This window comes from Micromonospora sp. M71_S20 (assembly GCF_003664255.1).
Lineage (GTDB): Bacteria > Actinomycetota > Actinomycetes > Mycobacteriales > Micromonosporaceae > Micromonospora.
Map to the genome: position 1 here is coordinate 2,453,479 of NZ_RCCV01000001.1, position 55,253 is coordinate 2,508,731.

Annotated in this window: 55 protein-coding genes, 1 tRNA gene and 1 riboswitch (2 of these 57 only partly in view); of the genes, 29 read left to right on the forward strand and 27 right to left on the reverse strand. The window is 73.5% G+C overall.

All coding sequences use genetic code 11. The annotated features are described in order from the left end of the window. Positions 1-954, reverse strand: partial view of a molecular chaperone DnaK gene (gene dnaK / locus DER29_RS11150; RefSeq protein WP_121397285.1) — the 5' portion only. It extends 927 nt beyond the left edge of the window; 954 of the gene's 1,881 nt are visible here — the first part of the coding sequence; its start codon is at positions 952-954; its stop codon lies beyond the left edge, outside the window. Positions 955-1,177: 223 nt separating this feature from the next. Here dnaK and DER29_RS11155 point away from each other — a divergent pair, with 223 nt between their 5' ends. The 3 genes from DER29_RS11155 to DER29_RS11165 all read left to right on the forward strand — a co-directional run bounded on the left by DER29_RS11155 (position 1,178) and on the right by DER29_RS11165 (position 6,036). Continuing rightward, a complete protein-coding gene (locus DER29_RS11155) occupies positions 1,178-3,019 on the forward strand; it encodes a GTPase domain-containing protein (RefSeq protein WP_121397286.1) in 1,842 nt (613 codons plus the stop codon). Next, positions 3,016-4,701 carry a GTPase gene (locus DER29_RS11160; protein WP_121397287.1) on the forward strand — a complete coding sequence of 562 codons (1,686 nt, stop codon included), beginning with the start codon at positions 3,016-3,018 and terminating at the stop codon, positions 4,699-4,701. Before DER29_RS11155 ends, DER29_RS11160 begins: the two co-directional genes overlap by 4 nt. A 114-nt stretch (positions 4,702-4,815) precedes the next feature. Beyond that, entirely contained in the window at positions 4,816-6,036 is a 1,221-nt protein-coding gene (locus tag DER29_RS11165) for a hypothetical protein (RefSeq protein ID WP_121397288.1), read from the forward strand. A gap of 175 nt (positions 6,037-6,211) precedes the next feature. Here the strand turns inward: DER29_RS11165 and DER29_RS11170 are convergent, their stop codons facing one another. Beyond that, positions 6,212-6,763 carry a phosphatase PAP2 family protein gene (locus tag DER29_RS11170; protein WP_233599716.1) on the reverse strand — a complete coding sequence of 184 codons (552 nt, stop codon included), beginning with the start codon at positions 6,761-6,763 and terminating at the stop codon, positions 6,212-6,214. 192 nt (positions 6,764-6,955) lie between these two features. After that, entirely contained in the window at positions 6,956-7,765 is an 810-nt protein-coding gene (locus DER29_RS33855; protein ID WP_148710004.1) for a hypothetical protein, read from the reverse strand. A 554-nt stretch (positions 7,766-8,319) separates the two neighbouring features. Here DER29_RS33855 and pdhA point away from each other — a divergent pair. The 5 genes from pdhA to DER29_RS36070 all read left to right on the forward strand — a co-directional run bounded on the left by pdhA (position 8,320) and on the right by DER29_RS36070 (position 15,486). Beyond that, on the forward strand, positions 8,320-9,495 hold the full coding sequence (gene pdhA / locus DER29_RS11180) for a pyruvate dehydrogenase (acetyl-transferring) E1 component subunit alpha (RefSeq protein WP_121397291.1): 1,176 nt from the start codon (positions 8,320-8,322) through the stop codon (positions 9,493-9,495). Then, complete coding sequence (locus DER29_RS11185) at positions 9,495-10,484, forward strand: alpha-ketoacid dehydrogenase subunit beta (RefSeq protein ID WP_121397292.1); 990 nt, start codon at positions 9,495-9,497, stop codon at positions 10,482-10,484. Before pdhA ends, DER29_RS11185 begins: the two co-directional genes overlap by 1 nt. Before the next feature lie 5 nt (positions 10,485-10,489). Further along, entirely contained in the window at positions 10,490-11,947 is a 1,458-nt protein-coding gene (locus DER29_RS11190) for a dihydrolipoamide acetyltransferase family protein (protein WP_121397293.1), read from the forward strand. Positions 11,948-12,168: 221 nt separating this feature from the next. Beyond that, the gene (locus DER29_RS34490; RefSeq protein ID WP_165947779.1) at positions 12,169-12,306 is read left to right on the forward strand and encodes a hypothetical protein; all 138 of its coding nucleotides are present in this window, start codon (positions 12,169-12,171) and stop codon (positions 12,304-12,306) included. A 342-nt stretch (positions 12,307-12,648) separates the two neighbouring features. Beyond that, a complete protein-coding gene (locus DER29_RS36070) occupies positions 12,649-15,486 on the forward strand; it encodes a hypothetical protein (RefSeq protein WP_121397294.1) in 2,838 nt (945 codons plus the stop codon). A gap of 162 nt (positions 15,487-15,648) precedes the next feature. Here DER29_RS36070 and DER29_RS11200 read toward each other — a convergent pair whose 3' ends face one another. Next, positions 15,649-15,840: a DUF397 domain-containing protein gene (locus DER29_RS11200; RefSeq protein ID WP_121397295.1), complete on the reverse strand. Its 192-nt coding sequence runs from the start codon at positions 15,838-15,840 to the stop codon at positions 15,649-15,651. After that, positions 15,831-16,598 carry a DUF5753 domain-containing protein gene (locus DER29_RS11205; protein WP_121397296.1) on the reverse strand — a complete coding sequence of 256 codons (768 nt, stop codon included), beginning with the start codon at positions 16,596-16,598 and terminating at the stop codon, positions 15,831-15,833. Before DER29_RS11205 ends, DER29_RS11200 begins: the two co-directional genes overlap by 10 nt. A 372-nt stretch (positions 16,599-16,970) precedes the next feature. Here DER29_RS11205 and DER29_RS11210 point away from each other — a divergent pair, with 372 nt between their 5' ends. The 3 genes from DER29_RS11210 (at position 16,971) to DER29_RS11220 (ending at position 19,439) form a co-directional block, all read left to right on the forward strand. Beyond that, the gene (locus DER29_RS11210; RefSeq protein ID WP_233599717.1) at positions 16,971-17,282 is read left to right on the forward strand and encodes a hypothetical protein; all 312 of its coding nucleotides are present in this window, start codon (positions 16,971-16,973) and stop codon (positions 17,280-17,282) included. Then, positions 17,282-17,527, forward strand: a complete 246-nt coding sequence (locus tag DER29_RS11215; RefSeq protein WP_121397298.1) for a flavin reductase — start codon at positions 17,282-17,284, stop codon at positions 17,525-17,527. Before DER29_RS11210 ends, DER29_RS11215 begins: the two co-directional genes overlap by 1 nt. 70 nt (positions 17,528-17,597) lie before the next feature. Beyond that, on the forward strand, positions 17,598-19,439 hold the full coding sequence (locus tag DER29_RS11220) for an NHL domain-containing thioredoxin family protein (protein WP_121397299.1): 1,842 nt from the start codon (positions 17,598-17,600) through the stop codon (positions 19,437-19,439). A gap of 58 nt (positions 19,440-19,497) precedes the next feature. On the opposite strand, the gene DER29_RS11225 is transcribed toward DER29_RS11220, so the two are convergent. From DER29_RS11225 to DER29_RS11235, 3 genes are read right to left on the reverse strand one after another with little or no spacing between them, the layout of a single operon-like run. Then, positions 19,498-20,247 carry a LamB/YcsF family protein gene (locus DER29_RS11225; protein ID WP_121397300.1) on the reverse strand — a complete coding sequence of 250 codons (750 nt, stop codon included), beginning with the start codon at positions 20,245-20,247 and terminating at the stop codon, positions 19,498-19,500. Next, a complete protein-coding gene (locus DER29_RS11230; protein ID WP_121397301.1) occupies positions 20,231-21,088 on the reverse strand; it encodes a biotin-dependent carboxyltransferase family protein in 858 nt (285 codons plus the stop codon). Before DER29_RS11230 ends, DER29_RS11225 begins: the two co-directional genes overlap by 17 nt. Next, entirely contained in the window at positions 21,085-21,726 is a 642-nt protein-coding gene (locus DER29_RS11235) for an allophanate hydrolase subunit 1 (RefSeq protein WP_121397302.1), read from the reverse strand. Before DER29_RS11235 ends, DER29_RS11230 begins: the two co-directional genes overlap by 4 nt. Before the next feature lie 107 nt (positions 21,727-21,833). Here DER29_RS11235 and DER29_RS11240 point away from each other — a divergent pair, with 107 nt between their 5' ends. Then, positions 21,834-22,511, forward strand: coding sequence for a hemolysin III family protein (locus DER29_RS11240; RefSeq protein WP_121397303.1), 678 nt, complete (start codon positions 21,834-21,836; stop codon positions 22,509-22,511). A gap of 61 nt (positions 22,512-22,572) precedes the next feature. Here DER29_RS11240 and DER29_RS11245 read toward each other — a convergent pair whose 3' ends face one another. After that, a complete protein-coding gene (locus tag DER29_RS11245; protein WP_089002696.1) occupies positions 22,573-22,857 on the reverse strand; it encodes a DUF6458 family protein in 285 nt (94 codons plus the stop codon). 115 nt (positions 22,858-22,972) lie between these two features. On the opposite strand from DER29_RS11245, the gene DER29_RS11250 reads away from it, so the two are divergent. After that, positions 22,973-23,512 (forward strand): histidine phosphatase family protein, encoded by a 540-nt coding sequence (locus DER29_RS11250; protein ID WP_121397304.1) that lies wholly within the window; start codon positions 22,973-22,975, stop codon positions 23,510-23,512. A gap of 97 nt (positions 23,513-23,609) precedes the next feature. On the opposite strand, the gene DER29_RS11255 is transcribed toward DER29_RS11250, so the two are convergent. The 4 genes from DER29_RS11255 to DER29_RS11270 all read right to left on the reverse strand — a co-directional run bounded on the left by DER29_RS11255 (position 23,610) and on the right by DER29_RS11270 (position 28,593). Continuing rightward, the gene (locus DER29_RS11255) at positions 23,610-23,879 is read right to left on the reverse strand and encodes a DUF6458 family protein (protein WP_013730795.1); all 270 of its coding nucleotides are present in this window, start codon (positions 23,877-23,879) and stop codon (positions 23,610-23,612) included. 838 nt (positions 23,880-24,717) lie between these two features. Then, positions 24,718-26,574 (reverse strand): acyl-CoA dehydrogenase, encoded by a 1,857-nt coding sequence (locus tag DER29_RS11260; RefSeq protein ID WP_121397305.1) that lies wholly within the window; start codon positions 26,572-26,574, stop codon positions 24,718-24,720. 149 nt (positions 26,575-26,723) lie between these two features. Continuing rightward, positions 26,724-27,851 (reverse strand): PP2C family protein-serine/threonine phosphatase, encoded by a 1,128-nt coding sequence (locus tag DER29_RS11265; protein ID WP_121397306.1) that lies wholly within the window; start codon positions 27,849-27,851, stop codon positions 26,724-26,726. 100 nt (positions 27,852-27,951) lie between these two features. Beyond that, positions 27,952-28,593, reverse strand: a complete 642-nt coding sequence (locus tag DER29_RS11270; protein ID WP_199729215.1) for a septal ring lytic transglycosylase RlpA family protein — start codon at positions 28,591-28,593, stop codon at positions 27,952-27,954. Between the two features lie 232 nt (positions 28,594-28,825). On the opposite strand from DER29_RS11270, the gene DER29_RS11275 reads away from it, so the two are divergent. Beyond that, the gene (locus tag DER29_RS11275) at positions 28,826-29,401 is read left to right on the forward strand and encodes a phosphoribosyltransferase family protein (protein ID WP_121397308.1); all 576 of its coding nucleotides are present in this window, start codon (positions 28,826-28,828) and stop codon (positions 29,399-29,401) included. A gap of 5 nt (positions 29,402-29,406) precedes the next feature. Continuing rightward, on the forward strand, positions 29,407-29,598 hold the full coding sequence (locus DER29_RS11280) for a hypothetical protein (protein ID WP_199729217.1): 192 nt from the start codon (positions 29,407-29,409) through the stop codon (positions 29,596-29,598). Here DER29_RS11280 and DER29_RS11285 read toward each other — a convergent pair. Continuing rightward, entirely contained in the window at positions 29,586-30,122 is a 537-nt protein-coding gene (locus DER29_RS11285; RefSeq protein WP_121397309.1) for an alpha/beta hydrolase, read from the reverse strand. The genes DER29_RS11280 and DER29_RS11285 overlap by 13 nt on opposite strands. A gap of 103 nt (positions 30,123-30,225) precedes the next feature. On the opposite strand from DER29_RS11285, the gene DER29_RS11290 reads away from it, so the two are divergent. After that, positions 30,226-30,657 carry an ASCH domain-containing protein gene (locus DER29_RS11290; protein ID WP_121399144.1) on the forward strand — a complete coding sequence of 144 codons (432 nt, stop codon included), beginning with the start codon at positions 30,226-30,228 and terminating at the stop codon, positions 30,655-30,657. Positions 30,658-30,732: 75 nt separating this feature from the next. On the opposite strand, the gene DER29_RS11295 is transcribed toward DER29_RS11290, so the two are convergent. Beyond that, complete coding sequence (locus tag DER29_RS11295) at positions 30,733-31,614, reverse strand: LLM class flavin-dependent oxidoreductase (RefSeq protein WP_121399145.1); 882 nt, start codon at positions 31,612-31,614, stop codon at positions 30,733-30,735. 110 nt (positions 31,615-31,724) lie between these two features. Between DER29_RS11295 and DER29_RS11300 the strand changes: the two genes are divergently transcribed. Together DER29_RS11300 and DER29_RS11305 are read left to right on the forward strand one after the other, a co-directional pair. Further along, a complete protein-coding gene (locus DER29_RS11300) occupies positions 31,725-32,045 on the forward strand; it encodes a PadR family transcriptional regulator (RefSeq protein ID WP_121399146.1) in 321 nt (106 codons plus the stop codon). Between the two features lie 128 nt (positions 32,046-32,173). Next, on the forward strand, positions 32,174-33,271 hold the full coding sequence (locus DER29_RS11305; protein ID WP_121397310.1) for a hypothetical protein: 1,098 nt from the start codon (positions 32,174-32,176) through the stop codon (positions 33,269-33,271). A 33-nt stretch (positions 33,272-33,304) separates the two neighbouring features. Here the strand turns inward: DER29_RS11305 and DER29_RS11310 are convergent, their stop codons facing one another. Next, positions 33,305-34,084: a DUF4253 domain-containing protein gene (locus tag DER29_RS11310; protein ID WP_199729219.1), complete on the reverse strand. Its 780-nt coding sequence runs from the start codon at positions 34,082-34,084 to the stop codon at positions 33,305-33,307. Positions 34,085-34,288: 204 nt separating this feature from the next. Between DER29_RS11310 and DER29_RS11315 the strand changes: the two genes are divergently transcribed. Continuing rightward, a complete protein-coding gene (locus tag DER29_RS11315) occupies positions 34,289-34,804 on the forward strand; it encodes a nucleotidyltransferase domain-containing protein (RefSeq protein WP_199729221.1) in 516 nt (171 codons plus the stop codon). A gap of 162 nt (positions 34,805-34,966) precedes the next feature. On the opposite strand, the gene DER29_RS11320 is transcribed toward DER29_RS11315, so the two are convergent. Then, entirely contained in the window at positions 34,967-35,668 is a 702-nt protein-coding gene (locus DER29_RS11320) for a cyclopropane-fatty-acyl-phospholipid synthase family protein (protein ID WP_158619001.1), read from the reverse strand. An 83-nt stretch (positions 35,669-35,751) separates the two neighbouring features. On the opposite strand from DER29_RS11320, the gene DER29_RS11325 reads away from it, so the two are divergent. Together DER29_RS11325 and DER29_RS11330 are read left to right on the forward strand one after the other, a co-directional pair. Next, on the forward strand, positions 35,752-36,045 hold the full coding sequence (locus DER29_RS11325) for a hypothetical protein (protein WP_148710005.1): 294 nt from the start codon (positions 35,752-35,754) through the stop codon (positions 36,043-36,045). Positions 36,046-36,229: 184 nt separating this feature from the next. Next, positions 36,230-36,613 carry a hypothetical protein gene (locus DER29_RS11330; protein ID WP_148710006.1) on the forward strand — a complete coding sequence of 128 codons (384 nt, stop codon included), beginning with the start codon at positions 36,230-36,232 and terminating at the stop codon, positions 36,611-36,613. A gap of 105 nt (positions 36,614-36,718) precedes the next feature. On the opposite strand, the gene DER29_RS11335 is transcribed toward DER29_RS11330, so the two are convergent. Then, positions 36,719-37,015 carry a hypothetical protein gene (locus DER29_RS11335; protein WP_121397316.1) on the reverse strand — a complete coding sequence of 99 codons (297 nt, stop codon included), beginning with the start codon at positions 37,013-37,015 and terminating at the stop codon, positions 36,719-36,721. 194 nt (positions 37,016-37,209) lie between these two features. Beyond that, a tRNA-Gly gene (locus tag DER29_RS11340) sits at positions 37,210-37,283 on the reverse strand. Positions 37,284-37,704: 421 nt separating this feature from the next. Between DER29_RS11340 and DER29_RS11345 the strand changes: the two genes are divergently transcribed. Continuing rightward, positions 37,705-38,691, forward strand: coding sequence for a zinc metalloprotease (locus DER29_RS11345; RefSeq protein ID WP_121397317.1), 987 nt, complete (start codon positions 37,705-37,707; stop codon positions 38,689-38,691). 136 nt (positions 38,692-38,827) lie between these two features. On the opposite strand, the gene DER29_RS11350 is transcribed toward DER29_RS11345, so the two are convergent. Next, a complete protein-coding gene (locus tag DER29_RS11350; RefSeq protein WP_121397318.1) occupies positions 38,828-39,379 on the reverse strand; it encodes a pyridoxamine 5'-phosphate oxidase family protein in 552 nt (183 codons plus the stop codon). Between the two features lie 78 nt (positions 39,380-39,457). Here DER29_RS11350 and dcd point away from each other — a divergent pair, with 78 nt between their 5' ends. Then, complete coding sequence (gene dcd, locus DER29_RS11355; RefSeq protein WP_121397319.1) at positions 39,458-40,036, forward strand: dCTP deaminase; 579 nt, start codon at positions 39,458-39,460, stop codon at positions 40,034-40,036. A 70-nt stretch (positions 40,037-40,106) separates the two neighbouring features. Here dcd and DER29_RS11360 read toward each other — a convergent pair whose 3' ends face one another. After that, positions 40,107-40,727: a C40 family peptidase gene (locus DER29_RS11360; RefSeq protein WP_121397320.1), complete on the reverse strand. Its 621-nt coding sequence runs from the start codon at positions 40,725-40,727 to the stop codon at positions 40,107-40,109. Between the two features lie 12 nt (positions 40,728-40,739). Further along, positions 40,740-40,873, reverse strand: a riboswitch (cyclic di-AMP (ydaO/yuaA leader). 238 nt (positions 40,874-41,111) lie between these two features. Between DER29_RS11360 and DER29_RS11365 the strand changes: the two genes are divergently transcribed. Next, positions 41,112-43,136, forward strand: coding sequence for an N-acetylmuramoyl-L-alanine amidase (locus DER29_RS11365; protein ID WP_121397321.1), 2,025 nt, complete (start codon positions 41,112-41,114; stop codon positions 43,134-43,136). A 64-nt stretch (positions 43,137-43,200) separates the two neighbouring features. Here the strand turns inward: DER29_RS11365 and DER29_RS11370 are convergent, their stop codons facing one another. The 3 genes from DER29_RS11370 to DER29_RS11380 all read right to left on the reverse strand — a co-directional run bounded on the left by DER29_RS11370 (position 43,201) and on the right by DER29_RS11380 (position 46,693). Then, positions 43,201-44,199 (reverse strand): NlpC/P60 family protein, encoded by a 999-nt coding sequence (locus DER29_RS11370; protein WP_121397322.1) that lies wholly within the window; start codon positions 44,197-44,199, stop codon positions 43,201-43,203. 144 nt (positions 44,200-44,343) lie between these two features. Then, a complete protein-coding gene (locus DER29_RS11375) occupies positions 44,344-45,387 on the reverse strand; it encodes a hemolysin family protein (protein ID WP_121397323.1) in 1,044 nt (347 codons plus the stop codon). After that, positions 45,380-46,693, reverse strand: coding sequence for a hemolysin family protein (locus tag DER29_RS11380; protein ID WP_121399147.1), 1,314 nt, complete (start codon positions 46,691-46,693; stop codon positions 45,380-45,382). The genes DER29_RS11375 and DER29_RS11380 overlap by 8 nt, the downstream gene beginning before the upstream one ends. A 122-nt stretch (positions 46,694-46,815) precedes the next feature. Here DER29_RS11380 and DER29_RS11385 point away from each other — a divergent pair, with 122 nt between their 5' ends. After that, a complete protein-coding gene (locus DER29_RS11385; RefSeq protein ID WP_121397324.1) occupies positions 46,816-47,496 on the forward strand; it encodes a GPP34 family phosphoprotein in 681 nt (226 codons plus the stop codon). 60 nt (positions 47,497-47,556) lie between these two features. On the opposite strand, the gene DER29_RS11390 is transcribed toward DER29_RS11385, so the two are convergent. Continuing rightward, complete coding sequence (locus DER29_RS11390) at positions 47,557-49,815, reverse strand: (Fe-S)-binding protein (RefSeq protein WP_121399148.1); 2,259 nt, start codon at positions 49,813-49,815, stop codon at positions 47,557-47,559. Between the two features lie 406 nt (positions 49,816-50,221). Next, complete coding sequence (locus DER29_RS11395; RefSeq protein WP_121397325.1) at positions 50,222-50,485, reverse strand: cell division protein CrgA; 264 nt, start codon at positions 50,483-50,485, stop codon at positions 50,222-50,224. 227 nt (positions 50,486-50,712) lie between these two features. On the opposite strand from DER29_RS11395, the gene DER29_RS11400 reads away from it, so the two are divergent. Genes DER29_RS11400 through DER29_RS11415 form a run of 4 tightly spaced genes read left to right on the forward strand, consistent with a single transcriptional unit; the run spans position 50,713 to position 54,554 of the window. Beyond that, complete coding sequence (locus tag DER29_RS11400; protein ID WP_121397326.1) at positions 50,713-51,519, forward strand: DUF881 domain-containing protein; 807 nt, start codon at positions 50,713-50,715, stop codon at positions 51,517-51,519. Then, positions 51,516-53,606 (forward strand): class E sortase, encoded by a 2,091-nt coding sequence (locus DER29_RS35165; protein WP_233599718.1) that lies wholly within the window; start codon positions 51,516-51,518, stop codon positions 53,604-53,606. Before DER29_RS11400 ends, DER29_RS35165 begins: the two co-directional genes overlap by 4 nt. Before the next feature lie 2 nt (positions 53,607-53,608). Beyond that, positions 53,609-53,896: a hypothetical protein gene (locus DER29_RS11410; RefSeq protein ID WP_121397327.1), complete on the forward strand. Its 288-nt coding sequence runs from the start codon at positions 53,609-53,611 to the stop codon at positions 53,894-53,896. A gap of 7 nt (positions 53,897-53,903) precedes the next feature. Further along, the gene (locus tag DER29_RS11415) at positions 53,904-54,554 is read left to right on the forward strand and encodes an aminodeoxychorismate/anthranilate synthase component II (RefSeq protein WP_121397328.1); all 651 of its coding nucleotides are present in this window, start codon (positions 53,904-53,906) and stop codon (positions 54,552-54,554) included. An 82-nt stretch (positions 54,555-54,636) separates the two neighbouring features. Here DER29_RS11415 and DER29_RS11420 read toward each other — a convergent pair whose 3' ends face one another. Further along, positions 54,637-55,253, reverse strand: partial view of a vancomycin high temperature exclusion protein gene (locus DER29_RS11420; RefSeq protein WP_233599719.1) — the 3' portion only. The gene runs 1 nt beyond the window's last position; only the last 617 of its 618 coding nucleotides appear in the window; only part of the start codon is in view: it crosses the right edge, with 2 bases visible at positions 55,252-55,253; the stop codon is at positions 54,637-54,639.

Genomic DNA, 55,253 nt, shown 5'->3' on the forward strand with positions numbered 1-55,253 from the left:
CATCCGGGTCGAGCCGCCGACCAGGATGACGTGCTCGACGTCGGAGACCTTGATGCCGGCGTCCTTGACGGCCTGCTCGAACGGGCCCTTGCAGCGGTCCAGCAGGTCCTGCGTCATCCGCTGGAACTCGGCCCGGCTGAGCGTCACGTCCAGGTGCAGCGGGCCCGCCGCGCCGGCGGTGATGTACGGCAGGTTGATGTTGGTGGTGGTCGCGGCGGACAGCTCGATCTTGGCCTTCTCGGCCGCCTCGCGGAGCCGCTGGAGGGCCATCTTGTCCTGGCCCAGGTCGATGCCGTGCTCGCCGCGGAAGGTCTTCACCAGGTGGTCGATGATCCGCTGGTCCCAGTCGTCGCCACCGAGGTTGTTGTCACCGCTGGTCGACTTGACCTCGATGACGCCCTCGGCCAGCTCCAGCAGCGACACGTCGAAGGTGCCGCCACCGAGGTCGAAGACCAGGACGGTCTGCTCCTTGGAGCCCTTGTCCAGCCCGTACGCCAGGGCCGCCGCGGTCGGCTCGTTCACGATCCGCAGCACGTTGAAGCCGGCGATCTCGCCGGCCTCCTTGGTGGCCTGGCGCTGGCCGTCGTTGAAGTAGGCCGGGACGGTGATCACCGCGTCGGTGATCTGCTCGCCCAGGTACGCCTCGGCGTCCCGCTTGAGCTTCATCAGCGTGCGGGCCGAGATCTCCTGCGGGGTGTACTTCTTGCCGTCGATGTCGACGGACCAGTTGGTGCCGATCTCCCGCTTGACCGAGCGGATCGTCCGGTCCGGGTTCGTCACCGCCTGGCGCTTGGCGACCTCACCGACGAGTACCTCGCCGTTGCGGGCGAACGCGACGATCGACGGGGTCGTCCGCGAGCCCTCAGCGTTGGCGATGACGGTGGGCTCACCGCCCTCCAGAACGCTGACGCAGGAGTTCGTCGTGCCGAGGTCGATACCGACCGCACGTGCCATCTTCGCTTCCTCGCTTCATCACGTTGTGGGCAGCTGACGAGTGACGCCCGTCGAGCTGCCCGGCGGGCGTCGCCCGCAGCGACCCCACCACAAGTTGAGTGAACTTGACTCAATAGTGCCACGCCCCGCGAAATCGTCAAGTCGGGGTTGAGTCGACCCGACGCAACCCCGACTTGATACTGACCGGTTGTCTTCCCTTGCGTCGGTCGGGCACGCTTTAGCGGTGACGACGCACGGCGATCCCGCCAACCCGGCCGGCACGCCCACCGTCGCAGCTCGCACCGGCCCCACGGACGCCGGGGAGGACCGGCCCGCCACCACCGGGGACGACAGCCTGCCCGCCGCACTGGCCGGCCTGCGCGCCGCGATCGGGGCGGCCCGGTTCCCGCTCGCGCTGCCCTCCGCCGAGCCCGCCCGGCGGGCCGGCGGGAGCCTCACCGACCAGCTCGACGACTACCTGCTGCCCCGGCTGCGCCGGCTCGACGCGCCGCTGCTCGTGGTGGTCGGCGGGTCCACCGGCGCGGGCAAGTCCACCCTGGTCAACAGCCTCGTGCAGGCGCGGGTGAGCGCCGCCGGGGTGCTCCGCCCGACCACGCGCTCCCCGGTGCTGGTCTGCAACCCGGCCGACTCGGGCTGGTTCCGCCAAGGCGAGCTGCTGCCCGGCCTCACCCGCACCACCGAGCCCAGCGAGGACCCGCGCACCCTGCAACTGGTCACCGCCCCGGCCCTGCCGGCCGGGCTGGCCTTCCTCGACGCCCCCGACATCGACTCGGTCGTCGACGCCAACCGGGCCCTGGCCGGGCAGCTCCTGGCCGCCGCCGACCTCTGGCTCTTCGTCACCACCGCCGCCCGCTACGCCGACGCCGTCCCCTGGGAGCTGCTGCGCAGCGCCCGCGCCCGGGGCGCGGTCATCGCCATGGTGCTGGACCGGGTGCCCCCGGAGGCGGCCGACGAGATCGCCGCCCACCTGTCGGAGATGCTCGCCGCGCAGGAGCTGGGGGCGGCCCCGCTCTTCGTGCTGCCGGAGACCTGGGTCGACGGGCAGGGCCTGCTGCCCGAGCGGGTCACCGCACCGCTCGCCGCCTGGTTCGCCCGGCTGGCCGCCGACGCCGACGCCCGCGCCGCCGTGGTCCGGCAGACCCTGGACGGCGCGCTCGCCGCGCTGCACCCGGCGGTCGAAGGGCTCGCCGACGCCGCCGAGGAGCAGATCACCGCCGCCGACGCGCTCGACGAGCGGGTGCTGGCCGCGTACCGGGGGGCGCACCGGACCGTCGGGCAGGGGCTGAAGGACGGCCGGCTGCTCCGCGGCGAGGTGCTGGCCCGCTGGCAGGAGTTCGTCGGCACCGGCGAGTTCTTCCGCACCATCGAGGCCCGCATCGGGCGGCTCCGGGACCGAGTGGTGGCCGCGGTCACCGGCCGGCCCGCGCCCGCGTCCGAGCTGCGGGAGGCGATCGAGTCCCAGCTGGTGACCCTGTTGCGGGGCGTCGCCGCCGAGGCGGCCGAGAACGCGTACACCGGGTGGAAGGCTCATCCCGCCGGGGCGGCGCTGCTCGAACCGGAGCTGGCCCACCCCTCCGCCGACCTGCCCGAGCGGGCCGAGCGGCTGGTGCGGGAGTGGCAGCGTGGCGTGCTGGAGCTGGTCCGTGCCGAGGGCGGCGACCGCCGCTTCGTGGCCCGGACGGCCGCGTACGCGGTGAACGCCACCGGGCTCGCCGTCATGATCGCGGTGTTCGCCTCGACGGCGTTCATCCCCACCGGGCTGGAGGTGGCCACCGGGGCCGGCACGACCGTCGCCGCGCAGACCGTGCTCCAGGCGATCTTCGGCGACCAGGCCGTGCGTACGCTGGCCGCCAAGGCCCGGGCCGACCTGCTGGACCGGGTGCGGGCCCTGCTCGACGACGAGGCCGGCCGCTACCTGGACCGCACCGCGCAGGCGCGGCCCGCCGCGCGCACCGCCGAAACCCTGCGCGGCGCCGCCAACCGGGTGGAGATCGCCCGCAACCGCAGCGGCCTCACCGGCGCGGCCGTCGCGGGCCTGCCCGGCACCGGGGACGGAGGGTCATGACCAACATCGTCGGGCGGATGCGCGAGGCGTTCCGCGGTGACCAGCGGGTGGACGCCGACGCGCTCATCGCCCGCCTCGACGCCGTACGCCGGTTCCTCACGGTCGTCGACGGCCACCTGCCGGACGCCCGGCTCGTGCCGGCACACACCCTGGTCGAGCGGGCCGGCACCCGGCTCGCGCTCTCCCGCGACCACACCGTGGTGGCCCTCGCCGGCGCGACCGGCAGCGGCAAGTCCAGCCTGTTCAACGCGCTGGCCCGGATGGAACTCTCCACGGTCGGGGTGCGCCGCCCCACCACCGGCGTCGCGCACGCCTGCGTCTGGGGGCCGCTCGACGGCGGCAACCGCCTGCTCGACTGGGTCGGCGTGCTGCCCCGGCACCGGTTCGTGCGGGAGAGCGTGCTGGACGGCGACGACGAGTCCGCCCTGCACGGGCTGATCCTGCTCGACCTGCCCGACTTCGACTCCGTGCAGCGGTCCCACCGGATGGAGGTGGACCGGCTGCTCGGCCTGGTCGACCTCGTGGTGTGGGTGGTCGACCCGCAGAAGTACGCCGACCGCGTCATCCACACCAGCTACCTGCGCGAGTTCCACCGGCACCGGGACGTCACCCTGGTCGTGCTCAACCAGGCCGACCGGCTGCCGCCGGCCGAGCTGCCCCGGGTGCTGGCCGACCTGCGCCGGCTGCTCGACAGCGACGGTCTGGACGGCGTACCGCTGCTGGCGACCACCGCCGTCGATCCGGCGGGCATGGCCGGGCTGCGGGAGGCGCTGGAACGCACGGTGGCCGAGCGGCAGGCCGCGCTGCGGCGGCTCCGGGGCGACGTGGACGCGGTGGTGGCCGGGCTCGAAGAGCTGGTCGGCGACGCCTCGCCGGCCGGTGGGCCGGACGACGCCGCCGTCACCGCGCTGCACCGGGCGCTCGCCGGCGCCGCCGGGGTGCCGGCGGTCGCCGAGGCGGTCGAGCAGGCGTACCGGCACCGGGGCGCCGCCACCACCGGCTGGCCGCTGGTCCGGGGCTGGCGGCGGCTGCGGCCGGACCCGCTGCGCCGGCTGCACCTGCCCGGCCCGGCCGCCGGTCGCGACGAACCGGCGGAGAGCCTCGTCGCCGCGACCTCGGTGCCCGACCCCACCGCCGCACAGCGCGCGGCGCTCGGCCTGGCGATCCGGTCGGTGGCCGACCGGGCCGGGGCGGACCTGCCCGCCGCCTGGCCGGCCGCGGTGACCGCCGCCGCCCGCTCCCACCTCGCCGACCTGCCCGACGCGCTGGACCGGGCGGTGGCCGGCACGGACCTCGGCATGGACCGGCGACCGCTCTGGTGGCGGTTCGTCGGCGGCCTCCAGTGGCTGGTGACCCTGGCCGCGCTGGCCGGGCTGGGCTGGCTGGCGCTCGGCTACGGGCTGCGCGCGCTGGGCCTGCCGGCGCTGGAGCACCCGATGGTCGGCGAGGTGCCGCTGCCCACCCTGCTGCTCCTCGGCGGCCTGCTCGCCGGGCTGCTGGTGGCCGCCCTGACCAGGCCGATCGTCCGCTGGGCGGCCCGCCGCGCCCGTCGCCGGGCCGAGCGGCGCCTCACGGACGCGGTGGCGGCGGTCGGCGAGGAGAACGTGCTCGCCCCGGTGCGGGCGGTGCTCGCCTCCTACGCCGAGGCCCGTACGGCCCTGGAGGAGGCCGCCGGCCGCTGAGCCGGAAATCCCGCCCCACGGTAACCGCAGGTCGGCGGCGTGGCGCCGCGACGCGGGCTTGACGCTCGGGTCGCTCGTACCGTCCCGGGGCGGGCGGCGGCGTAGGGTCGGTGGATGGGAACGCCTCAGACCCCGTACGACGCGGTGCTGCACGCCGCCCGCGACGTGGCCAAGCTGGACAACGCCCTCGACGCGGAGATGCTCGGCGCGGCCCTGCTCGGCAGCGTCTACTCAGTTGCGGAGACCGAACGCGACGCCGCCGTCCGGGACTTCGTGGCCGGCTTCCTGGCCGCCACCTCCCGCCGCCGCTCGGCCGCGGCGACCACCATCCGTTCCGTCTTCGCCGCGCTGGTGCCCGACGCCGAGGGCACCGACCGGGTCCGGCCGGGCGCCGCCACCCCCGCCTGGGCCGGCCAGCTCGGCCGCGTGCACCTGACCGGCTGCTGGTCCTACGGCGACGTGTACGGCGACCAGACCTCCTACCTGGCGACCTTCGCCTACGACGACCCGGCCGGCGGTTCGGCGCACGCCGTGGTGACGCTGCTCGACCACAACATCGGCATCACCAAGGACGTCTTCGTCGGCGGGCCGCCCGACCGCATCCTCGACCAGGTCCGACAGATGTGCGCCGGGGACGAGCTGACCTGGTTCCGCGACGAGGAGCCGGCCCGGATGCGCGCCGAGGTGACCCGCCACCTGGCGATCACCGACGGCCTGACCGAGCTGCCCGGGGAGGGTTCGCTCGCCACCGACCGCGCCCTGCTCGGGGCCCGGCTGGCGCTGCTGCCCCGGGCGGCCGGGGCGGCCCCCGCGCCCGCCGAGCCGCTCTCCGCCGCCGAGCGTACGGATCTGGTCCGCCGGTTCCTCGCCGCACCGGAGGCGGCCCGGTTCGGCCTGGACACCATCGACGGGGCGGAGCTGGCCTCGCTGCACTTCTGCCTCAGCCTGCTGCTGGACCACGCGGCCAGCTTCCCGGACGCCGACCCGATGCGGTGGAGCCCCACCGTGGCCGGGCTGTTCCTGCTGGACTGGGTGCACCGGCGCGCGGTGCTGGACATGGACGACGCCGCGATGCTGCCCCGGGTGCTGCGCGCCTGGGCCGGGTACGCCGCCCGCAAGCGCGGCCTGCCCGAGCAGGCGGCGGCGCAGATCGACACGGCCATCGAGGAGATGGTGCCGGAGTTCGCCCGCCTCTACAGCACTGGCGAGCGCCGCAGCCCCGCCACCGCCGCCGTAGCGCAGCTCATGGCCGACGGCGTCGACCCGGACGACCCGGCCGCCCTCGACGCGTGGATCGAAGCCAACCGCCACCGCCTCACGGACGACCCCGCCTGACCCACCCCCTCCCTCCCTCTCCCCGCCCCGTCGGCGCCGATCATGCAGTTGTGGTGGGCGGAAAGCGGCATTCCGTAGCTTTTGCGGGGCACCACAACTGCATGATCGGCGGCCTCGTCCGGGGCGTGCGTCATGAGATCCGGGCGAAAGGGAGGGAGGGGAGAGAGGGATCGGGTCAGCGGAGGGGGGCGAAGATGAGGGCGGCGACCAGGGCGCCCAGGGCGAGCCCCGCGACCACCTGGGGCACCGTGTGGTCGCGCAGGCGGACCCGGGACCAACCGACCAGCACGAGCAGTGGCGCTGTCGCCAGCAACCCGGCCCCGAACGTGAGCACCAGCACGACCACCGTCCCGGCGGCCACCGCCGAGTGGATCGACATCTTCCACCAGTGACTCACCGTCACGGCGACCACCAGGCCGACGAGCCCGGCGGCGGCCAGGGCCAGCACCGGTCGCGGCGCGCCGAGCACGGCGAGCAGGGCCAGCCCGGCGGCGACCGAGCAGAGCCCGAACAGCAGCGGGACCCGGCGCTGCTCGCGGACCCCCACGTGGTGGTCGGTCAGCCGGCCCCGACGCACCCCGCCGAGGATGTACGCGAACGGGATCCCGCTGACGAAGAGCGTGGCCAGCAGTCCCCAGGCCAGCCCGTGCGCGCCCTGGGCGCTGTGCCAGCCGACCGCCAGCGTCAGCGCCGAGACCAGCACCACGGGCGCCGTCAGCTCGGTCACGAAGCGGGCGAGCCGGAGGGTGCGGCCGGGTGGTGGTGCGGCGGCCGGACGGGTCTGGGGTTCCGCGTCCGAACCGCCCGTCCCGCTCAGCGCCCCGCCTCTGCGTCCGCCCCGGGCCGCCGCCCGGAACCGTTCATACCTCGGCGCTCCGACCGGGCCGGGGCCCCGCCGTGGATCACCTGCCGTCGACCGTCACCGTACCCGCGGCCGACCGTCCCGGTGCCCGGTCTCGCCGGGGCCGGTCGGACCGGAGTCGGTGGCGGTCGGGCCAGGGTCGACGCGGATCGGGCCGGGATCGCTGGCGGTCGGGCCGGGGGTGACGGTCGCGCTGGCGGTCGGGCCGTCCGGTGCCGGGGACGCGCTGGGCGCCGGGGTAGTCGTCGGCTCGGGCGGCGGTAGCGAGAGGCTGCTCGTCGGCTCCACCGACGTCGGCTTGCCGGTCGGCGTGGGTGCCGGGCTGGGGCTGGGGCTCGGGCTGGGGCTCGGCGAGGGCTTCGGCGACGGGCTCGGGGACGCCGAAGGCCTCGGGGCCGGGGGCGGCGGGACCGGTCGGCCGCCGGGCCGGGACGGGGGCTTCGGATGCGCCGCCGGGCCGTGCGGCGGCGCTGGGGCCGGCGCCGCGACGATCGGCGTACCCGGGAGGGGCGCGACGGTCCGCCAGTCGCCCGGGTCCGGCGCGGCGGGGGACGGGGTCGACGGAGCGACCGGCGGCTGGCCCGTCGCCGGCACCGGGATCACGACGGGGCCGACCGAGGGCGTCGGGAGGAACGGGGTGCTGCCGTCCGGCAGGGCCGTGCTGCCGACGGTGGCGGAGCCGGTGCTGATCGCGGCGAGGATCGGCATCGACGCGGTGCCGGCGAGCAGTGCCACGGTGAACAGGTAGCCCCGGGACGGCCCGCCCGAACCGGGAGCCCGGTGCGCGCCGACCAGCCGGCGGTAGCCGCCGGCGGCGCGGTGCCGGCCGAGGAAGGGAACGGTGGGATCTCGGCCTGGCTCGGACACCACACACCCCTTTTCGTCGACTGCGGCGGTGGACGGACCGGTACGGCGACCGGCCCGAGCGCCCGAGGCACCGCCCGGACGCGGGGAAGCGGCAAACCGCCCCGACGCGGACGATCCCGCGTCAATCAGCCTGGACCAGTGACGCTCGGTCAGCCAACCCTGCACAGCGTGTCGACACGCGTATCTGGCCGAACGGTGACGAACCACCGCCGGATCGGCCGCGCGTCGATGCAACGGACAACGGGCGCGGCGTGCGACGAAACGGGTCACCGCGAGTGCCCGGGACAGGCGCAATGTGGGCGCGCTCACGTGTGATGCGAATATGGACCACGACGGCAACGCAGCCACGACCTCCGCGCACCCTCGCGGCAGGCGCGGCTGGGCGCCGGCGCTCCCGAACCGGGTTCGGCCAGAATCCGGCTCACGCCGCGCGGCAACCCCCACCGGGGCTAGGCGCGGCCGCCAGGAACCCGTCCGGCACCAGCCGGGCAGGCGCACGAGTTGCGCGGCCGGGTGACCCCCCGGTGCCGACGCAGACAGACAGGGAGAGACGGATGGCAAAGGGCGACCCCGGGGTCTCCAGTCGCGGCCGACGGGCCGCACCCCGGTCCAAGAAGGGTGCGACCGGCGACCCGCAGCTGGTGCAGCTGCTCACCCCGGAGGGTGAGCGCATCGAGAGCGCGACCGGCCCGGACGGGACCGAGTACCGCGTCGACTTCACCGACGAGGAGTACCGCGGGCTCTACCGCGACCTCGTGCTGGTCCGCAAGCTCGACGCCGAGGCCACCGCGTTGCAGCGCCAGGGCGAGCTGGGCCTGTGGGCCAGCCTGCTGGGCCAGGAGGCCGCGCAGGTGGGCTCGGGACGCGCGCTGCGTACGCAGGACATGGCCTTCCCGACCTACCGGGAGCACGGCGTCCTCTACTGCCGGGGCATCGACCCGATCATGCCGCTCGGCCTGTTCCGGGGCGTCGACCAGGGCGGCTGGGACCCGAACGAGTTCAAGTTCAACATGTACACGATCGTGATCGGGGCGCAGACCCTGCACGCGACCGGGTACGCCATGGGCGTCCACATGGACGGCAAGACCGGGACCGAGGACGGCGAGGCGGTGATCGCCTACTTCGGCGACGGCGCCACCAGCCAGGGCGACGTCAACGAGTCGTTCGTCTGGGCCAGCGTCTTCAACGCCCCGCTGGTGTTCTTCTGCCAGAACAACCAGTACGCCATCTCCGAGCCGCTGGAGCGCCAGACCCGCGTGCCGCTCTACCAGCGGGCCGGCGGCTTCGGCTTCCCCGGTGTCCGGGTGGACGGCAACGACGTGCTCGCGTCGTACGCGGTGACCCGGCACGCGCTGGACAACGCCCGGCTCGGCCAAGGCCCCAGCCTGATCGAGGCCTACACCTACCGGATGGGTGCGCACACCACCTCCGACGACCCGACCCGTTACCGGATCGCCAGCGAGGTCGAGGCCTGGCAGGCGAAGGACCCGATCGCCCGGATGAAGGCGTTCCTGGAGAAGCAGCAGATCGCCGACGCGGACTTCTTCGCGGCCGTCGACGAGCAGGCCCGCACCGAGTCGGTGCACCTGCGCGAGCGGGTGCTCGCCATGCCCGACCCGGAGCCGGCGACGATGTTCGACCACGTCTACCCGCACGGGTCCCCCGAGCTCGACGAGCAGCGGGCGCAGTTCACCAGCTACATGGAGTCGTTCGAGGGGAGCGCCCACTGATGGCCACGGAGACGCTCAGCCTCGGCAAGGCCCTCAACACCGGTCTGCGCAGGGCCCTGGAGGACGACCCGAAGGTCGTCATCATGGGCGAGGACGTCGGCAAGCTCGGCGGCGTCTTCCGGATCACCGACGGCCTCCAGAAGGACTTCGGCGACCAGCGGGTGATCGACACGCCGCTCGCCGAGTCCGGCATCATCGGCACCGCGGTCGGCCTGGCCATCCGCGGCTTCCGCCCGGTCTGCGAGATCCAGTTCGACGGTTTCGTCTACCCCGCGTACGACCAGATCGTGTCGCAGGTGGCGAAGATGCACTACCGCTCGCAGGGCAAGGTCCGGATCCCGATGGTCATCCGGATCCCGTTCGGCGGCGGCATCGGCGCGGTCGAGCACCACTCGGAGTCGCCCGAGGCGTACTTCGCCCACACCGCCGGCCTGAAGGTGGTGTCCTGCGCCAACCCGCAGGACGCGTACACCATGATCCAGCAGGCCATCGCGTCGGACGACCCGATCGTGTTCCTGGAGCCGAAGCGGCGCTACTGGGAGAAGGGCCCGGTCGAGCTGGACGCCCCGCTGTCCGGGGCGTACCCGCTGCACTCGTCCCGGGTCGTCCGGACCGGCACGGACGCCACGGTGCTGGCGTACGGGCCGATGGTGCGGACCTGCCTGGACGCGGCGACCGCCGCCGCCGAGGACGGCCGGGAGCTGGAGGTCATCGACCTGCGCTCGCTCTCCCCGCTGGACCTGACCGCCGCGTACGAGTCGGTGAAGCGCACCGGCCGCTGCGTGGTCGTGCACGAGGCCCCGGGCAACCTGGGCCTCGGCTCGGAGATCGCGGCCCGGATCACCGAGGAGTGCTTCTACTCCCTGGAGTCCCCGGTGCTGCGGGTGACCGGCTTCGACACCCCCTACCCGGCCTCCCGGGTGGAGGAGGAGTACCTGCCCGACCTCGACCGGGTGCTCGACGCCGTCGACCGCACCTTCGGCTGGTGAGCGGCATGTCGCGGATCAAGGAGTTCAACCTGCCCGACCTGGGCGAGGGCCTGACCGAGGGTGAGATCCTCGCGTGGCTGGTCAAGGTCGGTGACGTCATCGAGCTGAACCAGCCGATCGTCGAGGTCGAGACGGCCAAGGCGGCCGTCGAGATCCCGGCGAAGTGGGCCGGCCAGGTGCAGGCGATCTTCCATCCGGAGGGGAGCACGGTCGAGGTCGGCACGCCGATCATCGCGATCGACACCGACCCGGGCGCCGGGCCGATCGAGGCGTCGACGACCGGCGCGCCGGCCGCCGCACTGCCGACCCCGTCGGCGGCGTCCCTGGCCGCGGTCGAGGTGGCGCCGGCCGAGGGCGCGGTCGAGCCGGGCCTGATCGGCGGTCCCGCCCCGGGTGGGCGTACCGCCGTGCTGGTCGGCTACGGCCCGCGGAACACGGCGGCCAAGCGCCGCCCGCGCAGGGGCGACACCCCGGTGCCGGCCCAGCCGGCGGCCCCGGTCGCGCCGGTCGCGCCGGTGGCGCCCGCCCCGGTGGCGCCCGCGCCGTCGAACGGTCACGGTCCGGCCGGTGGGCCGGTGCTGGCCAAGCCGCCGGTACGCAAGCTCGCCAAGGACCTCGGCGTCGACCTGTCCACGCTGACCGGGTCGGGCCCGCTGGGCTCGATCACCCGGGAGGACGTACAGCGGGCGGCGAGCGGGGCCACGGCGGCGGCCGAGCCGCTCGCGGTGTCGGCCCCGGCCACGGTGGCCGCGAGCTTCGGCGCGGACCGCGAGCAGCGCATCCCCGTCAAGGGGGTACGCAAGCTCACCGCCGAGAACATGTCCCGCTCGGCGTTCACCGCGCCGCACGTCACGGAGTTCCTCACCGTGGACGTGACCCGGGCGATGAAGGCCCTGGACCGGCTCCGCAACCGGCGGGAGTGGCGCGACGTGCGGGTCTCGCCGCTGCTGCTGGTGGCCAAGGCGGTGCTGCTGGCCGTCAAGCGCCACCCGATGGTCAACTCGACGTGGGCCGGCGACGAGATCGTCGTCAAGGACTACGTCAACCTGGGCATCGCGGCGGCCACCGAGCGCGGGCTGATCGTGCCGAACATCAAGGACGCCGGCCGGCTCTCGCTGCGCGAGCTGGCGGACGCGATGACCGACCTGGTGCAGACGGCCAAGGCCGGGAAGACCTCGCCGGCCGACATGTCCGGCGGCACGCTGACGATCACCAACGTCGGCGTGTTCGGGGTGGACACCGGTACGCCGATCCTGCCCCCGGGCGAGTCGGCGATCCTGGCCTTCGGCGCGGTCCGCGAGATGCCCTGGGTGCACAAGGGCAAGGTGCGGCCCCGTCAGGTCACCACGCTGGGCCTCTCCTTCGACCACCGGATCATCGACGGTGAACTCGGCTCGAAGTTCCTGCGCGACATCGGGGAGTTCCTGGCCGACCCGGAGGCGGCGCTGCTCGCCTGGACCTGACGGTCCTGACGCCAGCCGAACGGCCGGTGTGCGACGGGTTGACGCCCGGCACACCGGCCGTTTCCGTTGGGGAACGAAAACGTTGGTCACCGACCCTCCATACCTTCGATTGTTCGGCCCGTGTCCCAGCTCACCTAACAATCGATGGAAGTTGCGCCGGTCTTGGGGTTCAATGGAAGACATCAAGGGGCTGACAACCGAATAGCCAGGAGGAGAGACCCATGAGCATGATCGAGCGAATCCGCAACCGCCGCGACGCCAACCGCCGCGCCCGTGCCATCGAGCACGCGCTGCGCTCCGCCAACTCGCCCGCGGTCCGCGAAGAGATCCTCGCCATCGCCCAGCGTCACATGAGCTGACGCCCAGAACCTCTCTCACCTCCTCCAGATCGATGACCCGCCCGGTCCGCCCGGGCGGGTCATCGGCGTTTCGCAGCGGTTGACACCGGGATTCCACCTCGCCCCAGCGCCCGGTACGGTGGGCTTCGGTCGTCGCCCGCCGACCCGGAGCAGTCGAGTCGATAGAAGCCGCTCGACACCGTCCGGCCACGGGGAGTGACGACCGTGCTCCCCGGGCGCCCCCGGGCGGTCACCGGATACGGTGCGGGGAGCCGGCACGGCCGGTACACCGGCGACGCCGGCCACCCTGCCGAGAAGACCGATCGGCAGTGGCGGCCGACAGGTGATGGAGGAGGCGCACGCATGACGTCCGAGGGCACGCACCACCCCGGCCAGCAGCCGGACGAGGTGTCGCCGGGCGCCGGCGGACCGGCGCCGTACGGCGACCGCCCGGCACAGCAGGACAACGGATACGGCGCCGGCGCCCCGGATCTGGGCTGGGCGCCCCCGCCCCCGTCGGGGCGAGCGAACCCGCCCGCCTGGGGCGCGCAGGGTGAGCAGCAGCAGGCCCCCGCGTGGGCCACCCAGGCGCCGCAGCAGACCGACCCGGCCCAGCCCGGCCAGTGGGGACCGGCCGGCGCATCGCCGCAGCCGGCGTGGCCGGGCGCGCAGGAGCAGGGCGGCGGCCCGGCCTGGGCCGCCGCCGGCCCGCAGCAGCCCCAGCCGCCGCACGCCGCCCCGGAGCAGCCCGCCTGGGGATCGGCCGAGCAGGCGTCCCCCGCCTGGGCGCAGCCCGAGCCCGCCGCCCGCGGCGCCGCCCGGGTCCCGCAGCCCGCCCCGGCCCCCGCACCCGCACCCCAGCCCTGGCCCGCCCAGGACGACCCCAACCGCTCCGGCGGCTGGGTCGGCGGCCAGCAGCAGCAGGACGAGCAGGCCCGTCCCGGCGGCTGGGCTGACGGCGCCACCCCGGACGACCGGCCCCCGCAGGGCGACTGGGCCGCGCAGCAGGACGACCCGAACCGCTCCAGCGGCGGTCAGCAGCAGGACGACCCCAACCGCTCCGGCGGCTGGGCCGGCGGCCAGCAGCAGGGCGAGCAGCCCGCCTGGGGATCGGCCGAGCAGGCGTCCCCCGCCTGGGCGCAGCCCGAGCCCGCCGCCCGCGGCGCCGCCCGGGTCCCGCAGCCCGCCCCGGCCCCCGCTCCCGCTCCCGCACCCCAGCCCTGGCCCGCCCAGGACGACCCCAACCGCTCCGGCGGCTGGAACGCCGAGTCCCCTCAGGACCCCGCCAACGGCTGGCCCCCCGGGCAGCAGCCGGACGACCCCAACCGCTCCGGCGGCTGGGCCGGCACCGAGCAGCAGCAGGGCGAGCAGCCCGGCTGGGACGCCGGCGCGGAGCAGCCTCCGGGTGGCGCCTGGGCCGCCTCCCGCGACGACGCGCCCCGGGACGACCAGCCACAGGGCGACGAGTGGCCCGCCCGGGACGAGCGCTCCGCACGGGGTGCCGCGTCCGTGCCCCCGATGCCCGACGACCGGGACGCGAACGGCTGGGGTGCCGCACAGCCCACCTCCACCCCGCCCGGCCGGGCCTCCGTCCCGGTGCCCGGCGACGGCGGGCCGAAGCCGTGGGGTTCCGCTCCGGAGAGCCCGCCGCAGTGGGCCGGCAACGCTGCCGAGCGCCCGGCCGTACCGGATGTCGAGCCGTGGTCGGCGGACGAGGTGTGGGGCCGCGCGGAGGCGAGCGAGCCGGCCCCGGGCCGCACCGGCAACGGCTGGGAGCCGGAGCGGGCCGAGGAACCCCCGATCTACCAGCCCGCACCGGGGCCGGGCATCTCGCCGGCCAACGCCGTGCCGCTGCCGCCGCAGGAGCAGCGGGTGCCCGGCGCGAGCCTGGCTTCCGCCCCGCCGGCCGACTACGCGCCGCCGGCCCAGTTCGCCCCCGAGCAGCCCGGCCGGGACGGCGGCCTGCCGGCGTACGAGCAGGAGCAGCCGGGTTGGGCCCAGGCCGGCTCCCGGCACGACGAGCCGCAGTCGCCCGCCGGTCCGGTGGTCCCCGCACCGCGCACCTCGCCGGAGGTGGGCGGGCGGGCGGCCGTACCGTCGCCGGAGGGTGCCGAACCGGCCGCCGGCAGCGTCTCGGCGAGCGCCTCGGTGCCGCTGGCCAGCCGGGTGATGCCGCCGACCGACCAGGCCCTCCGCCCGGGTGGTGCGCCCGCGCCGCAGCCCCGGGTGTACGGCCGACCGGCCCGCCCTGAGCCGGCGGACGAGCCGGAGCAGGAGGACCCGCGCGGGCACCGACCGGACCACGCGCCGGCGCCCAGCTTCGACCAGGGCCCGGACCCGCGCTTCGGCCAGGGGCCGGATCCGCGCTTCGAGCAGGGGCCGGACCCGCGCTTCGGCCAGGGCCAGGACAACCGGTTCGACCAGGGCCCCGAGGGCCGGTTCGACCAGGGCCCGGACAACCGGTTCGACCAGGGCCCGGATGGCCGCTTCGACGACCGGGACCGGGCGCCGAGCGGGACCGCCGTCTTCGGCGCGGTCTCCCCGGTGGCGCCCGCCTCGCCGGCCGCGCCTCCGGCCTTCCCGCCGGGCGTGCCGTCCTTCGTCGACGCGCCGGGCAGCAACCGACCGGTGAACGGGGTCCGGCCGCACGACGGCGCGGACCGCCCCGCCGCCCCCTTCGGTACGCCGGCAGCCGGCGGCCCGGCACCCGGCTACGGTGCCGCCCCGACGGCCGAGCCCACGCCGGGTGGCGCGTTCCCGCCGGCGTTCCCCCCGCCCCCGCAGCAGCCCGGCCCCTGGGACCAGGGCGGTCCGGAGCAGGATCAGAACCGCTTCGACTCGTTCAAGCCGATCGCGGAGCCGAAGACCGAAGCCCCCACGCCCAAGATCCGCAACGGCCGCGTGCTCGCCGCGGTGCTCGTCGCGGCGGTGCTCATCCTGGCGGTGCCGCTGGGCCTGCTCATGCTGCTCGGCAAGGTCGGCGGCGACGACCCGGCCCCGGCGTTCGACCCGGCGGTCGGCAGCTGCGTCAAGAAGTCGGGCGAGACGGCGGCGGCGGCGGAGTGCGGCGAGGCGGGTGCCTTCACCGTGGTCTCCAAGGTGGACGCGAAGGACAAGTGCGCCGACCCGACCCAGCCGCACGTGGTGCTCCAGGGCGGCGGGGCGAACCGCGTGCTCTGCCTCAAGCCGGCAGGCCAGTAGCTACAACGACGACGGCGGGGCCACGGGAGACCGTGGCCCCGCTGCCGTTTTTCCGCCCGGCAGCGCGTGGAACGGATGCGAAGAACGACAGTGCCCGTGGTACGGCAACGGAAAGCGCCCGCCACCGGGATCGGGGACGGGCGCTCTCGGGAGTCTGGTCGGTCAGGACCGTTCGGCGACCTGGACGACGAAGGCCCGCCAGGCGGCCGGGGCGAAGACAAGGGCCGTGCCGGTCGGGTCCTTCGAGTCGCGGACCCCTACGACGCCGGGAAGGTTGTCGGCGACCTCGACGCAGTCGCCGCCGTTGCCACCGCTCTTCGTGCTCTTGCGCCACTGCGCGCCGGTCAGGTCCATGATGCTGCCGCTTCTCTGAGAAGTTCCAAGGAGCGCCCTCGGGGAAGAGCCTCACCCCGTATGCGTTCCCACCGGTGCTCCAGCGTAGCAATGTCGGATGTTTGGTCGACTATTTGTGCGCGCGCTTGGCTATCGACGTGCGCCACCCGCGTCCCGTCGCGAAGTTCGGCGAGTGTGAACGGTCCGTCGAGGCCTGGATAAGTCGCTGTCTCACGTGGCACGACGTGGAGTTGAACGTTCGGCATCTCGGCACACCGCACCAAATGGGCTAGCTGCTCGGCCATGAGTCTCCGGTCTCCTGCTGCGGGACGACGGATGATCCCCTCGTCCAGCACCGCGACGAACAGGGGTCCGCGTTCACGAGTCAGGATCGCCTGGCGGGCGACACGCGCCGAGACCAACTCGCCCACCTCGTCTTTGGCCAGCGGCTGGCCGGTGAACGTGGCCCGCGCATAAGCCTCGGTCTGAAGGAGGCCCGGCACCCAGGCGAGCTGGAACGCCCGGAGGGCTGCCGCCTCACGCTCGATGTCGACCCACGGTCGGAACCACACAGGTTCGCGGCGGTTCAGCGTGTCCGGCCAGAGTTCCGACACGTTCTTGCCGAGGATCTTCGCTACTTCCGCACGATGTCGGCTCTGCGGGATACGTCCCGGGTTTGCCCATCGAGCGACGGTCTTCGGATGAATCCCGAGGCGGCCTCCCAGGCTTTCGGCTGTCTCGCACGCCTCGGCGAGCGCCGCCACAAATGCATGGTTCATGCCGCGTCCCCTCTGGAGCGATCAGAACGTTCCCGAGAAATCATCTAACGCTGTGTGATTGTCCGGCAACCCTCGGCAGAGTGCTTCGTAGATGGCGTGAGCCGCTGGTGGCGATGGAAGCCCGCCGGTCACGCTGCGGGGCCGCCCCCGACGAGCAGCCGGGCGGCCCCTCTCACCAACCCGCGGACGAGGGAGAGCCATGCCCGAGGAGAGGCCGAAGCCGACACCCGCGCCGAAGAGCGATCCGCCGCCGGCCCGCCCGGTCGTGCCGGGGCCGATCGGTCCGTTCATCCCGCCGTACCGGGGCCCGGGCCGCGTGAGCAACGTCGTCCCCGCGTCGCGCTGGTCCGCCTGGTGCAACCGGGGTCCGCAGTGACCGCCCGGACGCCGCCACCCGTACGGATGCTGCGGGCCGGCGAGGTCCTCCACCTGACCCGGGCCGCGTCCCCGCAGTTCGTGACCCCGATGCGCGTCCGCGTGATCCGCGAACTCGTCGACCGCTTCCCGCCGCACGGCTGGCTCTGGTTCGAGGGTTACCAGCTCGACGCCAAGGGCCGCGCGGTGGCGAAGCGCGAGTTGTTCGTCCTGCGCGAGGGTCTTGAGTGGGTCGTCACCGCGCCGCCACCGGCCCGGCCTGCCCTCTCCCGCCGGCCACCGGCCCGCGCCCGCGTGGCGGTGGGCTGATGGTGCACGTCCGCGCCCACGTTCCCAGCCGGCCCACCTGGCGGTGCAGCGCCTGCGGGGTGGCGTGGCCCTGCTCGACGGCGAAGCTTCTCCTGCTCGCGAAGTACCGCGAGAACCGCGACGCGCTGCTGGTCCACCTCGCCGAGCTGTGCGAGGAGGCCGCCGCGCAACTCGCCGAGTTGGACCACGGCAGCCCGCCGGCGGACCTGACGGCGCGCTTCACCGGCTGGGCCCGCGCCCGCTAGCCCGGCTCGCCGCTGTCGTCCGGGTCACGGGTTCGACGTGGTGCGAGCCCGACATGGCAGGCTGGCGGACATGGGAACGACACCGCGCGTACGTGCCCCCGAGCTGCGGGGCCGGCAGTGGCTCAACACGGGTGGGCGAGAGCTGAAGCTGTCCGATCTGCGGGGCAAGATCGTGATCGCCGACTTCTGGACCTTCTGCTGCATCAACTGCCTGCACGTGCTCGACGAGCTGCGCCCGCTGGAGGAGAAGTACGGCGACGTGCTCGTCGTGATCGGCGTGCACTCGCCGAAGTTCGAGCACGAGAAGGACCCGGACGCGCTGGCCGCCGCCGTGGAGCGGTACGGCGTCCACCACCCGGTGCTCGACGACCCCGAGCTGGAGATGTGGCAGCAGTACGCCGCCCGCGCCTGGCCCACCCTGTCGGTGATCGACCCCGAGGGCTACGTGGTGGCGACGATGGCCGGCGAGGGTCACGCCGAAGGGCTCGCCCGCCTCATCGACGACCTGATCGCCACCCACGAGGCGAAGGGCACCCTGCACCGGGGCGACGGCCCGTACGTCCCGCCCGCCGAGCCGCAGACCACCCTGCGCTTCCCGGGCAAGGCGGTGCTGCTGGAGAACGGCAACGTGCTGGTGTCCGACTCGGCCCGGCACTCGCTGGCGGAGCTGGCCCCCGACGGCGAGACGCTGGTCCGGCGGATCGGCGCGGGCACCCGGGGCCGGGTCGACGGTCCGGCCGGGGCGGCCACCTTCTCCGAGCCGCAGGGGCTGTGCCTGCTGCCGGCGCACACCGCCGAGGTGGCCGGCTACGACCTCGTCGTCGCCGACACGGTCAACCACCTGCTGCGCGGCGTACGGCTGGCGGACGGCGAGGTGGTGACGGTCGCCGGCACCGGCCGGCAGTGGCGTTCCACGGTCGACGACCACTCGCACGACGCGCTCTCCGTCGACCTCTCCTCCCCCTGGGACCTGGCCTGGTACGACGACAAGGTCGTCGTCGCGATGGCCGGCATCCACCAGCTCTGGTGGTTCGACCCGGTGAAACGCACCGCCGGCATGTACGCGGGCACCACCGTCGAGGCCCTGCGCGACGGTCCGCTGGCCGAGGCGTGGATGGCGCAGCCGTCCGGCCTCTCCGTCTCCGCCGACGGCACCCGGCTCTGGGTGGCCGACAGCGAGACCAGCGCGATCCGGTACGTCGAGAACGACGTCATGGGCACCGCCGTCGGGCAGGGGCTCTTCGACTTCGGGCACGTCGACGGGCCTGCGTCGGAGGCCCTGCTCCAGCACCCGTTGGGGGTGTTGGCGCTGCCGGACGGCTCGGTGCTGGTGGCCGACACGTACAACGGGGCGGTCCGCCGCTTCGACCCGGCGAGCGACCGGGTCTCGACGGTCGCCGACGGGCTCGCCGAGCCGAGCGACCTGGTGCTCACCCCGTCCGGCGAGGTCCTGGTGGTGGAGTCCGCCGCGCACCGGCTGACCCGGCTGGCGCCCGGCGCACTCTCGGCGGCCGGCGCGAGCACCGTCGACGGTCCCCGGCACCGCACCGAACGCAAGCCCACCGACGTGGCGGCCGGCGAGGTGACCCTGGACGTGATCTTCACGCCCGCCCCGGGGCAGAAGCTCGACGAGACGTACGGCCCGTCGACGCGACTGGTGGTCTCGGCGTCGCCGCCGGGGCTGTTGCTGGAGGGGGCGGGGACCGGCACGGAGCTGTCCCGCCGGCTGGTGGTCGACGGCACGGTGGCCGGCGGGGTGCTCCAGGTGACCGCCCAGGCGGCGACCTGCGACGCCGACGTCGAGCACGCGGCCTGTCACCTGACCCGGCAGGACTGGGGCGTCCCGGTCCGGGTGGTCGACGGCGGCGCCGCCCGGCTTCCGCTGGTGCTGCGCGGCCTGGACGACGCCTGACGCCGGTCGCAGTCGGCGTCGGGAAGGGCCCCTCCCTCGCGGGAGGGGCCCTTTTCTCTCACGCGAACGGGGTGGGGGTGACGCCGGCGTCGATCAGGGCGGCCCGCACCAGTTCGGCGCAGCGGACCGCGCCGGGGGTGTCGCCGTGCAGGCAGATCGACTCGACCGGGCACGGGACGACGCTGCCGTCGACCGCGACCACGGTCCGCTCGGTGGCCATCCGCACGGCCCGGGCGGCCACCTCCTCCGGGTCGGTAACCAGCGCGCCGGGGGCGGTGCGCGGCACCAGCGAACCGTTGGGCAGGTAGCCCCGGTCGGCGAAGCCCTCGGCGACCACCCGCAGCCCGGCGCCGGCGGCGAGCTGCGCGAGGACCGAGCCGGGCGGGCAGAGCAGCGGCAGCTGGTCGTCGTAGTCGCCGACCGCCGCGACCAGCGCCGCCGCCTGGGCCTCGTCGCAGGCGGCGGCGTGGTAGAGCGCCCCGTGCGGCTTCAGGTAGCGGACCCGGGTGCGGAACAGCCGGCAGAACGCCTCCAGGGCCCCGAGCTGGTAGGTGACCTCGTCGCGCAGCTCCGCGAAGGCGTACGCGATGTGCCGCCGGCCGAAGCCGGCGAGGTCCCGGTAGCCGACCTGCGCGCCGACGGCCACCCCGCGCTCGGCGGCGCCCTCGCAGACCCGGCGCATGGTGGACGCGTCGCCGGCGTGGAAGCCGCAGGCGACGTTGGCGGAGGTGACGAGGTCCAGCAGCGCGGCGTCGTCGCCGAGTCGCCAGATGCCGAATCCCTCGCCGAGGTCAGCGTTGAGGTCCATGGAACCTGACCGTAGTCTCTGGCCGGGCCTGCGCGAGCGGGGTCACGTCGTCCACCACCCCGACGACGGGGTACCCGCCGGTGGTCGGATGGTCGGCGAGGAAGATCAACGGTTGGCCGTCCGCCGGCACCTGCACCGCGCCGAGCACGATGCCCTCGCTGGGCAGTTCCCCGGCCACCGCGCGGGGCAGCGCCGCGCCGGTGAGTCGCGCGCCGACCCGGTTGCTGACCGGGCTCACCGTGTACGCGCTGCCGAACAGATGGTCCAGCGCGGCCGAGGTGAACCAGTCGTCGCGGGGGCCGAGCCTCAGGGTCAGCCGCAGTTCGGTCGGGGTGGGCGCCGCGACGGTGACGTCCACCGGGGCGGGCGGTCCGGTCGGCGCGCCCAGGGGCAGCCGGTCGCCGTCGCGCAGTGGCGGCGGGCCGAGCCCGGAGAGGGTGTCGGTGGCGCGGCTGCCGAGCACGGGTTCGACGGCGAGCCCGCCGCCGACCGCGAGCCAGTTGCGCAGGCCGTCGCGGGGCGGGCCGATCCGCAGCACGGCGCCCGCCGGCACCGACAGCGGCCGACCCACGTCACCGGGGCGATCGCCGACCCGGACAGCGGCACCGGCACCGGTGACCGCGACCGCCGTCGCGCGGCGGAACCGCAGTTCGCAGCCGGTCATCGTGATCTCCAGGCCGGCGGCGGACTCCGGGTTGCCGACGAGCCGGTTGGCCAGCCGCAGCGCCGCCGGGTCGAGCGCCCCCGACCGGGGTACGCCCAGGTGTGCCCAGCCGACCCGTCCCAGGTCCTGCACGGTGGTCAGCGCGCCGGCGCGGAGCACCTCGACCGCCGGGGTCACGCGGACACCAGGCGTACCCGGGTGCCCGGGGTGAGCCGGGCCGGCGGGTCGGCGTGCACGTCGAAGAGGGCCATCGCGGTGCGCCCGACCAGCAGCCAGCCGCCGGGCGAGGCCGCCGGATAGATCCCGGCGTACGGGCCGGCCAGGGCGACCGAGCCGGCCGGCACCCGGGAGCGCGGGGTGGGGAGCCGGGGCACCGCGAGTTCGGCGGGCAGCCCGGTGAGGTAGGCGAACCCGGGGGCGAAGCCACAGAAGGCCACCCGGAACGGGGTACGCCGCAACCGGTCGACCACCGCCGGCACGTCCACGCCCCAGTGCTCGGCGACGAGTGGCAGGTCCTCCCCGTCGTACGTCACCGGAACCTCGACCAGGTCGGCGGCGGCTGCGGGCGTGCCCGCGCCCGCCGCCGACCTGCCGGGGGCGGTCGGTTCTGGCGGCCAGGCGGCGATCCGCGCGGCCGTCGTGGTCGGATCCGGTACGCCGTCGAGCAGGACGGTGGTGGCCGCCGGCACTATCTCGACGGCCGTCAGCTCGCCGCGTTCGCGCCGCCGCCACAGCTCGGCCCGCCACGCCTCCACCTGGTCGGCGTCGGCACAGTCGATCAGCAGGGCGTGTGCGCCGACGGGTCGGATCCGCATCCCGCCATACTCCCCGACCGGCGCACGGCACCAGGGTCGGTCGACCGCCGTCCCACGTGACCGGACGCACTACTTGAAAGTAACCTACGGTGTCGTAACCTAAGGGCGTGACCACCTCCGCACCGCTTCGACTGAAGCCGGTCGACATCGGTAAGCCCCGGATGCGCGGCTGGCTGCACACGTACGCGTTCTTCGTCGCCCTCCTCTGCGGCATCGTGCTCAGCGCGATCGCCGCCACCCGGCCCGGCTGGGCCCCGCTGGTCAGTTGCCTCATCTACAGCGTGACGGTGTGCGGGCTCTTCGGCACCAGCGCGCTCTACCACCGGCGGGTGTGGTCCGAGCGTGGCTACCAGATCATGCGCCGGATGGACCATTCGATGATCTTCGTGTTCATCGCCGGCACCTACACCCCGTTCTGCGTACTGCTGCTGGAACCCCGGCCGGCCACGATCATGCTGGCGCTGGTCTGGGGCGGCGCGCTCGCGGGCGTGGCGCTCAAGCTGGTCTGGCCGCACGCCCCGCGCTGGGTCTCCGCGCCGCTCTACCTGGCGCTCGGCTGGGTCTCGGTCGCGATGCTGCCCGACATCCTGCACCAGGGCGGCGTCACGGCGCTGGTGCTGCTCAGCGTGGGCGGCGCGATCTACAGCGTCGGCGCGGTCTGCTACGCGCTCCGCCGGCCCAACCCCTGGCCCACCGTCTTCGGCCACCACGAGTTCTTCCACGCCTGCACGCTCGTGGCCGCGCTCTGCCACCACATCGCCATCTACTTCGCTCTCTTCGCCTGACGGACACGCACCGGGGGCCCCGCCGCGCGGCAGAGCCCCCGGAAAGATCGTTTTTCTGACGTCAGACGGTACGGCGCGGCCGACGCACCTCGCGGTACTCCTCCACGACCCGGTCGTCCTGCACCGGCACGACCTGCTCGGCGACCACGCGCTCACCGCGCACCGGGGCGACCACGGCCCGGCGGCGCGAGTTCCAGAAGTGGAGGGTGAGCAGCAGGCCGGCCACGCCGGCCAGCATCAGCACCCAGCCGACCACGGCCAGGTTGAGCCAGCCGAGATCCGCCTCCACGGCGAACGCGAAGATCGCACCCAACGCGATCAGGAAGATACTGCCACCAAAGCCCATCTCGTCGCCTCCTCGGCTGTCACCTGGCGTTTCCTTCCGCCGCGGCCATCGGTGAGGTTGCGGCATCCATCGACTTACCCAGGCGCTCTGATCGCCAATCGGGCAAGCTGAGGACATGACGGACGCTTCCGCCCGGGGACGCACGCTGGTGCTGCTCCGGCACGCCAAGGCCGAGCCGCCCGGGGAGGTGGTGCCGGACGTGCAGCGCCCCCTGGCCGTACGGGGCCAGGCCGACGCGGCCGCGGCCGGCGCCTGGCTGGCCAAGCACGACCTGCTGCCGGACGTGGTCATCTGCTCGGCCGCCCGGCGCACGCGGGAGACCTGGCACAGCGTGGCGATGGGCATGACCGGATCCCCGCCGGAGGGCGGCTCGGCGGGCCCCGCCCCCGTCGTGCGCTACGAGGCCGACGCGTACGAGGCGCACCCGGAGGACCTGCTGACGCTGGTCCGGGGCGTGGACCCGAGCGCCCGTACGGTGCTGCTGATCGCGCACAACCCGGGCATCTCGCTGCTCTCGGCGCTGCTCGATCCGGAACGGGCGGACCAGGACGGCATGCGCACCAGCGACGTGGTGGTGCACCGGGCCGACGTCGACTGGCCGCAGCTCGGCCCGGGCAGGGCACCGATCACGGATCGGCACACCGCACGCGGCTGAGCCACCCGCCGGTGCGTGGCGGGTGGCTCAGGACGATGCTGCCGTCAGGCCGCGACTCAGGGGGCGGTGCCGTCAGGCCGCGGCTCAGGGCGGTGGCTCAGGACGGCGGCGCCGTCGGCGGCGGCGGATCGGGCGGCGGTGGCATCATCGCGGTCGGGTGCGAGAGCCGGTTCTCCTCGACGATCAGAGTCCGCGCCCGTTTGCGCCGGTCCTGCCAGAACCAGAGCGTGGTGAGCAGGACGCCCAGCCCGGCCAGGATGAACACCCAGCCGACCGCGCGCAGGTCGACCCACCAGACGTTGGCTCTGATGGCGAAGGTCAGGATCGCGCCGATGGCGATCAGAAAGATTCCGCTACCAATGCCCATGTGCGCTGCACTCCCCCGTGCGGTGGCTCTGGGCGTTCTCTGACGTGGCCTCGCGACGGTTACCCGCCACACCGCCCGGCTACCCGGATGGCGTCCCCGAATAGCCGCCGGAGGCACACTGCTACGGGCGGCCACCGCTCTTCTCGGCCGGCCCGGTTGCACCGCCACGGCTGCGCACGGTAACTGCGCCCGAGAAATCCGCGTCGTTACTCCGGGTAGCTAACGCCACTCGATGCCACCACTCACCAAACGGACACCGCCCCTGAATACGGGCCGATTGTCGCGAACAGGCGCTCCCACCGGCACCCCTCCGCAGACGCTTTGCTCTGCATCCACCGACGCAACAGGCACCCAGAGTTGCTGTTGCGTCCATGGATGCAGAGCAAAGGGCGGTGAGGATGGGTCGCGGGAGCGGCGCGTCCGTGACGCTGCGCGATCGGCTTGACCCTGGCGTGCCGGAACGCCGCAGGGCGCCGGCCGCCGGCGGAGGCAGCGGAACCCGTTCGTTCGAGGGTCCGAGGCAGCGGGACCCCTCGGGCGAAGGTCGGAAGCTGCGGGGACTGCGCTCGTTCGTGGCCCTCGGCGGGGCCCACGGACGCGCGACGACCGGATCCGGCTGCGACGAGCGGGATCTCGGCAAGGGCAGGTAAACGGCGAGCACCGCGCCCGGGGTGGGCTCACGCGCCTCCGACGGCACCACTGGCGACGTCCGGCGCGGTCTCGGGTCCGGCGGGATGGACGACGACGGCCGGCGAGCTGTTGCCCGCCGGCCGTCGTGCCGATCATCGCCGGGGCGTCCCCGGCTCTGCCGCCGCGCCGTGGCGCGTCACGGCGTGCCTCAGAAGGCCTCCTCCGGGAGGTCCATGACGTCCAGGTCGGTGCTCTCGACGATCCGTCGGTCGGCGCCGATGCGGGGCAGCACCTCGCGGGCGAAGAACCGGGCGGCGGCCACCTTGCCGGTGTAGAACGCCTTGTCGGCGGCGGAGACCTCGCCGGCCAGGGCCTTCAGGGCCACGTCGGCCTGCTTCTGGAGCAGCCAACCGACGACCAGGTCGCCGATCGCCAGCAGGAAGCGGCGGCTGCTCAGGCCGACCTTGTAGAGCGCCCGGGTGTCGCCGCCCTGCGCCTCGCCCAGCCAGCCGGTCATCACGCCCAGCATGTTCTGGATCTCGGCGAGCGCCTTGCCCAGCGCCTGCCGCTCCTCCTTGAGCTGACCGTTGCCGGCCTCGGTGGCGATGAACTCCTGGATCTCGCCGGCGACCGCCATCAGGGCCTTGCCGTTGTCCCGGACGATCTTCCGGAAGATGAGGTCGAGGCTCTGGATCGCCGTCGTGCCCTCGTAGAGCGTGTCGATCTTCGCGTCCCGGACGTACTGCTCCAGGGGGTAGTCCTGGAGGAAGCCGGAGCCACCGAAGGTCTGCAGCGACTCGTGGCCGAGCAGCTCGTACGCCCGCTCCGAACCGACGCCCTTGACCAGCGGGAGCAGCAGGTCGTTGACCCGCTTGGCGAGCTTGGTCGCCTTCTCGTCGCCCGCCGCCTCGGCGATGGCGACCTTGTCCTGCCAGGTGGCGGTGTAGCAGACCAGGGCGCGCAGGCCCTCGGCGTACGCCTTCTGCAGCAGCAGCGAGCGGCGCACGTCCGGGTGGTGGGTGATCGTGACGCGCGGCGCGGTCTTGTCCGCCATCTGGGTCAGGTCGGCGCCCTGCACCCGGCTCTTGGCGTACTCCAGGGCGTTCAGGTAGCCGGTCGAGAGGGTGGCGATGGCCTTGGTGCCGACCATCATCCGGGCGTTCTCGATGATCATGAACATCTGCCGGATGCCGTCGTGCTTCTCGCCCAGCAGCCAGCCCTTGGCCGGTACGCCGTGCTCGCCGAAGGTCACCTCGCAGGTGTTCGAGACCTTCAGGCCCATCTTGTGCTCGACGTTGGTGGCGAAGACGCCGTTGCGCTCGCCCAGCTCACCGGTGTTCTCGTCGAAGTGGTACTTCGGCACCACGAAGAGGGAGAGGCCCTTGGTGCCCGGGCCACCGACACCCTCGACGCCGACCGGACGGGCCAGCACGTAGTGGATGATGTTGTCGCTCAGGTCGTGCTCGGCGGACGTGATGAAGCGCTTCACGCCCTCGATGTGCCAGGAGCCGTCGGGCTGCGGGACGGCGCGGGCCCGGCCGGCGCCCACGTCCGAGCCGGCGTCCGGCTCGGTGAGCACCATCGTGGAGCCCCACTGCTTGTCGGCGAAGAGCTTCGCCCACCGCTTCTGCTGCTCGGTGCCCTCGACGTGCAGCACGTGCGCGAAGGACGGGCCGGAGGAGTACATCCACACGGCGGCGTTGGCGCCGAGAATCAGCTCGGCGAGGGACCACACGAGCGCCCGGGGCGCGTTGCTGCCGTCCAGCTCCGTCGGGAGCTCCAGGCGCCAGAACTCGGAGTTCATGAACGCCCGGTACGACTTCTTGAACGACTCCGGCAGCGGCGCGGTGTGCGTGGCCGGGTCGAAGACCGGCGGGTTGCGGTCGCTGTCCGTGTAGCTGGCGGCCAGATCCTCACGGGCGAGGCGGTCGACCTCGGCGAGGATGTCGCGTGCGGTGTCGACGTCCAGGTCCGTGTACGGCTCCTGGCTGAACGCCTGGTCCGCCCCGAAGACCTCGAAGAGGTTGAACTCGAGGTCCCGAAGGTTGCTCTTGTAGTGGGTCATGCTCGCTGGCCCCGCTTCCGGACAGGTGTTACCGATCAGTAACCCAGACTGTATTACCGATGGGTAGGCAGCGACAAGCCGATCACCGAAGTGACGGCGATTACACACTTCCCGTTCGGGTTGCGGAAGGGGGCGCCGAGCCCGCCGGCTCAGCTCTCGGCCGCGCCGACTTCCCAGCTCGGCACGGCGACCGTGGCGGGGCCGCGCGAGCCCGTGTACTCCATCAGGACGAGGGCGATGTCGTCGTCGAGCCGGCCGTGCACCCACTCGACCAGGGCCGTCTCCAGCGAGGCGAGCCCGTCGCCGACGGTGCCGTGGCCGAGCAGCCGCCAGGCCCGGTCGGCGGTCGGGAAGAACTCCCCGTCCCGGCGCGCCTCACCGAGCCCGTCGGTGAAGAGCAGCAGCCGGTCGCCGGGCTCCAGCCGCTCGACCCGGGGGCGTACCACCGGCATGAAGCCCAGCGGCGGGGCAGGGGCCGGCGGTTCGAGCGGGATGACGGCGCCCCGGCGCAGCAGCAGCGGCGGCGGGTGGCCGCAGTTGACGATGGTGAGCGTCCCACCCCGCTCCTCGACCAGTGCGGCGGTGACGAAGTCCTCGTCGCCCACGCTCCGGGCCACCGCCCGGTCCAGGTCGGTCACGACGGCCCGCAGGTCCGCCCGCTCGTACGCCACGTGCCGGTACGAACCGAGCACGATGCTGGCCAGCCGTACCGCGTCGAGGCCCTTGCCGCGCACGTCGCCGATGATCATCCGCACCCCGTACGGCGTGTCGACCGCCTCGTACAGGTCGCCGCCGATCTCGGCAGTGGCGGTGGACGAGATGTACCGGGCGGCCACCGAGAGCGAACCGACCTGTGGACCGAGCGGGCGCAGCACGGCCTGCTGGGCGACCGAGGCCAACCGGGACAGCTCGGCGATCCGCTCGGCCTGCCGCTGCCGTACGGCCGCGGTGGCGACCGCGATGGCGGTGCCCAGTGCGATGCCCGCGACGGCGACCGTGGTGGGCAGCGCCACGGTCTCCTCCCAGAGGGCGAAGCCGGCCCCCAGGGCCGTGGCGGCCAGGCCCACGCCGAGCACGATCCGCCACGACGCCAGCGCGGCCGTCAGGAACGGCGCGGCCACCATGAGCGCGATGTAGTTCGCCGGACGGCCGTCGGCCAACTCCACGGCCGAGACGATCGCGAGCAGGACGAAGGCCGCGCCGAGGCCGGCGCGGGATCCGGGGCTCAGTGGGCCGGGGCCCGACTGGAAGGGTCGCGTGCGTACGAGGGACAGCATGCCTGATGGACGTGAGCGGGTGAATGAACCTGGCCCGTCGGGCGAGCATGTTCTGCCCACCCGGATCGTGTCACCGGGCCGATCGCCAACCGGCCCGCGCTCAGCCGAGCACCTCGTAGCGGACCTCCACGTGACCGGCGTCGAGCGAGGCGATCTCGGCGAACGCGGCGCGGGACAGGTCCAGGCAGCGCCCCTCGATGAACGGGCCACGGTCGTTGACGCGCACCGTCACGGACTTGCCGTTCGCCGGGTTGGTGACCCGGACCCTCGTGTCGAACGGCAGGGTCTTGTGGGCGGCGGTCAGCGCGGACGGATCGAAGTTCTCGCCGTTGGCGGTGAGCTGCCCCTCGGAGTAGAACGAGGCGCCGCACGAGCCGCTGTCGACGACCGGGCGGGCGGTGCTGCTCTTCTTCGTCGCGGTGGGCTTCGGCGCGGCGGTGCGCGGCTTGCTCCGGGAGGGGGCCTGGGCGGACCGGCTGGCCTTGGGGCTGGCGGTCGCGCTCGGCGACGCGCTGGCGCTCGGCGTAACGGTTGGCGGGGCGGCCGGCGAGGTGGGGGCCGCCGGGGTCGGCAGGTCGGTGGGCGCGAGGTCGACCGCGGCCGGCCGGGCGGGCTCCGCGCCCGAGGTCAGCTGGACGGCGCCGACGGTGCCGCCGACGGCGAGGGCGACCCCGACCGCCGCGGTGGCCGCGATGCCGGCCGGCGAGGAGAACATGCGGGTACGGGAGTGCCTGCCAGTCACCGGTGCGGTCCTTTCGTCATACGAGCAAATCGGGTCGGACCGTAACGAGAGAAGCACATCCGAAGTCAACGTGATCATGGTGGTATGACCGCAATTGCAGCGATACGTGTAGCCGATCATCCGACCCGACGTGGGCCGGGCGGCCCGGGTGCGGGGCGGCCCGGCGCCCCGCACCCGGATGCGGGGCGAGGGCCGAGCCGCCCGGGTGGCTCCCGTGGCGCAGGATGGGCCCATGCCTTCCGAGCTGAGCGGACGCCTCGCCGCGCTGGTCAGGTGGATCGATCCCGGCCCCGGCGCCACCCACCTGGTCAGCGACGTCTCCGGCTGGTGGCGGGACCCGGATGTCCTCGCCCGGCTGGGGCCGGCCCTCGTGGCGCCGTTCCGCGCCGCCCGGCCCACGGTGGTGATCTCGCCGGCGGTCACCGGCTACCTGCTCGGCCCGCTCGCCGCGACGGCGCTCGGGGTCGGCTTCGTGCCGGCCCATAAGCCGGGCGACGGCCGGCTGCCCGCCGGGCCGCTCACCTGGGCGCAGAGCCCCCCGGACTTCCGGGGCCGACGGGTCGACCTGGCCGTCCGCGACCACGGGCTCGAAAGGGGCGACCGGGTGCTGGTTGTGGACGACTGGGTGGCGACCGGGGCGCAGGTCCGCGCGCTCTACGAGATCTGCGCCGCGCGGGGTGCGGAACCGGTCGGCACCGCCACGGTCGTACTCGACTGCCCCCCGGCGGTCGCCGCCGAGCTGCGCGTCCGAGGGCTCGTGGACGGTGCCGACCTGTCGCTGCGGCCTGGTCCGCGACGGCGGCCGTGACCTCGGTGTACGCCCCACCGCAGCCGGCCGCGCCACCGGCGGTGGCCGCCGGCGATCCGGCGGAGGTCTTCGCCCGGGCCGCGCGGCACGGCGACGCGCACGTGGTCAAGCTGGCCGACGCGGTCCTGGAGGCGCACGCGGCGAGCGGCGACGAGCGGGTGCTCGCCGCCGCCGGCTATGCCGGTCAGCTGATCTGAACGAACGTCTCGACGGCCGTGCAGACCCGGCCGAGCGCCTCCGCCGAGCGGGCCAGCGGGCCCGGCACCATCAGCGCGTGGTCGGCCCCCTCGATCTCCACCACGTGCGGGGTGAGCCGGCGGGCGAGCGAGCCGTCCCAGGACGGGTCCGCCGTGCCGCCCACCAGCAGGAACGGCGCGGTGGCGCGGCGCAGGCCGTCGACCACGGCGGGCACGTGGAGCAGCGGGGTGAGCCAGACGGCCGGCAGCCCGCGGTCGGCCGCGAGCGGCGTGGCCATCGAGCCGAGCGACTTGCCGACCAGCAGGTGCGTCGGCTCGGCGAGGGTCGGGGCGACCTGCCCGATCACCCATTCGATGGCCGGCCCCGGCCCCTCCCGGTCAGGGGCGAACCGCTCCGGCACCTCCCACGAGACGGCGTGCAGGGCGTAGCCGACGCGGCGCAGCGCCTCGCCTGCGTAGACGAAGAGCGGGAACCGGGTGTCGTAGCCCCGGCCGGGGATGAGCACCGCGCGCCTGTCCGCCATGCCACCTCCCGATCGTCGCCCCACCCACCGTAGCGCCCACCGCACCGACCGTGGGGGCGGAAATGCCACGACGGTGATCGACGGCGGCGGTACCGTCGGCAGGATGTGGCCTCGGATCGGTGGACTGCGCACCCTCGCCCTCGGCACCCCCGGCGAGCTGCGGACGCGGCTCAACACCCTGGTGCTCGCCGGGGTGAAGACGGCGACCGCCGGGCTGACCACCGAGTACGCCGAGGAGGGCGAGGAGCTGGAGCACGCCGGCGAGCGGCTGGCCCTCGTCGACGACGAGGACGCGCTGGTCGGCGTCGTGGAGGTCACCGGCGTCGAGGTGGTCCGCTTCGCGGACGTGCCGTGGGACTTCGCCCGCTCCGAAGGGGAGGGCGACCGTTCCATCGAGGAGTGGCGCGCCGGTCACGCCGCCTACTGGGCGCGCGTGGGCACCCCCGTCACCGACGACAGCGAGGTCGTCTGCATCCGGTTCCGGTTGGTCTCCGGCGGCGACGGCGGGATCACCACCGGAGACCTCGGCACCTGAGCGCGTCGGCTCGACGCGTCCGTCGGCCGGCCGGGCTGACGCCTCCGGCACCACCTGCGCCAGGTAGGCGCCCGGTCAGGCGCGACGCAGCTCGGGCAGCAGGCGGGTGGCGACGTCCGCCAGGACGGCCTCGTCGCCGGCGTACCAACTGCTGGCCCGGGGCCAGTGGGTGACCACGTCGGTGAAGCCGAGGGTGGCGGCCCGGCCGACCTGGTCGGCGAAGAAGTCGGCGCTGCGCAGCGAGAAGACCGGCGCGGAGTCGAGCGAGAGGTAGCGGTCCAGGGTGCCCGGGTCGCGGCCCGCCGCGGCGAGCGTCGTGTCCATCCGGGCGGCGGCCTCGGCCACCCCGTCCCACCAGCTCTCCAGGTCGTCCACCGTGGGCCCGGTGGTGACCCAGCCCTGGCCGAAGCGCGCCACCAGCCGCATCGACCGGGGCCCGTTGGCGGCCACCACGAACGGCACCCGGGGCGTCTGTACGCAGCCCGGGTCGTTGCGCGCGTCCACGGCGGTGAACCACTCCCCGCGCCAGGTCGTGCCGTTCTCGCGCAGGATGAGGTCGAGCAGCTCGGTGAACTCGGCGAACCGGTCCACCCGCTGGCGCGGCGGCAGCGTCTCCCCGCCCAGCACGGCCGAGTCGAAGCCGATGCCGCCGGCACCGAGGCCGAGCAGCAGCCGCCCGCCGGAGACGTCGTCGAGCGCGGTGACCTGGCGGGCGAACGCCGCCGGGTGGCGGAAGTTCGGCGAGGCGACCAGCGTGCCGAGCCGGATCCGGGAGGTCACCGTCGCGGCGGCCGTCAGCGTGGTCACGGAGTCGAACCAGGGCCCGTCGACCAGGTCCCGCCAGCCCAGGTGGTCGTACGTCCAGGCGTGGTCGAAGCCCCACTCGTCCGCCTGCGACCAGCGGCGACGCGAGTCGGACCAACGCTGGTCGGGAAGGATCACGATGCCAATCCGCATGATCGCCAGCCTATGCCTCGCGGCGGGGGCGGGGCGGGACAGGCCGTCGCCGCCGGCACGGACCTTGACCATATATCGATGATCTGAATATGGTGTCGCCCGTGACCGCGATGCGAGAGCCGACCTTCCTGATCCTCACCGCGCTCGCCGGTGGCCCTCGGCACGGCTACGGCATCATCCGCGAGGTCACCGCCCTGTCCGCGCAGCGCGTCACCCTGCTGCCGGGCACCCTCTACGCCGCGCTCGACCGGTTGCACGCGCAGGGGCTCGTCGCGCCCGACCGCGAGGAGACCGTCGACGGCCGGCTCCGCCGCTACTACCGACTCACCCCGGACGGGATCGGCGCCCTGGACGTCGAGACCGCCCGGCTGCGCCAACTCGCCACCGCCGCCGAGACCCGGCTGCGCGCGCTCCACCCCGGCACCGCCTGACGCCCCGCTCATCCGCACCCGCACCACCGCTTCCGGGCAGCACGACCGCACCGCCGCACCCGCACCACGCTCTGGCACCACCGTCTGCCGCACCGCCCCCGGTGTGCGTACCGATCGGAAGGACAGTCATGCCGACGACCGGCGACCCGCTCGCCCGCCGCTACCGGCGGCTGCTGTTCTGCCACCCCCGCGCCTACCGGCGGGCCCGGGCCGGCGAGATGGTCGGGGTCCTGCTGGACGCGGCGCCGCCGGGCCGCACCCGGCCGACGCCGCGCGAGGCCGCCAACCTGATCCGGCACGGCCTGCGCTGCCGGCTGGGACGACCGGCCAGCCGCACGGTCGGCGTCTGGGCCACCCTCACCGCCGTCGTCTGCGGCCTGTTCACCGCCGCGCTCGCCACCCGGGCCGCCTGGGAGACCTCTCCGCCGCAGCCCGACCGGGCCGAGACCGCCGCCGTCTTAACCGCCGTGCTGCCCGGTCACGACCTCGGCGACGTCGACCTGGCGCCGGCGTTCTTCGCCTTCTACAGCCAGCCGCTCACCGTCCGGGCGCTCGACAACCTGCTGCTCGGCGACGGCGGCGAATACCAGCAGAGCGCCGTCGTGGCCGGCGCGGCCGGCACACCCCCGATGCCCGCCGACGAGACGCTCGCGTTGGCGCAGCGGCGCCTGCGCGAGACCGGCTGGCAGGTGTACGAGCCGATGGTCCACAGCAACCCGGGCTGTGTCGACAAGGCGTGCGTCCCGGTCGTCACGATCACCGACACCACCCTGCTCGCCCGGCGCGGCGACACGATCCTCCAACTCCATGTCGCCGCCCCGCCCTTGCCCGACGGCAGCAACCTGTCGCTGGCCCTGAGCCGGACGGCCCCGCCGGCCGTGCTGCCGGCCGGCGTCGCCGGCGGCCTGCTGGGAGCGGCCCTCGGCTGGCTGGTCTTCGGGTGGGCCAGCCGGCGCACCGAGGCGGGGCACCCCGCCCGGGGAGCGGTCACCGTCCTGCTCGCGATCACCCTGTTCCTCTGGTGGACGCCCGTACTGCTGGCCGCCCCGAGCCTGCTCCGGCACCACCGCGCCGAGCCGCACCCGACGTGGCACCCGCTGTGGGAGTGGCTGGGTCAGCCGGCGGCCTCACTGCTGTTCGTGGTGGGCGCGGCGAGCGCGCTGCTGGGGCTGGCGCTGGCCGCCGTACCCCGGCGCAGCCCACTGCCGACGACCGCCGTCGGCTGACCGCCGGGGCATCATCCGGCGGGGCGACCGTCGTCAGTCCCACCAGAACGACCAGGAGTGCATGCCAAGAAGCTCCTCGGCATAGGCGGTCAGCGAGCCGGCGCCCTGCCAGACGTTGTCCGGGCAGAAGGCGAAGTGCTCGGCCGCGACCGCCAGGGCGTGCCCGGTGGACGTCGGTGGCGCGGCGACGCTGAGGTTCAGGGTGGCGAAGCCGACGCCGACCACCCGTACGCCGAACCGGTCCTCCCAGCTGCGCAGCACCGCCGAGATCTCCCCGGCGTCGCCGGTGTGGTTCGTCGGGCCGGACCAACCCACCACGGCCAGGGTGTCCGCGCTGCGGGTGGCCGGCACGAGCCCGAGACGCGTCCGCCCGTCCGCCAGGAACTCCGCGCACTCGTCGGCGAGCACGTCGGGCGCCTCCGTCAGATCGCCGGGCCTGACGAGACCGGGCCAGTTCCGGCCGTACGGGGCCCTGGCGGCCGACGTCTCGTCCTCGTCGACCGTCGTGCAGCCGGCCCACCATCGGGCCAGCAGTTCCGCCACGTCGTGGCGCTCCGGCGACGACATGTCGGCCGGACGGACCTCGCCGTCGGCCCACGGGCGGCTCTCGTCGCTCGACAACCCGCTCAGCAGCAGCGGCCACAGCCCGGACTCCGGATGCAGCGCCCGCATCCGCGCCCACAGTCCCGGATCGGCGGGGGCGTCGCTCAGCCAGTACGGCGGCGGTCCGCCGTCCTCCGGCTCCACCATGCGGCCGGGCGGCAGTGCCGCGGGCGGTAGCAAACTCAGCAACTGGGAGAGGTCCGGGATCACGGCGAGAGCGTAGGCGGACCGTACGACCGATCCCGGCCCTCCCGCGACGCCCCGGGCCCACGGTGCCCTGAACGGCTCGTCGTGCCGCGGAAGCGTGCCTGGTCGCCGTCGATGCTCGGCGTGGCCCTGCGATCTCGCCGCCGTCCGGCTGGGTCGTGAATTTCGGGTAGCCCCGCCCTGCCCGCAGGGGTTAGAACGGTGGTCGTGACCGCACACATGGACGCCGACGAGGTCCACGCCGTCCTGGCCGCCCTCACCGATGCCGGGTGCCGGGCCTGGATCGGCGGCGGATGGGGCGTCGACGCGCTCGTCGGACACCAGACCCGTACGCACCGCGACCTGGACCTGGCCATCGCCGCGGAGCAGGAAGCCGCGGCGTTGAGTGCTCTCGGCCGGCTCGGCTACGTCGTCGAGACCGACTGGCGGCCGGTCCGCGTCGAGGTCGCCGCCGACGGGCGGGGGCGGGTCGACCTGCATCCGCTGACGTTCGACGAGGCCGGCGACGGCCACCAGGCCGGCCTCGACGGCGGCAGCTTCCGCTGGCCGAAGGGCTGCTTCACCACCGGCACCATCGCCGGTCGCCGGGTCGACTGCATCTCCGTCAACCAGCAGCTGCTGTTCCACAGCGGCTACGAACCGCGCGACGTGGACCGCGCCGACCTTGCCTGGCTGCACCGCCTCGCCGCGCGCCCGGCGCCCGGCGACGAGCGGAGACCCTGAGGCGGCGACCCCTCCGGACCGTGGGCAGCGCCGGACCGTCCGCCGGCGGTCCACCGGCGGTCCCCGCTTCCCGGGCTCCGTTGTCGGGGCCGGCCGGTGCGGCTCCAGCCCGGACCCCGGCCCGCACCCGGGACCATCGACGTCGCCGGAGCGGTCTGGTGCTCAGGCCGGCGTCAGGATCAGCCATCCGAAGCCGACGACGTCGCGGTAGCCGGTGAGGTATTCGACGCGCCGCTCGTCGGCGAACGCGCGCGCCTCCGGCGTGCCGAGGCGTTCGATGCCCGCACGCCAGTCGGACTCGAAGTCGTCCCACTCGGCGAGGGTGGACACGGCGACGTGCAGCGGTCGGAAGCCCGCGTCCACGGCGAGCTGGGCCAGGCCGGCCAGGTCGGGCATGTCGCCGAAGGTCTCGCGGACCTGTTCGCCGGGGCTGGCCTGGTAGAAGCCGTCCGCGAACAGCAGTTTGCCGCCGGGCAGGGTGAGCCGGTGCAGCGCGGCGAGGGCTCGCGCGGCGTCGCCCCAGATGTGGCCGGCCCCGACGTTGACAACGAGGTGGGCGGGCCGGGCCCAGGTGGCCGCGTCAGCGCTGTGGAACGTGACCCGGTCGGAGGCCCCCCGCTCCGTCGCCCGCAGCCGGGCCCGTTCGGCGTCGCGCTCCACCCCGTCGCCGGCGATGCCGTGGGCCGCGCACAGCCGCAGGAGCAGCTCGCCGTTGCCGCAGCCCAGGTCCAGGGCTCGCCAACCCGCCCCGGTGGGGGCCAGTCGCCGGACCAGGTCCGCCACCCGCTCCTCGCTGAGCGGCGAGTTGAAGGTCAGGTTGGCCGCGGCGGCGGCCAGGTACGTACTGCGATCCTGGCTGTTCACCGGCACACGGTACGACAGCGGGCCCGCGCCCGAGGGGCGTCGAAATCGACAGTCGGCGCTCCCGCCCTGGTCAGGGCCTTGGCGTGGAACGGAAGACGGAAATCGGACCCGTGCAGCTGGCCGTGATGGTGAACGAGGTGGTGTCGTCCGCCGGGTTCACGTCGGTCGGGCTGGCGATCAAGTCCGAGTGCAACGTGTACGAGCCGGACCTCGGTCAGTTGTACAGCCAGGAGGCAGCACAGCCGAAACAGAGCGCCAGTAGCACGACCGAGGTGAGCAGCAGCACGAGCAGCGTGGACAGTTCGGTGCGCGCCGCCGGCGGAGGCGGCTCCAGCGGGCGAACTGCCCTCGGTGGCTCGGAGTCGGGCACGGCGTGATCATGTCAGACCCCCGAGGACGGCCGCGGAGCCGTCCGCATGACGAGCCGCAAGGTGATCCGGTGCCCTGACGGCCGCGGCCCGCTCCGCTGTTGCCTGGCATGCTCATCGCATGCCCCCTCCCCATCCCCGCTACGAGCCGATCATGGCTCCGCCTCCCAGCCTGGGCAGATGGCGCACGGGGTTGGCAGCGGCCGCCGGCGTACTCCTGCTGCTCTTCGCCCTGTTCACCGTCGGTCAGGGGCTCTACCTCAACGCGAATGGTGTCACCACCCAGGCCGAGGTCGTGGACGGGCGGCACGGCGGCCGTAGCGACTTCGTGCGGGTACGCGTCAGTTCAGGGGACGAGACGAATCTCTGGGCCTGGAAGGGATCTCCCGAGGTCGGCGAAACGATGACGGTGGTTCACCTTCAGGAGTCGAACTGGGCAAAGGACGCCCGCGTGTTCGCGCCGGAAGGGAGCATCTGGCCGGATCTGTGGCTGGGAGTCCTGTTTCTCGGCGGAGCGCTGTGGCAGCACCGTCGCACCCGGCGGCCCTCCGCCTCTCCGGCCGGCGGCAAGCGGTGACCGTGCCGTCCGCATGAAGGGGCGGCTCCACCGGCCGTGATGCGCAAACGCCGGTGGCCGGTTTGGTTGCGCCTCGTACCCGCCCGTGCCCGCTCAGCCCTCTGGCTACTGGCCCGTGGATGGCCCATCGGACTCAGCCTGGCGCTCGGCTTGCCAGCTGGCGTGTCCCTTCAGTAGGTATCCGGTCCAGTAGATCGCGAACAGGATCAGGAAGCACGTGAAGAACACTCCCGAGACGATGCCCGCAATGACGAGTGCTTCCCTGCCGTCTGACAGCCCGTGTGCGGCGAATCCGGCGAGACCCAGGAAGAAGAAGATGACCATGTAGATAGGCAGCGTCGCACTGTCAGCCGGGTGAGGAACGCGAGGCAGCCACGGGGCCTGAGGGTCTTTGTCGATCACGTCGTGAGTATCGAGGACGCTGGCGGTGGGAGCTAGCGAATCTCGCCGTCGCCGTGGCCGTGGCCGTCCAATGTCGACCGGAGGTCGCCAGCAGGCCGGGAATGACCGGGGGCTGATGGCACGCGTCATGATCGTTGGCCTTGGAACGCCGAAGGCCCTGGCCGGAACTCGCGTCCTGACCAGGGCCTTTCGTATGGAGCGGGTGACGGGAATCGAACCCGCACTGTCAGCTTGGGAAGCTGATGTTCTGCCATTGAACTACACCCGCAGGCGGCACCACTGTACCTGAGTCGTCACGCCGGTGCACCCAGGTACCCCTCCGACACCACCCGCGCCGCGATCTTGGCAGCAAACGGCCCCCATAGGGGCCCGAACTCACCAAGATTGCGTGGCGCCACCGCCCGCCGCACCACCGCCAGCCGCCCCACCACTCGCCGCGCCACCGCCAGCCACGAGCCGCCTCGTCGTGCAACCCGACGAGCCCGAGCCGCGCGCCCCGGTCCGAACCGGGACCGCGAGCCGCACCCCCATCGCCGTACGTCGATCATGGAACGCGTACCGCCAGGAAAAAGTTCCACGGCGGCAACATATGGGCGTTCTCAAATACCTCGATCGATTGTAACGTCTGCCCAACGTTCCAGCCACGGCGTGACACACCCCCTGTCGCGCCGCCAGAAAGAGGTGGGCCCATGGGACTCCGTCCCAACCTGCTGACCCGGCGTACGGCCGGTGTCGCGTCGACGACCCTCGCGCTGCTGCTCAGCACCGCCGCCGTGGGCGTCGTGCCGGCCGCTTCGGCCTTCTCCGCCGCCCCGAGCGAGGTCTGCGTCGAGCCGGCCGACGTCCACTCGGACGCCCGCGTCAAGCCCGGCGGCGGTGCCAAGCACGAGCCGAACGAGCTGACCCTCGCGGAGACCCGCGAGCGCGAGGCCGACCTGGCCGCCGCCCTGCGCGAGCGGGCGCGGTTCCGCGCCGGCGCCGGCGCCTCCACGATGGCCGCCACCGTCACCATCCCCGTGGTGGTGCACGTGATCCAGGAGAACAGCACCCGGGCCGGCGGCAATATCCCCGACTCGATGATCAACTCGCAGATCAGCGTGCTGAACCAGTCGTTCAGCGGGGCGACCGGCGGCGCGTCCACCGCGTTCAGCTTCCAGCTTCAGAAGATCAATCGGGTGACGAACCCGTCCTGGTACCCGATCGTGCAGGGTTCCTCGGCGGAGCGGTCGATGAAGACCTCGCTGCGTACGGGCGGCAAGAACACCCTCAACATCTACCTGGGCGAGCTGAGCGACAGCCTGCTCGGCTGGGCGACCTTCCCGACCCGGAAGCTCAGCAGCATGGACGGCGTCGTCGTGCTGAGCGAGTCGCTGCCGGGCGGCACCGCCACCAACTACAACCAGGGCGACACGGGCACCCACGAGGTCGGCCACTGGCTGAACCTCTACCACACCTTCCAGGGCGGCTGCTCCGGCTCGGGCGACAGCGTCAGCGACACCGCGGCCGAGGCGTCGCCGGCCTCGGGCTGCCCGACCGGTCGGGACACCTGCACCGCGCCCGGCGTCGACCCGATCACCAACTTCATGGACTACAGCTACGACTCCTGCATGTACCAGTTCACCGCCGGGCAGGCCAGCCGCATGCTGACCGCCTGGAACGCGTACCGCGCGGCGTAGTTCCGCCGTACGACCGCGCCGGTGCCGGCCTCGCTCGACGGGGCCGGCACCGGTGTCTGTGCGGCCGGGCACACGGGGGCGGGGGTCACGGTGCGGCGCCCCGGAGGGGGGACGGCCCAGGGCGCCGCACCGCGTCTCAGGCGGCGGGGCGGGCGGCGTGGTCGCCGGCGCACCCCGACCGGGTCTCGGGCATGAGCGCGGTGCCGCCGGCGGCCGCGCGGGGGTCGAGCCACACCTGGACGGCGGGCCGGCCGTGCCCCTCGCCGGCGCCGCCCGCGACGCCGGACTCACGGCGGGCCAGCATCGCCACGTCGACGGTGAACTCGAAGACCCGCCAGTCGACCTGCGGCGCGGCCCGGTGGCTGCGGGCCAGCCGGGCGACCCGGGCCGGATCGGTCACCGGTTGGGCGTGGCCGGCGACGTAGGCCTCGTCGTCGCTCTCCTCCGGCGGGAAGGAGTGCAGCGCGTAGCGGCCGTCGCGCTCCAGGTCGCGCCGCTTGGGCGAGTCGACGACGAAGCAGAAGAGCCCCTCGTCGGTGATCACCGGGGAGACCGGGTGCACCCGGGGGCCGCCGTCGGCGCGGACGGTGGCCAGGTAGCCGAAGCCCGGCCCGTACTGCTGCATGAGAAGGCGGATCCCGTCGGCGAGGCGGGGCTCGTCGGCGGCGAATTCGGACCAGGAAGCCATGCGGACATTCTATCGAACAAACGTTCGAACATGCACTCCGACACGCAGGTCACGCGCATCGCTCGCTAAGGTGTGCGGATGCTGCTCTCCGACCGCGACCTGGCCTCCGAGATCGAGGCGGGCACGCTCGCGCTGGAGCCGTTCGAGCCCGCGCTGGTGCAACCGTCCAGCATCGACGTACGCCTGGACAAGCTCTTCCGGGTCTTCAACAACCACCTCTACACCCACATCGACCCCGCCCAGCAGCAGGACGACCTCACGTCGATGGTCGAGGTGCCGGAGGGCGAGCCGTACGTGCTGCATCCGGGCGAGTTCGTGCTCGCCTCGACGCTGGAGGTGATCACGCTCGGCGACCAGCTCGCCGGCCGCCTCGAAGGGAAGAGCTCACTGGGCCGGCTCGGCCTGCTCACCCACTCCACGGCGGGCTTCATCGACCCGGGCTTCTCCGGTCACGTGACCCTCGAACTGTCCAACGTGGCCAACCTGCCGATCACCCTCTGGCCGGGCATGAAGATCGGGCAGCTCTGCATCTTCCGGCTCTCGTCGCCGGCCCAGCACCCGTACGGCTCGGCCGTCTACGGCTCGCGCTACCAGGGACAGCGCGGGCCGACCCCGAGCCGCTCCTGGCAGCACTGGCGCACCTGGCCGACCCGCTGACTCACGTAGCGGGCCGGGACGGACCCGCCTCCCGCACGGGAGGCGTCGGGAGAGGGCCCGTCCCGCCGGCTCAGCCGGGCCGGCCGTAGCTGTGGATCGGGCCGTCGTCGACCTTCTTCATCTTGATCGGCACCCCGGCGCGGGAGGCGTGCACCACCCAGCCCCCGCCGACGTACATGCCGACGTGGTGCAGGTCGCTGTAGTAGAAGACCAGGTCACCCGGGCGCAGCTCGCCCCGGCTGACGGTCGCGGTGGCCCGGCGCTGCTGCGCGGCGTTGTGCGGCAGCGAGACCCCGGCCTTCGCCCAGGCGGCGAGCATCAGGCCGGAGCAGTCGTACGAGTTCGGCCCCTCGGCGCCCGCCATCGCCTGGTCGACCTGCTTCTCCAGCGGCCCGATCTGCGCGGCGAGCGCGTCGGCCTGCTTCCGCCTGGCGGCCAGGTCCTGCCGGGTGGCGTTGTGCCGTTCGATGACCGGTTCGAGCTTGTTCCAGTCCTCGTCGATCTGCCGCTCGATCTCGGCGACCGTCGGTTCGGCATGGGCCGCCGTGGCGCCGCCGGCCAGGACGACGGCGAACGCGGCCAGGGCGGCGAGGGCGGTGGTGCAGCGGTACCAGCGTGGGCGCGGCGCAGCCGTCACCGGGTCGGCGAGGGCCGACCGGGTCGACGGTGGCCGCGGGGCATGGTGTGCCACCGGGCTTCGTACTCCTTCTTCCGGACCGCCTACCGGGTTAGCTGACGGGTTCGGGCGGGAAGGGGCGCCCTACCGCAGGACTGCGGATTCACCCCGGGGAACCTGGGTCCCCGGCTCGCTCTTCAGCGACTCGGCGGTGTCGGACCGTCACCGCCCTGGTTGGACGGATTGTCACCGGCCGACGAATGACCAGAGTAGAGACGACCGTTATCGATCCGCAACCCTGCGGGCAGTGACACTCCGTACCCACCCGGGCCGGGCGGATCCGCAACCCGGGCGACGAAGATTTCCTTCCTTTTGAAGTGTCTGACGGAAAGGTATTGACCAGAGGCGGCGGGCGGGGCGAAGGTGGCCCCAACTTCGCCCGTCCGAACTGGGGGTCTGATGCACCTGTCAGCGACATCGAGGAGCAGACGCGTCCTGCTGGCCGCCGCCGTGGCCGCCGCCATGGCGGCGACGCCGCTCACCGCCGCCGGATCCGCCGCCGCAGCAGCGCCGGTGGACGACCGGCAGCAGCAGTACGCCGCCGCGGCGGCCGAGTACGGCGTGCCGGAGAGCGTCCTGCTCGGGGTCTCCTACCTGCAGTCCCGCTGGGACACCAACGCCGGCACGCCGAGCACCAGCGGCGGCTACGGACCGATGCACCTCACCGACGCCGAGCACGTCGCCGCCATGTCCGGCGGCACGCACCACGACGAGGGCACCGAGGACCCGCGCGGCGACGACTCCCGCCCGTCCCTGGCCGAGGCCCACGAGCCGCCGGCCGCTCCGCCGCCCGCCGAGGCCGCACTCCGGACCGTCGACGCCGCCGCCGACCTGACCGGCGCCAGCGAGGAGGCGCTGCGGACGGACGTCACGGCGAACATCCGGGGCGGCGCGGCGCTGCTGGCCGCGTACCAGAAGGAGATCGGCGCCCCGGTCGGCGCCGACACCGACCCGGCGGCCTGGTACGGCGCGGTGGCCCGGTACTCCGGCGCGGACAGCGCCGACGCCGCGGCGGCCTTCGCCAACGAGGTGTACGCCACCATCGCCACGGGCGACAGCCGGGTGACCGACGACGGGCAGCGGGTCACGCTGGCCGGCCGCGCGATCCAGCCGGACCGCTCCTGGCTGGACCGGCTGCGCCTGCGCAAGCTCACCCGGCCCGACGGGCTGGAGTGCCCGAGCGACATCTCCTGCGAGTGGATCCCGGCCCCCTACCAGCAGTACGGCCCCACGCTGGGCGACTACGGCAACCACGACCTGGGGAACCGGCCCGCGCAGCAGAAGATCGAGTACATCGTCATCCACGACACCGAGGGCTACTTCGGTCCCAGCGTCAACCTGGTGAAGGACCCGAAGCGGGTGGGCTGGCACTACACCCTGCGCTCGGTGGACGGGCACATCGCCCAGCACATCAAGACCAAGGACGTCGGCTGGCACGCCGGCAACTGGTACGTGAACTCCAAGTCCATCGGCCTGGAGCACGAGGGCTTCGCCGGGCACGGCACCTGGTACACCGAGGCGATGTACCGCACCTCGGCCAAGCTGGTCCGCCACCTGGCTCGGGCGTACAACATCCCGCTGGACCGCAACCACATCATCGGGCACGACAACGTCCCCGGCACCATCGCCGCGAACGTGCGCGGCATGCACTGGGACCCGGGACCGTACTGGAACTGGTCGCACTACTTCGACCTGCTCAAGGCGCCGTTCTTCTCGACCGGCACGCACCGCACCGGGCTGGTCACCATCGACCCGGACTTCGCCACCAACCAGCCGCCCTTCACCGGCTGCAACCGGCAGCCTCCGGGCGTGCCGAACCCGCCCCCGGCGACCGCCCCCTGCCCGCTGCGCGGCTCCTCGGCGCTGTTCCTGCACAACGCGCCGAGCCACGACGCGCCGCTGCTCAACGACATCGCGCTGCGACCCGACGGCACCCCGAACACCACGTACGTCTCCGACCACGGCGCCCGGGTCTCGGCCGGACAGACGTACGCGCTGGCCGAGGTGCAGGGCGACTGGACCGCGATCTGGTACCTCGGCCAGAAGGGGTGGTTCCACAACCCCGCCGCCAAGCCGACGGCGAAGTGGTCCGTCGGGCTCGTGGTGACCCCGAAGGCCGGTAAGGCCACCATTCCGGTGTACGGCCGGGCCTACCCGGAGCAGGCCGCGTACCCGGAGGGCGTGCCGTACCAGACGATCTCGCCGCTGCAGTACACCCTCTCGGCCGGCCAGCGGTACGCCGTCGGCAACCTGCTCCCCGGCGAGTACTACCGGGCCACCACGTTCGACGGCTCCGCCCCCCACGACCGGACGGTCGTCCGGGGCGACAACAAGTACGTGCAGGTCCAGTTCGGTCACCGGATCATGTACGTCAACCTGAACGACGTGAACGTGGTGCCGTCCCCGCTGGGCGCGCCCCGCTGATCCATCCGCACGACGAGGGCCCCCGGTCGATCCGACCGGGGGCCCTCTCGTTGCGCGGTACGGATCAGCCGGGCCTGCGGAACCCGGCCACCGGCATGGTGTTGATGCTGGAGACGTTGACCGGCTTGCCGGCCCGGGGCGCGTGCACCATCTTGTCGTTGCCGAGGTAGAGGCCGACGTGACTCAGATCGGACTTGAAGAAGACCAGGTCGCCGGGGCGCGCCTCGGAGCGCGGGATGGCCTTGCCCTCGTTCCACTGCGCACCCGTGAAGTGCGTCAGGTGGATCCCCGCCGCCTTGTAGGCGTACTGGGTCAGGCCGGAGCAGTCGAACGAGTTCGGGCCGGTGGCACCCCAGACGTACGGGTCGCCGACCTGGGCGCAGGCCGTGCGGATCGCGGTCCGGGCCGCGTCGCTGACCACGCCGTTGATGGTCGGGCACTTCTCCGTCTTGACGGTGGTGACCGGCAGCGACGCCTCGAGCTTCTTGATGTCGGAGTCGATCTGCTTCTTCTTCGCCGCCAGGTCGTTCTGCTGCTTCGTCTGGGTGGTGATGAGCGTGTCGAGCTTCTGCTTCTCGGCGTCGTACTTCTCGCGGACCTTGGTCACGCCCTCGAGCTGCTTGCGCTCCTGCGCGGCCAACCGGTCCAGCAGGGTCAGCTGCTCGGTCAGCGTGTCGGGCTTGGCGCTGACCAGCAGCGCGCCGATCTCGTGGGACGGGCCGGAGATGTAGTAGCGGGAAGCCAGGTCACCGACCCGGTCCATCGCCAGCTCGCTCTCCAGCGCCAACGGCTGGATCTTCTTCTGCAGGTCCTCCGACTTCTTGCGGTTGACCTTCAGCTGCGCCCGCACCTTGTTGTACTGCTCGATGGTGGGCTCGAGCTGCTCCCACTTCTTGTCGATCGCGGCCTCGATCTCGTCGACCGAGGGCTCGGCGTGGGCGGGCGCGGCCAGCATGCCGGCGCCGACCGCCGCCGCGGCGACCAGGGTGAGCAGACGGTGGGCGACCCTACGCAGGCCACCCGGACGAGCAGACCGTCCCGGTGCGTGACGATGAGGGGGCATGGTTGCCACCGGCACCGACTCCTTTTGCAACCCGGCCGCTTGGCGCCTCGCGCGAGGGAAGAGGGGCGAGACAGACGACCCACAGCGGCCGGTGCCCAACATTAGGGAAGGCCGGCAGCGGAATCAAGGCGACCGAGCGCCACTTCACGCCTGCGCAACCGCTTGCGTACCAAGGGTGTCGGCCCGCCTGCCAACGATCGCGGTCAGTACGTCGTCGAGCGTGACCACCCCGAGCGGGCGGCGGCCGTCGCTGACCAGCACCATGTGCCGCCGCTCCCGGCGCATCGACAGCAGCAGGTCGGCGAGCGTACGGTCCGGCGGCACCACCGCCAACGGCCGGTACACGTCCGCCGGCACGGGGGCCCGCCGGCTCGCGCCCGCGTACCCGAGCACGTCCTTGACGTGCACGAAGCCGAGCACCCGGCGGGTGGAGCGCTGCACCACGGGGAAGCGGGACCGGCCCGTCCGGGTGGCCAGCACCTCCAGCGAGGCGGGCGAGACGTCCTCGGCCACGGTGGTCACCGTGGACCACGGTTGCAGGGCGTCGGCGGCGGTCCGGCTGTGCAACGCGAGCGCACCCGTGATCCGGACGTGCTCCTCCGCGTCGAGCAGCCCCTCCGTACGCGCCTGCGCCACCAGCCCGGCCAGCTCCTCGGCGGTGAAGACCGTCTTCACGGCCTCGGTGGCCTCGACCCGCCACAGTCCCAGCACCCGGCGGGACGCCCACTTCATCGCCACCAGCAGCGGCTTGGTGGCCAGGCAGAACGCCAGCATCGCCGGCCCCAGCCAGAGCGCCGACGGCTCCGGCCCGGCCAGGGTGATGTTCTTCGGCACCATCTCGCCGACCACGGTGTGCAGGAAGACCACCACCCCGAGGGCGAGTACGAAGGCCACCGGGTGGACCACCCCCTCCGGCAGCCGCGCCGCGCGGAACGCCGGCTCCAGCAGGTGCGCGAGGGCGGGCTCGGCGATCGCGCCCAGCCCCAGCGAGCAGACGGTGATGCCGAGCTGCGCCCCGGCGATCATCAGCGGGATCTGGTTCATCGCCGACAACGCCCAGCGGGCCCGCTTCGAGCCGGCCGCCAACGGCTCGACCACCGTGCGCCGGGACGCGATCAGCGCGAACTCGCTGCCCACGAAGAACGCGTTGCCGAGCAGCAGCGCGACGGTGACCAACAGCTCAGGCATCGCCGTCCGGCTCCTCGGGACGGAGCACCCGGACCTGCTCGATCCGGTGCCGCTCGACCTCCACGACGGTGAACTCGAAGCCCGACTCGTCGACCGTCTCGCCCGCCAGCGGGATGTGCCCCAGCCGGGCCATCAGGAACCCGGCGAGCGTCTCGTACGGCCCCTCGGGCAGCCGGAAGCCGGTCTGCTCCGCCAGCTCGTCGGAGCGCAGCACCCCGTCGACGAGGACCGTCCGCTCCCCGCCCGGCACCCTCAGCCCGGCCGCGTCCACGTCGTCCACCGCGTCCGGGTCGAACTCGTCGGCGATCTCCCCGACCAGTTCCTCCACGAGGTCCTCCGTGGTGACCACGCCGTCGGTGCCGCCGTACTCGTCGACGACGATGGCGAGGTCGGCACCCGCGCTGCCGAGCGCGGCCAGCACGCCGTCGAGGTCCAGGCTCTCCGGCACGTACACCGGTTCGCGGGCGACCGACCCGACCGTGGTCGAGCCGCGCAGGGCCAGTGGCACGCCCAGCGCGTCCGGCACCCCGGCGACGCCGGTCACCAAGTCGAGGGTCTCCTCGTACACCGGGAACCGGGTCCGCCCGGTCCGGCGGGACAGCGCCAGCAGCTCCGCCACGGTGGCGGTGGCCCGCAGCGCGACGACGTCGACCCGCGGGGTCATCGCCTCGGCGGCCCGCTTGTCGCCGAACCGGATGGTGCGGCGCAGCAGCATGGCGGTGTCCGGCGGCAGCGCCCCGGCCCGCGCCGAGATGGCCGCCAGCAGCCCCAGCTCCTCCGGCGAGCGGGCGCTGGCCAGCTCCTCCTGCGGCTCCACGCCCAGCAGCCGGACCAGGCGGTTCGCCGAGTCGTTCAGCGCCCGGATCAGCCAGCCGAAGGCGCGGGAGAAGGCGCGCATCGGGCCCGCGGTGGCGAGGGCGGTGGGCATCGGCCGGGCCAGCGCGAGGTTCTTCGGCACCAGTTCGCCGAAGAGCATCGAGAGCAGGGTGGCCAGGGCCAGGGCGAGGAACGGGGTGAACCGGCCGGCGGCGTCCCCGGCGACCGGCCGCAGCAGCGGGGTGAAGAGGCGGGCCAGGGCGGGCTCGGCCAGGTAGCCCGTGAGCAGCGCGGTGAGCGTGATGCCGAGCTGCGCCCCGGAGAGCTGGAAGGAGAGTTCCCGCAGCGCCCGGTGTACGGTCGCGGCCCGGCCGTCGCCCGCGGCCGCCCGCCGCTCGATCTCGGGTCGGTCCACCGTGACCAGGGCGAACTCGGCCGCGACGAAGAACGCGTTGCCGCCGGTCAGCAGCACGAAGCCGACCAGGGGCAGCAGCGTGGTCAGCAGCAGGCCATCGATGGTCGTCTCACCTCGGCGCGATTCTCGCACGGGCGGCGACCCCGGTCACGGGTGGAAGATCTGCCGGGCCCGCAGGTCCCGGCTACCGTCGGGGCATGGCCCCGCTCACGCTCGCCCACGAACTCGCCCTGCTCGGCTACGACGACGCGGGCGCCAACCGGCTCGGCCGGCCCACCCTCGACTACGGCCTGGCCGGCGCCCTGCTGCTGGAGCTGACGCTCGCCGGTCGGGTCGAGATCGCCGACGACCGGCTGGTGGTGACCGACCAGGCCCCCGTCGGGCAGCGGCAGCTCGACGACGCGCTGACGCGGATCGCCACCGATCCGAAGCGGCGCAAGCCGAACGACTGGATCAGCCGGCTCGCCAAGGACCTGCCCGAGCAGGTGCTGGACGGGCTGGTCACCGCCGGCGTGCTCCGCCGCGACTCGGACAAGGTGCTGTGGGTCTTCCCGCGTACCCGCTATCCGTCCACCACCGGCGCGGAGCCGGCGGTGGAGACGCAGGCCCGGCAGCGGATGGTTGCCGCCGTGGCCGCGGACGGGCCGGTGGACGGGCGGACGGCCGCGCTCATCGGCCTCGCCCGGGCCGTCGGCCTGGACCGCAAGCTCTTCGCGGAGCTGCCGAAGGAGCGGGTCAAGCGGCGACTGGCCGAGATCGCCGCCGGCGACTGGGCGTCCGCCGCCACGCGCAAGGCCATCGAGGAGACCCAGGCCGCCGTGCTGATCGCCACCACCACGGCGGCCACGGCCGTCATCGTGACCACCACGACCTCCTGAACGACGACGGCGGCGGCACCGGGAGGTGCCGCCGCCGTCGGGCGTCGCAGGGGGTACGCGTCAGCCGGCGACCGGCAACCGCTCGGTGTCGGTGCCGCCCGGCGCCTGCTCGGGCTTGACCGACCGGAGCAGCACGCTGGCCACGTCGACGACCTCGACCTGCTCCCCGGCACCCTTGCCGTTCACCCCGTCGTTGAGCATCGTCGAGCAGAACGGGCAGCCGACGGCGACCGTCTTCGCCCCGGTGGACATGGCCTCCTCGACCCGGTCCACGTTGATCCGCTTGCCGATCTTCTCCTCCATCCACATCCGGGCGCCGCCGGCGCCGCAGCAGAAGGAGCGCTCGCTGTTGCGGGGCATCTCGATAAGGCCGCTGGCGCGGCCTGCGCCGGATTCGATGGCTGCACCATCCTGGCCAGCACCGGCTCCGCCGGAGATGGCGGACCCCAGCACCTCGCGCGGCGGGGCGAAGACCCGGTTGTGCCGGCCCAGGTAGCAGGGGTCGTGGTAGGTCACGCCGCCGTCGACCGGCTGCACCGGGGTGAGCTTGCCGGTGGCGACCAGGTGCGCCAGGAGCTGGGTGTGGTGGACCACCTCGAACTCGCCGCCGAGCTGGCCGTACTCGTTGCCGAGGGTGTTGAAGCAGTGCGGGCAGGTGGCGACGATCTTCCGCTTGCTCTTCTCCCGGCCCTCGAACGCCTCGTTGAGGGTCTCGACGTTCTGCTGGGCGAGCATCTGGAAGACGAACTCGTTGCCGATGCGGCGGGCCGGGTCGCCGGAGCAGGTCTCGCCCTCGCCGAGGATCGCGAACTTCACGCCCGCCTCGTTGAGCAGCGTGGCGACCGCCCGGGTGGTCTTCTTGGCCCGGTCCTCGAAGGCGCCGGCGCAGCCGACCCAGAAGAGGTACTCGAAGTCGTCGACCTCGCCGACCCGCGGCACCTCGAAGTCCAGGCCCTTGGTCCAGTCCTCGCGGGTGTTCTGCGGGGCGCCCCACGGGTTGCCCTTGTTTTCCAGGTTGCGCAGCATCACGCCGGCCTCCGACGGGAAGCTCGACTCGATGAGCACCTGGTAGCGGCGCATGTCGACGATGTGGTCGACGTGCTCGATGTCGACGGGGCACTGCTCGACGCAGGCACCGCAGGTGGTGCAGGACCAGAGCACGTCCGGGTCGATGATGCCGCCTTCCTCGGCGGTGCCGATCAGCGGCTTCTCGGCCTCGGCCAGCGCCAGCACGTCCATGTGGGCGAGCTGGGCGGCGGTGGCCTTCTCCTCGCCGGTCAGGTCCTTGCCGCCGCCGGCCAGCAGGTACGGCGCCTTCGCGTACGCGTGGTCGCGCAGGCTGAGCACCAGCAGCTTCGGCGACAGCGGCTTGCCGGTGTTCCAGGCCGGGCACTGCGACTGGCAGCGGCCGCACTCGGTGCAGGTGCTGAAGTCCAGCAGACCCTTCCAGGTGAACTGCTCGACCTGGGCGACACCGAACTGGTCGGACTCGGGGTCGGCCTCCTCGAAGTCCAGCGGCTTGCCCTGGCTCGTCATCGGGCGCAGGGCGCCGAGGCCGGAGACGTTGGCGCCCGGGTCACGCTTGAAGAAGATGTTGAAGAAGGCCAGGAAGCGGTGCCAGGCGACGCCCATGGTGACGTTCAGCGCGATCACGATGAGCCAGGTCATCGAGATGGCGATCTTGACGAGCGCGGCGATGCTGACGCCGGCCTCCCAGTTCGGCAGCACTCCGCCGACGGCGTGGCTGAGCGGGGCGGCCCAGACCGGGTACTCGAAGTGGTCGGTGGCGACCTTGAAGCCCCGGATGACGAAGCCCATGATCAGTACGGCGAGGATGATGCCCTCGACGAAGTAGCCCTGCCACATGGTCGAGCCGGTGAACCGGGACTTCCCGCCCGGCCGGGTGGGCCGGTTGCGGAGCCGGATCGCGATCAGCACCAGGATGCTGACGAGGCCCAGGATCGCGAGCCACTCGGTGACCAGCCCGTAGATCGCCCAGTTGCCGACCAGGGGCAGCCCGCCGGTCGGGGAGACGACCTCGAAGTACGCCTCCAGCACCAGCAGCGACAGCACGATGAAGCCGACCATCACGAACCAGTGCGCCGCACCCACCACGCTCCAGCGGAGCATGCGGGTGTGGCCGGCGGTCTCGGCCAGCATCGTCTTCGTGCGGGTGCCCTTGTCGCCGAAGCGGGTCGGGTCCGGCTGACCCAGCCGGATGACGGCCACCATCTTCATGACCGCGCGTACCGCAAGCCACACCGCCACGGCGGTGATGGCGAACGCGAGGATCGTGGTGACGATCTGGACGCTGCCCATCGAGTTGGCCTCCCCGGTCTGCTGCCTGTCGAGCGGCTCGGCGACCGGGGCCCGGGTCAGGGCACGATCGGCGAGCCGCCGCCGCACCCTCGACCGGACCGGTCGATGACCTCGCTCCGCTCGGTCATGCAGTGCAGCCTACGCGCAAGGTTACCCAGGAGTAACGTGAGTCATCTCGCACCGGGCCGCGCCGCCCTGCGCACACCTTAGGGCGAACGCACCGCAACCGCCGGGCAGGGGCTCCACCGAGTGACATGGATTGCCACGCCGCCGGCCCGCAGGCCGGACAGCGACGACGGCAGGGCGACCGCGCCCGGACCACCCCGCCGCCGGGCCGGCGGCGGGGCGCGGCGCTCAGCGCCGGCGGGAGAGCAGGACGCTCAGCGCCAGCGGGAGAGCAGGACGCTCAGCGCCAGCGGGAGAGCAGGATCAGTGAGGCGACCATGGCGCCGAAGCCCACCGCGAGGTTCCAGTAACCCCACGACATGACCGGGTACTCCTGCTCGGAGAGGTAGTAGACCACCAGCCAGCCGATGCCGAAAACGATGAGGGCGACCGCCGAGACCGGGAGCCACACCGGGCTAGGCTTGCGCGTCGCCGCCGTCGCCGTCGGACGGACGTCCGTCGGCGGGGTGTACACCTTCTTCTTGCGAACCTGAGACTTGGGCACGACGCTCTCCAGAGGGGTTACGACCTCGTCCGGCCTGACAACCGGGCGCGGGGGCGACGGTCCATGGCCAATAATGTTCGACAGCTAGCGTAGTCCCGAAGGCCCGTCCAATCCACGAATGGGGCGAGGCCAGTGCACGGAGTGACCGAAAAAGGCGGGACTGTTCGGGTCGCCGCGGCGGCTCGCGCCTGCGCGGGCTGAACCAGACGACGGGGAAGGAACGCTCGGTGGAGTACACATCCGGCGCGGCCTCCTGGCAGAAGGTGCTCCGGCGGGCGGTCGCCGGGCTGCTGCCTCGGCGCCCACGGCAGCGACGACCGGGCTGGTCGATCGGGGTGCCGCTGATCGCCGCCGCGGCCGGGCTGCTCTTCACCACCACGGCCACCACCGCCGGCGGCACCGCCCTGCGCGAGGACCGCCGACCCCAGCTCAACCAGTTGATCGAGGACCGGCGCGCGGAGGTGGCGGCCAGCGAGCGGCGTGCGGCCGACCTGCGCGACGAGGTCGAGGGCCGCACGAGCGCCCTGGCCAGCTCGGACGGCCCGATCAGGGAACAGCAGGACCGGGCCGCCGCCAGCCGCGACGACGCCGGCTTCACCGCGCTCGCGGGGCCCGGGGTGACGGTGGAGCTCGACGACGCGCCCCGGCGCAACGACGGCACGCTGCCCGCCGGGGCCACCAACGACGACCTGGTCGTCCACCAGGGGGACGTGCAGGCGGTGGTGAACGCCCTCTGGGCGGGAGGCGCCGAGGCCATGTCCATCATGAACGTCCGCGTGCTGTCGACCAGCGCGGTACGCTGCGTGGGTAACACCCTGCTGCTGCACGGCCGGGTGTACTCCCCACCATTCAAGATCGTAGCAATCGGCGATCCGGCTGCCCTACGGCAGGCCCTCGCCGACTCACAGGGAGTCCGGTTGTTCAGGGACCTGGTCGACGACTACAAGCTCGGTTACAAGGAGACCGTCTCCACGGTGACCGTGCCGGCGTTCGAGGACTCGACCACGCTGCGCTCGGCGACGGTGCCCCGGTGAACGGCATACCGGACGACTGGTCCGAGGACCGCGACGGCCGTCACCGCGACGAGGGCGACGGGCCGACCGCCTTCCTGCCCAAGGTCGACCGGCCGGGGCCCACCCCGGCCCGCCCCGCCGGCGCCTGGCCGGAACCCACGCTCCCGCCCCGCTCCCCGGCTCCCCGTCCGCCGCACGGGCCCGACCCGGCCGCCGGCCCCTCCGCCGGGTGGTCGCGCGCCGTGCCCGACCCCGCCCGCCCGACGCCGGAGCCCGGCCGTCCCGCGAACCCCGGCCATTTCCCGCCGCGCGCCGACCAGGCCCGCCCCGCCGGCGGCCCGGCCCGGCCCACCGAGCCCGGCCGCCCCGGTCCGGCGGACCTCGGCCGTCCCTGGCCCGCCAACTTCGGACGCCCCGGCTCCGCCGGCCCCGAGCGGCGCGGCCCTGCCGACCCCGGCCGCCCCGGCCACGCCGGTCCCGGCCGCGAGGAGCCCACGGATTTCGGCCGCCCGAGGCCCGCCGACTTCGACCGGCACGAGTCCGGCTTCGACCGACGCGGGTCGGACTTCGACCGGCAGGGGTCCGACTTCGACCGGCGCGGACCGGACTTCGAGCGACACGGGTCCGGCTTCGACCGGCGTCGGTCCGGCGACCTCGACCGCCCGGCGCCCTCGGGCTTCGACCGGCCCGCTGACTTCGACCGTCCCGGGCCCGCCGAACTCCGCAACGCCGGCCCGGCCGACTCCGACCGTTCCCGGGCCGCTGACGCCGACCGTTCCCGGGCCGCCGACTTCGACCGGCGTGGAGCCGGTGACTCCCACCGGGCCGGCCCTGTGGGCTTCGATCGGCCGGGCCCCGCCGACCTCCGCCGCCCCGGCCCGGCCGACTCCGGCCCGTCCGCCCGGCCCGGTGCCGGCGGGTCGCCGCCGTGGTCCGGTGCCGGCCCGGTCCGGCCGGCTGCCCCACCGCACCCCGCGTCGCCGTCCGACGACCTCCGGCTGCCGGGCGGGACCGCAGCCGCCGGGCCGGCCGGCGAGCAATCGGTCCGTCCGCCGGTCGATCGGGCCGTCGCCCGGGAAGGCCGGCCGCCCGCCGACGCGCCGACCGCCTTCATCCCCAAGGTGGGCGCGTCGGCCAACGGCCCGTCGACCCCGGTCTCCCCGGCCGGCCCGGGCCGCGATGTCGATCCCGGGGCCACCGCCCTGATCCCGGCCGTCTCCGGGCGTACGCCGACCGCCCAGGCCGCACTCGTCGAGTCGACCGCCCTGATGGGCGCGGTACCGCGTCCCCCGAAGACGGACGAGCCGGAGGGCTCGGACACTCCCGCCGAGCAGCCTCGGCCACGCCGGGGCGAGCGGGTGGTCCAGCTCCGCCCGGAGCAGACCGGCGAGGGCTACAAGAGCGTCTACTCGGAGCTCACCCGGCCGTCACTGGGATCCCGGCTGCGTACCGGCATCCGGGTCAGCGGCGAACTGCTGATCACCTTCGGCCTGGTGGTGCTGCTCTTCGCCGGCTACGAGGTCTGGGGCAAGTCGGCGATCGTCGACGCCCACCAGACCGACCTCAGCCAGCAACTGGCGCAGGCGTGGGGCCCCGAGGGCGACCCGACGGTGGCGCCGTCGGCCAGCGCGTCCACCAAGCCGAAGCCGCCCGTGCAGGGCAAGCCCATCGCCGGGCTCTACATCCCCAAGCTCGACAAGAACTGGGTCGTCGTCGAGGGCGTCACCCAGAAGGACATCCGGTACGCGCCGGGCCACTATCCCTCCAGCGCCCTGCCGGGCCAGGTCGGCAACTTCTCCGTCGCCGGGCACCGCAACCGGGCCACCTTCTGGCGGCTCGACGAGCTGAACGACGGGGACGCCATCGTGGTGGAGGGCAAGACCGACTGGCACGTCTACAAGGTGACCCAGAGCCGGATCGTGAAGCCCACCCAGGTCGAGGTCGTGGCGCCCGTGCCGGGCAAGCCCGGGCAGAAGCCGACCAAGTCAATGCTCACCCTGACCACCTGCAACCCGAAGTTCGACAACTACCAACGCCTGATCATCCACGCCGAGCTGGCACGCAGCCAGCCGAAGTCGGCGGGGCGCCCGGCGGAACTGGGGGCCTGACGGTGTACGGCTGGATCTGGCGCAAGCTCCCCTTCGGGCTGCCCGGCAAGCTCGTCGGCAGCCTGCTGATCACCAGCGCGATGGTGGCCCTGCTCTGGTACGTGGTGTTCCCGTGGGCAGAGCCCCTGCTGCCCTTCGACGACGTGCAGGTCACCCAGGATTCCGGCGACCCCGGCGGCGACTCGGTGCCGGGCGGCGGGGAGGGCGAGGACGCCCCGCCCGGCGACGAGCACGAGCTGCCGTACGACACCGACGAGAACAACACCCCGCCTCCCTCTCCGGACGAGTGAGCCCCTGATGCGTGTCCTGGTGATCGACAACTACGACTCGTTCGTCTTCAACCTGGTGCAGTACCTCGGCCAGCTCGGCGTGGACTGTGAGGTCCGGCGCAATGACGAGATCGAGGTCGCCGAGGTGGGCAGGGTCGGCGCGGCCGGCATCCTGCTCTCGCCCGGCCCCGGCAGCCCCGACCGCGCCGGCATCTGCCTCGACGTCGTCCGCGCGTACGGAGGCGAGCTGCCGATCTTCGGCGTCTGCCTGGGCCACCAGGCGATCGGCGAGGCCTTCGGCGCCACCGTGACCCGCGCCCCCGAGCTGCTGCACGGCAAGACCTCCGAGGTCCGCCACCGCGATGTCGGGGTGCTCGCCGGCCTGCCGGACCCGTTCACCGCCACCCGCTACCACTCGCTCGCCATGCTGCCCGAGACGCTGCCCGAGGAACTGGAGGTCACGGGCTGGACGGGTTCCGGGGTGGTGATGGCGATGCGGCACCGTACGCTGCCAATCGAGGGCGTCCAGTTCCACCCGGAGTCGGTGCTGACCGAGGGCGGTCACCTGATGTTGGCAAACTGGCTCGCCGCCTGCGGTCACCCGGAGGCGCTGGAGCGGGCCCCGGCGCTGGCTGCCGAGGTGGACGCGCGCCGCCGCGCCGCCTTCGCCACCACCTGACGGGCCGCGCGGATCGGATCGTCGGTACTCGTCACGGAATGTCTGAGGCCGGCATGGGGTCCTGCGCCCACCCACCGCACGGTCAGCTCTTCAGGGCGTCCTGGATCGCCGGGTCCGCGGGCGAGCTGACCGCGGGCGGCCTGCCTCGGACCGCGTCCCATGCCGCCTTGCTGCTGGCGAAGTAGTCCCGGACCGCCTTGCCGACGAGCAGGGCGGTCCCGCAGCCGGCACAGCGGGCGGCCACCCCCTCGACGTCGAGGCCGAGGTGCCGGCACAGCGTCACCGCGCGGGACAGGTGGTAGGACTGGGTCACGATCAGGGCGCGTTCGACGCCGTACACGTCGCGCGCCCGGGCGCAGGTGTCGTAGGTGTCCAGGCCGTACGGGTCCGCCACCACTCGACGCGCATCGACGCCGAGCCGCTCGGTCAGGTGGGCCGTCATCGCCGCCGTCTCGTCGCCTGACGCGCCGCCCCCGTCGCCCGACACGAGGACGACCCGGGCCCGCCCGCTGGTCACCAGCGCGGCGGCGGTCTCCAGGCGGCCGGTGAGCCGGTCACCCGGTTGACGGCCGTCCGCCGCCACGGCGGTGCCCAGGACGATCACGACATCGGCGGCCGGCGCGTCGGCCTCGCCGTACAGGTGGCCGCGGGCGGAGGTCGTCGTCCAGAGCCAGGGAAGGCTGGCCAGGAGCAGCGCCA

What these genes read in the sequence shown, in the direction of transcription:
- DER29_RS11220 (WP_121397299.1), top strand. Translation starts at nt 17,598, where the DNA reads ATGGGAACGACACCGCGCGTACGTGCCCCCGAGCTGCGGGGCCGGCAG.
- DER29_RS11165 (WP_121397288.1), top strand. Translation starts at nt 4,816, where the DNA reads ATGGGAACGCCTCAGACCCCGTACGACGCGGTGCTGCACGCCGCCCGC.
- DER29_RS11295 (WP_121399145.1), bottom strand. Translation starts at nt 31,614, where the DNA reads ATGCGGATTGGCATCGTGATCCTTCCCGACCAGCGTTGGTCCGACTCG.
- DER29_RS11350 (WP_121397318.1), bottom strand. Translation starts at nt 39,379, where the DNA reads ATGGCTTCCTGGTCCGAATTCGCCGCCGACGAGCCCCGCCTCGCCGAC.
- DER29_RS11285 (WP_121397309.1), bottom strand. Translation starts at nt 30,122, where the DNA reads ATGGCGGACAGGCGCGCGGTGCTCATCCCCGGCCGGGGCTACGACACC.
- DER29_RS11250 (WP_121397304.1), top strand. Translation starts at nt 22,973, where the DNA reads ATGACGGACGCTTCCGCCCGGGGACGCACGCTGGTGCTGCTCCGGCAC.
- dcd (WP_121397319.1), top strand. Translation starts at nt 39,458, where the DNA reads ATGCTGCTCTCCGACCGCGACCTGGCCTCCGAGATCGAGGCGGGCACG.
- DER29_RS11200 (WP_121397295.1), bottom strand. Translation starts at nt 15,840, where the DNA reads ATGGACCTGACCGGCGCGCAGTGGCGCAAGAGCACGAAGAGCGGTGGC.
- DER29_RS11345 (WP_121397317.1), top strand. Translation starts at nt 37,705, where the DNA reads ATGGGACTCCGTCCCAACCTGCTGACCCGGCGTACGGCCGGTGTCGCG.
- DER29_RS11275 (WP_121397308.1), top strand. Translation starts at nt 28,826, where the DNA reads ATGCCTTCCGAGCTGAGCGGACGCCTCGCCGCGCTGGTCAGGTGGATC.
- DER29_RS11255 (WP_013730795.1), bottom strand. Translation starts at nt 23,879, where the DNA reads ATGGGCATTGGTAGCGGAATCTTTCTGATCGCCATCGGCGCGATCCTG.
- DER29_RS11375 (WP_121397323.1), bottom strand. Translation starts at nt 45,387, where the DNA reads ATGCCTGAGCTGTTGGTCACCGTCGCGCTGCTGCTCGGCAACGCGTTC.
- DER29_RS11415 (WP_121397328.1), top strand. Translation starts at nt 53,904, where the DNA reads ATGCGTGTCCTGGTGATCGACAACTACGACTCGTTCGTCTTCAACCTG.
- DER29_RS11215 (WP_121397298.1), top strand. Translation starts at nt 17,282, where the DNA reads ATGGTGCACGTCCGCGCCCACGTTCCCAGCCGGCCCACCTGGCGGTGC.
- DER29_RS11205 (WP_121397296.1), bottom strand. Translation starts at nt 16,598, where the DNA reads ATGAACCATGCATTTGTGGCGGCGCTCGCCGAGGCGTGCGAGACAGCC.
- DER29_RS34490 (WP_165947779.1), top strand. Translation starts at nt 12,169, where the DNA reads ATGAGCATGATCGAGCGAATCCGCAACCGCCGCGACGCCAACCGCCGC.
- DER29_RS11225 (WP_121397300.1), bottom strand. Translation starts at nt 20,247, where the DNA reads ATGGACCTCAACGCTGACCTCGGCGAGGGATTCGGCATCTGGCGACTC.
- DER29_RS11245 (WP_089002696.1), bottom strand. Translation starts at nt 22,857, where the DNA reads ATGGGCTTTGGTGGCAGTATCTTCCTGATCGCGTTGGGTGCGATCTTC.
- DER29_RS11190 (WP_121397293.1), top strand. Translation starts at nt 10,490, where the DNA reads ATGTCGCGGATCAAGGAGTTCAACCTGCCCGACCTGGGCGAGGGCCTG.
- DER29_RS36070 (WP_121397294.1), top strand. Translation starts at nt 12,649, where the DNA reads ATGACGTCCGAGGGCACGCACCACCCCGGCCAGCAGCCGGACGAGGTG.
- DER29_RS11370 (WP_121397322.1), bottom strand. Translation starts at nt 44,199, where the DNA reads ATGCCCCCTCATCGTCACGCACCGGGACGGTCTGCTCGTCCGGGTGGC.
- DER29_RS11305 (WP_121397310.1), top strand. Translation starts at nt 32,174, where the DNA reads ATGCCGACGACCGGCGACCCGCTCGCCCGCCGCTACCGGCGGCTGCTG.
- DER29_RS11260 (WP_121397305.1), bottom strand. Translation starts at nt 26,574, where the DNA reads ATGACCCACTACAAGAGCAACCTTCGGGACCTCGAGTTCAACCTCTTC.
- DER29_RS11185 (WP_121397292.1), top strand. Translation starts at nt 9,495, where the DNA reads ATGGCCACGGAGACGCTCAGCCTCGGCAAGGCCCTCAACACCGGTCTG.
- DER29_RS11290 (WP_121399144.1), top strand. Translation starts at nt 30,226, where the DNA reads ATGTGGCCTCGGATCGGTGGACTGCGCACCCTCGCCCTCGGCACCCCC.
- DER29_RS11385 (WP_121397324.1), top strand. Translation starts at nt 46,816, where the DNA reads ATGGCCCCGCTCACGCTCGCCCACGAACTCGCCCTGCTCGGCTACGAC.
- DER29_RS11235 (WP_121397302.1), bottom strand. Translation starts at nt 21,726, where the DNA reads ATGCGGATCCGACCCGTCGGCGCACACGCCCTGCTGATCGACTGTGCC.
- pdhA (WP_121397291.1), top strand. Translation starts at nt 8,320, where the DNA reads ATGGCAAAGGGCGACCCCGGGGTCTCCAGTCGCGGCCGACGGGCCGCA.
- DER29_RS11390 (WP_121399148.1), bottom strand. Translation starts at nt 49,815, where the DNA reads ATGGGCAGCGTCCAGATCGTCACCACGATCCTCGCGTTCGCCATCACC.
- DER29_RS11160 (WP_121397287.1), top strand. Translation starts at nt 3,016, where the DNA reads ATGACCAACATCGTCGGGCGGATGCGCGAGGCGTTCCGCGGTGACCAG.
- DER29_RS11300 (WP_121399146.1), top strand. Translation starts at nt 31,725, where the DNA reads ATGCGAGAGCCGACCTTCCTGATCCTCACCGCGCTCGCCGGTGGCCCT.
- DER29_RS11365 (WP_121397321.1), top strand. Translation starts at nt 41,112, where the DNA reads ATGCACCTGTCAGCGACATCGAGGAGCAGACGCGTCCTGCTGGCCGCC.
- DER29_RS11265 (WP_121397306.1), bottom strand. Translation starts at nt 27,851, where the DNA reads ATGCTGTCCCTCGTACGCACGCGACCCTTCCAGTCGGGCCCCGGCCCA.